This is a genomic window from Paraburkholderia sp. DHOC27 (assembly GCF_003429005.1).
Classification (GTDB): Bacteria; Pseudomonadota; Gammaproteobacteria; order Burkholderiales; family Burkholderiaceae; genus Paraburkholderia.
Genome location: NZ_QVQV01000015.1, coordinates 56,659 through 98,786, shown reverse-complemented (window position 1 = coordinate 98,786; position 42,128 = coordinate 56,659). Strand labels below are relative to the sequence as shown.

Annotated in this window: 37 protein-coding genes and 1 pseudogene (1 of these 38 running past the window's edge); 18 read left to right on the top strand and 20 right to left on the bottom strand. The window is 61.8% G+C overall.

Going from position 1 to position 42,128, the window contains the following annotated elements:
* Positions 1-259: 259 nt before the first annotated feature.
* From D0B32_RS32005 to D0B32_RS31995, 3 genes are all read right to left on the bottom strand, one after another.
* The gene (locus D0B32_RS32005) at positions 260-1,528 is read right to left on the bottom strand and encodes an SGNH/GDSL hydrolase family protein (RefSeq protein WP_117338473.1); all 1,269 of its coding nucleotides are present in this window, start codon (positions 1,526-1,528) and stop codon (positions 260-262) included.
* 97 nt (positions 1,529-1,625) lie between these two features.
* Positions 1,626-3,248, bottom strand: coding sequence for an NAD(P)/FAD-dependent oxidoreductase (locus D0B32_RS32000; protein WP_117338493.1), 1,623 nt, complete (start codon positions 3,246-3,248; stop codon positions 1,626-1,628).
* A 145-nt stretch (positions 3,249-3,393) separates the two neighbouring features.
* Positions 3,394-3,699 (bottom strand): DUF2628 domain-containing protein, encoded by a 306-nt coding sequence (locus D0B32_RS31995; RefSeq protein WP_117338472.1) that lies wholly within the window; start codon positions 3,697-3,699, stop codon positions 3,394-3,396.
* A 208-nt stretch (positions 3,700-3,907) separates the two neighbouring features.
* On the opposite strand from D0B32_RS31995, the gene paaA reads away from it, so the two are divergent.
* From paaA to D0B32_RS31955, 8 genes are all read left to right on the top strand, one after another.
* Positions 3,908-4,906: a 1,2-phenylacetyl-CoA epoxidase subunit PaaA gene (paaA, locus tag D0B32_RS31990; RefSeq protein ID WP_117338469.1), complete on the top strand. Its 999-nt coding sequence runs from the start codon at positions 3,908-3,910 to the stop codon at positions 4,904-4,906.
* An 83-nt stretch (positions 4,907-4,989) separates the two neighbouring features.
* The gene (paaB, locus tag D0B32_RS31985) at positions 4,990-5,286 is read left to right on the top strand and encodes a 1,2-phenylacetyl-CoA epoxidase subunit PaaB (RefSeq protein ID WP_117338467.1); all 297 of its coding nucleotides are present in this window, start codon (positions 4,990-4,992) and stop codon (positions 5,284-5,286) included.
* A 6-nt stretch (positions 5,287-5,292) separates the two neighbouring features.
* On the top strand, positions 5,293-6,096 hold the full coding sequence (gene paaC, locus D0B32_RS31980; RefSeq protein WP_117338465.1) for a 1,2-phenylacetyl-CoA epoxidase subunit PaaC: 804 nt from the start codon (positions 5,293-5,295) through the stop codon (positions 6,094-6,096).
* Positions 6,097-6,115: 19 nt separating this feature from the next.
* A complete protein-coding gene (gene paaD, locus D0B32_RS31975; RefSeq protein WP_404935631.1) occupies positions 6,116-6,652 on the top strand; it encodes a 1,2-phenylacetyl-CoA epoxidase subunit PaaD in 537 nt (178 codons plus the stop codon).
* Between the two features lies 1 nt (position 6,653).
* Positions 6,654-7,742 carry a 1,2-phenylacetyl-CoA epoxidase subunit PaaE gene (paaE, locus tag D0B32_RS31970; RefSeq protein WP_117338461.1) on the top strand — a complete coding sequence of 363 codons (1,089 nt, stop codon included), beginning with the start codon at positions 6,654-6,656 and terminating at the stop codon, positions 7,740-7,742.
* A 146-nt stretch (positions 7,743-7,888) separates the two neighbouring features.
* On the top strand, positions 7,889-8,749 hold the full coding sequence (locus tag D0B32_RS31965) for a DUF1835 domain-containing protein (RefSeq protein ID WP_117338460.1): 861 nt from the start codon (positions 7,889-7,891) through the stop codon (positions 8,747-8,749).
* A gap of 15 nt (positions 8,750-8,764) precedes the next feature.
* The gene (locus D0B32_RS31960; protein ID WP_117338458.1) at positions 8,765-9,370 is read left to right on the top strand and encodes a TetR/AcrR family transcriptional regulator; all 606 of its coding nucleotides are present in this window, start codon (positions 8,765-8,767) and stop codon (positions 9,368-9,370) included.
* A 240-nt stretch (positions 9,371-9,610) separates the two neighbouring features.
* Positions 9,611-10,279, top strand: a complete 669-nt coding sequence (locus D0B32_RS31955; RefSeq protein ID WP_117338456.1) for a GNAT family N-acetyltransferase — start codon at positions 9,611-9,613, stop codon at positions 10,277-10,279.
* Positions 10,280-10,397: 118 nt separating this feature from the next.
* Here D0B32_RS31955 and D0B32_RS31950 read toward each other — a convergent pair whose 3' ends face one another.
* On the bottom strand, positions 10,398-10,916 hold the full coding sequence (locus D0B32_RS31950) for an Lrp/AsnC family transcriptional regulator (protein WP_117338454.1): 519 nt from the start codon (positions 10,914-10,916) through the stop codon (positions 10,398-10,400).
* Between the two features lie 168 nt (positions 10,917-11,084).
* Here D0B32_RS31950 and hppD point away from each other — a divergent pair, with 168 nt between their 5' ends.
* A complete protein-coding gene (gene hppD / locus D0B32_RS31945; protein ID WP_117338453.1) occupies positions 11,085-12,182 on the top strand; it encodes a 4-hydroxyphenylpyruvate dioxygenase in 1,098 nt (365 codons plus the stop codon).
* A gap of 175 nt (positions 12,183-12,357) precedes the next feature.
* Here hppD and D0B32_RS31940 read toward each other — a convergent pair whose 3' ends face one another.
* Positions 12,358-12,552, bottom strand: coding sequence for a hypothetical protein (locus tag D0B32_RS31940; protein WP_117338451.1), 195 nt, complete (start codon positions 12,550-12,552; stop codon positions 12,358-12,360).
* A 366-nt stretch (positions 12,553-12,918) separates the two neighbouring features.
* Between D0B32_RS31940 and D0B32_RS31935 the strand changes: the two genes are divergently transcribed.
* Entirely contained in the window at positions 12,919-16,518 is a 3,600-nt protein-coding gene (locus D0B32_RS31935; RefSeq protein ID WP_117338449.1) for an indolepyruvate ferredoxin oxidoreductase family protein, read from the top strand.
* A gap of 843 nt (positions 16,519-17,361) precedes the next feature.
* Here the strand turns inward: D0B32_RS31935 and D0B32_RS31925 are convergent.
* Together D0B32_RS31925 and D0B32_RS31920 are read right to left on the bottom strand one after the other, a co-directional pair.
* Complete coding sequence (locus tag D0B32_RS31925; RefSeq protein ID WP_117338447.1) at positions 17,362-19,644, bottom strand: NADP-dependent malic enzyme; 2,283 nt, start codon at positions 19,642-19,644, stop codon at positions 17,362-17,364.
* Between the two features lie 360 nt (positions 19,645-20,004).
* A pseudogene (locus tag D0B32_RS31920) lies at positions 20,005-21,249 on the bottom strand (MFS transporter).
* A gap of 368 nt (positions 21,250-21,617) precedes the next feature.
* On the opposite strand from D0B32_RS31920, the gene D0B32_RS31915 reads away from it, so the two are divergent.
* On the top strand, positions 21,618-22,304 hold the full coding sequence (locus D0B32_RS31915) for an orotate phosphoribosyltransferase (protein ID WP_117338445.1): 687 nt from the start codon (positions 21,618-21,620) through the stop codon (positions 22,302-22,304).
* A gap of 173 nt (positions 22,305-22,477) precedes the next feature.
* Here D0B32_RS31915 and D0B32_RS31910 read toward each other — a convergent pair whose 3' ends face one another.
* Complete coding sequence (locus tag D0B32_RS31910) at positions 22,478-23,167, bottom strand: response regulator (RefSeq protein WP_117338444.1); 690 nt, start codon at positions 23,165-23,167, stop codon at positions 22,478-22,480.
* Positions 23,168-23,452: 285 nt separating this feature from the next.
* Here D0B32_RS31910 and D0B32_RS31905 point away from each other — a divergent pair, with 285 nt between their 5' ends.
* From D0B32_RS31905 to D0B32_RS31885, 5 genes are all read left to right on the top strand, one after another.
* A complete protein-coding gene (locus D0B32_RS31905; RefSeq protein WP_117338442.1) occupies positions 23,453-24,055 on the top strand; it encodes a YbhB/YbcL family Raf kinase inhibitor-like protein in 603 nt (200 codons plus the stop codon).
* A 226-nt stretch (positions 24,056-24,281) separates the two neighbouring features.
* Positions 24,282-25,229 carry an N-acetyl-gamma-glutamyl-phosphate reductase gene (argC, locus tag D0B32_RS31900; protein WP_117338440.1) on the top strand — a complete coding sequence of 316 codons (948 nt, stop codon included), beginning with the start codon at positions 24,282-24,284 and terminating at the stop codon, positions 25,227-25,229.
* A 491-nt stretch (positions 25,230-25,720) separates the two neighbouring features.
* On the top strand, positions 25,721-27,136 hold the full coding sequence (locus tag D0B32_RS31895) for a DUF2957 domain-containing protein (RefSeq protein ID WP_117338438.1): 1,416 nt from the start codon (positions 25,721-25,723) through the stop codon (positions 27,134-27,136).
* Between the two features lie 86 nt (positions 27,137-27,222).
* Complete coding sequence (locus tag D0B32_RS31890; protein ID WP_117338436.1) at positions 27,223-28,440, top strand: DUF2957 domain-containing protein; 1,218 nt, start codon at positions 27,223-27,225, stop codon at positions 28,438-28,440.
* 150 nt (positions 28,441-28,590) lie between these two features.
* On the top strand, positions 28,591-29,427 hold the full coding sequence (locus D0B32_RS31885) for an OmpW family protein (protein ID WP_117338434.1): 837 nt from the start codon (positions 28,591-28,593) through the stop codon (positions 29,425-29,427).
* 251 nt (positions 29,428-29,678) lie between these two features.
* Here D0B32_RS31885 and D0B32_RS31880 read toward each other — a convergent pair whose 3' ends face one another.
* The gene (locus D0B32_RS31880; RefSeq protein ID WP_117338432.1) at positions 29,679-30,314 is read right to left on the bottom strand and encodes a LysE family translocator; all 636 of its coding nucleotides are present in this window, start codon (positions 30,312-30,314) and stop codon (positions 29,679-29,681) included.
* A 115-nt stretch (positions 30,315-30,429) separates the two neighbouring features.
* Positions 30,430-31,299 (bottom strand): NAD(P)-dependent oxidoreductase, encoded by an 870-nt coding sequence (locus D0B32_RS31875; RefSeq protein WP_117338430.1) that lies wholly within the window; start codon positions 31,297-31,299, stop codon positions 30,430-30,432.
* 93 nt (positions 31,300-31,392) lie between these two features.
* Between D0B32_RS31875 and D0B32_RS31870 the strand changes: the two genes are divergently transcribed.
* Both D0B32_RS31870 and D0B32_RS31865 read left to right on the top strand, forming a co-directional pair.
* Entirely contained in the window at positions 31,393-32,139 is a 747-nt protein-coding gene (locus D0B32_RS31870) for a Mut7-C RNAse domain-containing protein (RefSeq protein WP_117338428.1), read from the top strand.
* Between the two features lie 111 nt (positions 32,140-32,250).
* Positions 32,251-32,535, top strand: coding sequence for a hypothetical protein (locus D0B32_RS31865; RefSeq protein ID WP_117338427.1), 285 nt, complete (start codon positions 32,251-32,253; stop codon positions 32,533-32,535).
* 178 nt (positions 32,536-32,713) lie between these two features.
* Here the strand turns inward: D0B32_RS31865 and D0B32_RS31860 are convergent, their stop codons facing one another.
* From D0B32_RS31860 to ttcA, 10 genes are all read right to left on the bottom strand, one after another.
* Complete coding sequence (locus D0B32_RS31860) at positions 32,714-32,917, bottom strand: hypothetical protein (RefSeq protein ID WP_117338425.1); 204 nt, start codon at positions 32,915-32,917, stop codon at positions 32,714-32,716.
* A 202-nt stretch (positions 32,918-33,119) separates the two neighbouring features.
* On the bottom strand, positions 33,120-33,872 hold the full coding sequence (locus tag D0B32_RS31855) for an IclR family transcriptional regulator C-terminal domain-containing protein (RefSeq protein WP_117338423.1): 753 nt from the start codon (positions 33,870-33,872) through the stop codon (positions 33,120-33,122).
* 142 nt (positions 33,873-34,014) lie between these two features.
* Positions 34,015-34,290, bottom strand: coding sequence for a hypothetical protein (locus D0B32_RS31850; protein WP_117338421.1), 276 nt, complete (start codon positions 34,288-34,290; stop codon positions 34,015-34,017).
* Positions 34,291-34,934: 644 nt separating this feature from the next.
* Positions 34,935-35,828, bottom strand: coding sequence for a DUF2242 domain-containing protein (locus tag D0B32_RS31845; protein WP_117338419.1), 894 nt, complete (start codon positions 35,826-35,828; stop codon positions 34,935-34,937).
* 227 nt (positions 35,829-36,055) lie between these two features.
* Positions 36,056-36,709 (bottom strand): lytic transglycosylase domain-containing protein, encoded by a 654-nt coding sequence (locus D0B32_RS31840; protein WP_117338417.1) that lies wholly within the window; start codon positions 36,707-36,709, stop codon positions 36,056-36,058.
* 201 nt (positions 36,710-36,910) lie between these two features.
* A complete protein-coding gene (locus D0B32_RS31835) occupies positions 36,911-37,282 on the bottom strand; it encodes a two-component system response regulator (RefSeq protein ID WP_117338415.1) in 372 nt (123 codons plus the stop codon).
* 138 nt (positions 37,283-37,420) lie between these two features.
* Positions 37,421-37,750, bottom strand: coding sequence for an H-NS family nucleoid-associated regulatory protein (locus D0B32_RS31830; protein ID WP_117338414.1), 330 nt, complete (start codon positions 37,748-37,750; stop codon positions 37,421-37,423).
* 201 nt (positions 37,751-37,951) lie between these two features.
* Positions 37,952-39,769, bottom strand: a complete 1,818-nt coding sequence (glmS, locus tag D0B32_RS31825) for a glutamine--fructose-6-phosphate transaminase (isomerizing) (RefSeq protein WP_117338412.1) — start codon at positions 39,767-39,769, stop codon at positions 37,952-37,954.
* Positions 39,770-39,833: 64 nt separating this feature from the next.
* The gene (gene glmU / locus D0B32_RS31820; RefSeq protein ID WP_117338410.1) at positions 39,834-41,195 is read right to left on the bottom strand and encodes a bifunctional UDP-N-acetylglucosamine diphosphorylase/glucosamine-1-phosphate N-acetyltransferase GlmU; all 1,362 of its coding nucleotides are present in this window, start codon (positions 41,193-41,195) and stop codon (positions 39,834-39,836) included.
* A gap of 174 nt (positions 41,196-41,369) precedes the next feature.
* A protein-coding gene (gene ttcA, locus D0B32_RS31815) for a tRNA 2-thiocytidine(32) synthetase TtcA (protein ID WP_117338408.1) crosses the window boundary here: on the bottom strand, positions 41,370-42,128 show its 3' portion. The gene runs 243 nt beyond the window's last position; 759 of the gene's 1,002 nt are visible here — the last part of the coding sequence; the start codon falls outside the window, past its right edge; it ends in the stop codon at positions 41,370-41,372.

The window sequence follows — 42,128 nt, the reverse complement described above, 5'->3', positions numbered from 1 at the left end:
CCGCATTCACCACCGAAACCGCGCCAACTTCACCACCCCGGCACCGCTTCGTTCTGCGTCGCTGCATCAGCAGCAGAGAAACGAGATTATGAAGAATCTTTTTCGTTTCGTCAACTAGTTTTTTTCGCTTTCGCTTAAAACCTGTCTGACGTCACGGCCGCTGGTTTCTGCAGCGGCTCCTCGTTCGCAACGAGGAGCCGAATAGTAGGTGAACATCGGCCAGATGACAAGGGTTTGACGAAAATGTTTTTTTGGCGTGTCACTTCCGGGTCGAATTCACTACCGCATCGAGCGGAATCGCGTCGGCCATTGCTGTGTACCCCGCGTCGCTCGGGTGGATATGATCGCCGCTGTCAAAACCTCGCCGCAGACGGTCAGGCTGCGCCGGATCACGCAGGGCCGCGTCGAAATCGACGACGCCGTCGAAGGCTTTGCCGGTCCGGATCCACTGATTCACTGCGAGGCGAATGCTCTCGCGCTGCGGCGGCAAGTCAGCGGGCGTGAGGGTCGCCCCAAACACGCGGACGCCACGTCGATGCGCCTCGGCAATCACGCGCTGATAGCCCGCAATCAGATCCGCCGCCGTGACGGACGTATGCGGGAAGTCGCAATCCAGTCCGGATCGGGCGGGCATCGAGGAAAAATTGATGTCGTTGATCCCGATCAGCAAGATGGCGGTCTTCACCCCCGCGTGCCCGAGCACGTCGCGTCCGAAGCGCCTGGCGAGGGCATCGCCATAGCACGGTGAGTCGTTGAGCAGACGATTGCCGCTAATCCCAAGATTCACAACTGCCGTCGAATGATCGCCTGCTTGCGCCAGCCGGCGCGCAAAAGCGTCCGGCCAGCGCCGGTTCTCATTCAGGCTGGAGCGCATGCCGTCGGTGATCGAATCACCAATGGCTGCCACGCTCCCCGCCGCCGGCACATCAACCGCCAAGCCCGTGACCCAGGCAAACTGGGTGAACCGCTGGCTGAACGCGCCGCTCAACGCGTCGGCGCTGTGGTTGCCCGGCAGAGACACATAATTGACCTGATTCGAGACTCGATGCCAGGCGACCAGCGTTTGCTCAGCCCCCATATACGAGCTGATGGCATACGGCGCACCCGCGACCAGATCGATCCCCACGGCGTCACTATCTACTGCTCCACCCGGCGGCACCGTAACCGCCGTTTTACCGTCGAAAGTGGCGCGAACCCCGCCGCTACCCTGCACTGCTGCCCCGCCAGTCGACCGCGCGATCCGCAATTCCTGAACGACGAGCGGCGTCACGCCGTATTCATTACTGATGTGGAGTCGGACGGAACTGCCCGAGAGTGTGGGATAGACGATCTGGCGCACCGTACGGCCCGCAACGCTCGGCGCGCGGTACAACGGCGGCAAATTCGGCTGCTGCGGAATCGGTTGCAGCGCAGTCGCCCACGCCGTAACCCACTGCCCGGGGGCGCTGGCGGCAAGGGCCGCCGGTGAAACGGCGATTTGCGTCAGGAGAGCGGCGCCGCAGGCTGCGGCCAGAGTACGAAGGGACATTCTGATAATGGGATGAGGAAAAAGCGCCCATTGTGCCCGATCGTTCGAGACGGATGCATCGCCGCATCTGTCGATATGCCGCCTTATCGCAGAAAAATCAGGCGGCGTTGGCCGAACTCATGTCCAGAGCGACTGCCTGCGCGACCTCGATCCCGTCAATGGCCGCGGAGTAGATTCCGCCCGCGTAACCCGCGCCTTCCCCGGCGGGATAGAGCCCCTCGACGTTCATGCTTTGATAATTCTCCTTGCGGCGAATCCGGATCGGCGACGAGGTCCGCGTCTCGACCCCCGTCAGCACGGCGTCATGCATGGCGAAACCGGCAATCTTCCGGTCAATCTGCGGCAGCGCTTCCCGGATAGCCTCAATCACATAATCGGGCAACGCCGTGCTCAGGTCCGTAGGATGCACGCCCGGCTTGTATGACGGCACGACGGAGCCTAATGAGGTGGAAGGCCGCCCGGCAATGAAATCGCCCACCAGTTGTCCCGGAGCACTGTAGTTGCGTCCGCCCAGCTCGAAAGCGCGCTCTTCCCATTTACGCTGGAAAGCAATGCCGGCGAGCGGGCCGCCTGGGTAGTCCTCGGGCGTAATGCCAACCACGATCCCCGCGTTGGCGTTGCGCTCCGCGCGCGAATACTGGCTCATGCCGTTCGTCACGACGCGGCCCGGCTCCGAAGTTGCCGCAACCACGGTCCCGCCAGGGCACATGCAAAAACTGTAGACCGCACGCCCGTTGCTGCAGTGATGCACCACCTTGTAATCTGCTGCGCCCAGTTCCTTATGCCCCGCGAACTTGCCGAAACGGCTGCGATCAATGAGCCCTTGGGGATGTTCAATGCGGAATCCAAGCGAAAACGGCTTCGCTTCAATATAAACACCGCGCTCGTGCAGCATCTCGAAGGTGTCGCGCGCACTGTGGCCGACCGCCAGCACCACCCGCTCGCAAGGCAGCGTCTCGCCATTCGACAGCCGTAGCGCGCGCACCTTGCCGTGCTCGATCTCGATGTCCTCGACCCGCGTCTCGAAGCGCACTTCGCCACCCAGTTCGTGGATCGTGGCGCGCATCTTCTCCACCATGCTGACCAGGCGGAAGGTACCGATGTGCGGCCGGCTCAAATACAGAATGTCCTCCGGCGCACCGGCCCTGACGAACTCATCGAGCACTTTTCGGCCGTAATGGTGCGGATCCTTGATCTGGCTATACAGCTTGCCGTCCGAGAACGTCCCCGCTCCGCCTTCCCCGAATTGCACGTTCGACTCAGGATTGAGGACGGATTTGCGCCATAGCCCGAACGTGTCTTTGGTGCGTTCACGCACGGCCTTTCCACGCTCGAGAATAATCGGGCGAAAGCCCATCTGCGCGAGAATCAGCCCGGCAAACAGCCCGCACGGCCCCATGCCGATCACCACCGGCCGCGGCGCCGTCATCCGTTCGGGCGCCTTGGCGACGAACCGGTAGGTCATGTCCGGCGTCACGGCGCAATGCGGCACGCTGGCCAACCGCTTGAGGGCGGCCGCCTCATCCTTCACGTCGACGTCGACGATATAGGTCAACTTGATGTCCGCGCGCTTGCGGGCATCGTGCGCGCGGCGAAACACCGTGTATTGGACGAGGTCGTCCGCCGGCACACCGAGTTCGGCGAGGCGCGACAAGATCGCTGCCTTGAGCGCGCTTTCGGGGTGATCGAGCGGGAGTTTGATTTCGCTAAGACGTAACATGGGGACCAGATGCTGAGGGCGCGGAATCGCAGCCAATCCGCGATTTTATAGGTTCTCCTGCATGCCGGGGCGTTTCATCAGCCTCCTGCGGCGACCGCCAGACGCCTGGTCATGGCGCACGATGCGCCCTACGACATAGCCAATGTCACGGTCCCGGCACCACCAGATAACCCCTGCGCTGCAGATCGCGGCGGTGCCAATCGTTCGCCCGCATCCCGCAGTAGATCGCAAATACGATGCTCAAGGCCAGGCTGATGAGGTCAGCGGATACACCGGCCAGCCCAATCAGGCCGAGCGCGAGATCCACCGCCAGCATGAAAGCGGCAATGCCCCACAAACGCTTCATCAACGCCCAGATGAAACCCAGCAGCAAGGCCGGCCAGCTAAAGCCGATGCCCACCGCCACTGTTTCGTCCTGACTCGGGTGTCGTAAATAAATCCGTTCTGTCATCGACTTCTGTCCCTACGTTAACCAATAGATGCTGTTCCGCGTCCGCGCTGTGGGCTCGGCTGCCCTCCAGCCTATCTTATTAGGCGCACGGCAAGGGCCCATCGTGCCCTTGAATCTTCCGCCGCGCTTCTCTCAAAAAAATCATTAACCGACCGGTCGGTTGGTTTATACTGCACAACACAGACAACTTTGGACGAGAGCGTTCGCCATGTACACGCAATCCCTCGACATCCCAGGCAATGTGGCCTCTCCCGAGGCAGTTACCGGCTCGCCCGAGCAGTCGCGCTTCGACGCGGTCATGGCCGCTGACGGCAAGATCGAGCCGCAAGACTGGATGCCGGACGCGTACCGGAAAACGCTGGTGCGGCAGATCTCGCAGCACGCGCACTCGGAGATCGTCGGCATGCTGCCGGAAGGCAACTGGATCAGCCGCGCGCCCAGTCTGAAGCGCAAGGCGATTCTTCTTGCCAAGGTCCAGGATGAAGCCGGTCACGGCCTGTACCTATATAGCGCGGCGGAAACGCTCGCTGTTTCGCGCGATCAACTGATTGCCGCCCTGCACGCCGGCAAAGCCAAATATTCGAGCATCTTCAACTATCCGACGCCCACGTGGGCGGATGTCGGTGTGATTGGCTGGCTGGTCGACGGCGCGGCAATCATGAACCAGATTCCGCTGTGCCGCTGCACGTATGGCCCCTACGCTCGCGCCATGATCCGCATCTGCAAGGAAGAATCCTTTCACCAGCGCCAGGGTTTCGACGCGCTGCTGTCCATGATGAAAGGCACCGAAGCGCAGCGCGAGATGGTTCAGCAAGCGGTGAATCGCTGGTGGTGGCCGGTCCTGATGATGTTCGGCCCGAGCGACAAGGAGTCGATTCACAGCAATCAGTCGTCGCAGTGGGGTATCAAGCGCATTTCCAATGACGACCTGCGTCAGAAGTTCGTCGACGCCACCGTCGATCAGGCCAAGGTACTGGGCGTCACGTTGCCGGACCCGGACCTCAAGTGGAACGAAGCTCGCGGTCATTACGACTATGGCGACATCGACTGGGAAGAATTCTGGCGCGTCGTGAATGGTGACGGCCCGTGCAACCGCGAGCGCCTCGCCACCCGCGTCAAGGCACACGAGGACGGCGCATGGGTACGAGAAGCCGCCCTCGCTCACGCGGAAAAGCAGCGCCAGCGGGCCCAGCAACAAGCCGCTTGAGTCGTGCGGCCTGCGCAAGCATCAGTCAAGAAACCGCCGGTGTCACAGCAAACCGCCGGCGCAGGATTCAGGAGATTCGAGAAATGAACCAGCCCGTCAACAAGGAATGGCCGATCTGGGAAGTGTTCGTGCGCAGCAAACAAGGCCTCGACCACAAGCACTGCGGCAGCCTGCATGCGGCCGACGCCCCTATGGCACTGCGCATGGCGCGCGACGTGTACACGCGCCGCCAGGAAGGCGTGAGCATCTGGGTGGTACCGTCCTCGGCGATCACTGCGTCCGATCCGAATGACAAGGCGGAGCTGTTCGAACCGGCTGGCGACAAGATCTACCGCCATCCCACGTTCTACACGCTCCCCGACGAAGTCAACCACATGTAAGCGGTCATGGATATCACGCCCCAACACCTGTCGTACGTGCTGCGTCTCGCGGACACCGCGCTCATCCTCGGTCAGCGCAACGCCGAGTGGTGCGGTCACGGGCCCATTCTCGAAGAGGACATCGCGCTGGCCAACATGAGTCTCGATCTGATCGGCCAGGCGCGGCTGCTGTACACCCACGCCGCCAGCCTCGAGCACGCACTCACCGGCGCGCAGCGCACCGAAGACGACTACGCGTATTTCCGCACGGAGCGCGAGTTCGCCAATTACACGCTCGCCGAACTGCCCCATTACGGGCCGCTCGCCGGCACTGCGCATGCGGACAAGGACTACGCCGTCACGATCATGCGCAACTTTTTGTATTCGACGCTGATGGCGCATCTCTGGACGGCGTTGATGACGTCGTCCGACGAGCAGCTCGCCGCGATTGCCGCGAAGTCGATCAAGGAAGCGCGCTATCACGTGCACCATGCGAGCGAGTGGCTGATTCGTCTCGGTGACGGCACGGACGAGTCTCATCGGCGCACGCAGAAAGCGCTCGACTATCTGATGCCCTACACGCGGGAATTCTTCAGCGCAGACGCCGTGGAAGAAACTATCGCCGCTGCTGGGATCGGCCCGAAAACCGTCGATCTGGAAAGCGCGTGGCTAGAACATGTCCGCGCGACGCTCGACGAGGCGACGCTCACGCTGCCGGAACCCGTCAAACACGTCACCACCGGCAAGCACGGCGAACACTCCGAGCATATGGGCTATGTGCTTGCCGAAATGCAGAGCCTTGCGCGGCAACATCCCGGCGCGAGCTGGTGAGCCGGAACGGAGCCAGATGATGAGTGCGCCTTCTTCCGCCACACGGGACGCCACCCTCGAACGCGCCTGGGCCGTCCTCGAAGCGGTGCCGGATCCGGAGATTCCGGTGGTGTCGATTCGCGAACTCGGCATTCTGCGCGACGTACAGCGGGCCGATGACGGTGTCCTCGAAGTCGTGATCACGCCGACCTACTCGGGTTGCCCGGCCATGTCGCAGATCGCCGAAGACGTGGCGCACGCGCTGGACGTCGCCCGCCTCGCACCGTACCGGATCAAGACCGCGCTGGCGCCAGCGTGGACCACCGACTGGATGACCGCCGAGGCGCGCGACAAGCTGCGCGCCTACGGCATTGCGCCGCCCACCGGTCAATGCGCGAGCGACGCAGCGGCAGGAAAGGTGATCCGTTTCATGCCGCGAGCCGTGCCTGCCCCGGCGTGTCCGCGCTGCGGCTCCGTGCATACGGAACGGCTGGCGCAATTCGGCTCGACCGCCTGCAAGGCGCTGTACCGGTGCCTCGACTGCCGCGAACCCTTCGACTATTTCAAACCCTACTGATATGGCCACTCCGCAATTTCACCCGCTGCGTATCCGCGAAGTGCGGCCCGAGACTGCTGACGCCGTTTCGGTCGCCTTCGAAGTCCCCGCGGAATTGCGCGACCACTACCGCTTCACGCAAGGGCAATTCGTCACACTGAAAACGCACATCGACGGCGAGGAAACGCGCCGGTCCTATTCGATCTGCGTCGGCGTGACCGACTACGACCGTGACGGCGAATTGCGCATCGGCATCAAACGCGTGCGGGGCGGCCGCTTTTCGAATTTCGCCTTCGACACGCTGCAGCCCGGCCACACCATCGATGTGATGACGCCCGATGGCCGCTTCTTCACACATCTGAATGCCGAGCAGGGTCAGCAGTACGTTGCGTTTTCCGGCGGCTCTGGCATCACGCCCGTGCTCGCCATCATCAAGACCACGCTCGAAATCGAGCCGCGCAGCACGTTCACGCTGGTGTACGGCAATCGCAGCGTCGATCAAATCATGTTCGCCGAGGAACTCGAAGATCTGAAGAACCGTTTCATGAACCGCTTCGTGCTGTATCACGTGCTGTCGGACGATCTGCAGGACGTCGAGTTGTTCAACGGCGTGCTCGATCAGCAAAAGTGCGCGGCGTTCATCGAGAATCTCTTGCCCGCTGACAGCATCGACGAAGCCTTTATCTGTGGTCCCGCGCCGATGATGGACGCAGCCGAAGCCGCCCTGAAGGCTGCGGGCGTACCGTCGGAGAAGGTGCATGTCGAGCGCTTTGGTTCACCGTTGCCGCAAGCGGGTGTGCCGCCGGTCGAGATCACTGAAGACACGCCCGCAGCCGAGCTGGAAATCGTCCTCGACGGCAAGAAGCGCAAACTCCGCCTGCCGTATCAGGGCGTGAGCGTGCTGGACGTCGGGTTGCGTGCCGGCCTCGCATTGCCTTACGCCTGCAAGGGCGGCGTATGCTGCACCTGCCGCGCGAAGGTGCTGGAAGGCGAGGTGAAAATGGAGAAGAACTACACGCTGGAAGAGCACGAGATTCGCGACGGCTTCGTGCTGACCTGCCAATGCCATCCTGTGAGCGATCGGGTTGTGGTGAGTTACGACGAACGCTAAGCAAGTAGGAAGCATCTGCGCGAATCGACGCCGCCGCGCTTTCGGCTCGCACGCGATCCGCTTACACTAAGGGCCGCTCAGGATCGGGACAGGGTTCCGCTCGTTGAGCGACCCTTTTTCGTTACCGGTTTGCCTACACACTTTCGATGAGCACCCTTCATCTCACGAATGGCGACGTCGCCGCCACTTCTTTGCGCGCCGCCCTGCAATTGGCAGGACGCGACGACGCCGTGCAGGCGTTGCGCGATGATCTGGCGGTGGGCCCTTTGCGCGGCGTCGACGACACGCCGGATGTGCGTGCCGACTTCTGGCAGCGCGTCACGGATGACAGCCGGCGCGACGGCGCGCGTCCCGTGGATACCCGGCGTGACTTCGTCGGCGAATTCCGCGAGCAGGCGGCGATGCTCGAAAGAATCGTGGCCATCGGCTCCAATGACGCTCAAGTGGTGATCTGGCATGGCGAAAGCGCTGCCGATCAACTCATGCTGCGACGTGTCTGCTATCACCTGCGCAACAGTCCACAGCGATTGAATGAGGTGCGCCTCTCGATCGCCGACCTCACCGATCCCGGCGCATGGGCACATAGCCGCCCCGACCGCGCCACGTCCGTTGGCATGTTCGCGCCCGAGGCCTTGCAAAGGCGGCTGTCCGATGTTGCGCCCATCTCCGTGTTGCGCATCAGCCGGCTCGCGCTGGAATGGCAGGAGGTCAAGCAAGCCAATGGCGAAACGCGCCGCTGGCGCGACAACACCTTCAGCAGCGGCACGTTCAGCGAACTCGACGCGTTCATTCTTGAGCAAGCGAGCGACGCGTGGCAGCCGGCCTCCCGGATCGGCGCCGAGCTGATGATGAGCCAGCTGGGATTCATGGTGAGCGACAACATCGTGCTGTGGCGCTTTCGCGAACTGGCCGCGAGCGGCCACGTCGCCCTGCGCGGCGAGACTTCGGGCTGGCGCGCGCTGGAGTTGCGCGCGGCGGTCCCGAGCGCTACACCTTGCACTAGTTAAAAACGACAAAAACATATGGCCCGTACCCGCGCTCCCGACCACGAAACGCAACGCGACCAGATTCTCGAACTGGCCGCGCTCAAGTTTGCGCAGACCAGCTATCCGAGCACCTCGATGGCCGATCTGGCGGCCGCCAGCGGCACGTCCAAAGCACGCCTGTATCACTACTACGAGAGCAAGGAAGCAATCCTGTTCGACCTGCTCGACCGCTACACCAAGCGGTTGATGCTGATCATCGCGGAAGTGCAAGGCGCCAGCCAGCGTCGCGGCCTGAGCGAACGCGACACCTTCGCCGAGTTGATTCGCGCATTCCTTGCGGAGTATGAGAACTCGCACAGCCGGCACGTGGCCCTGCTCAACGACGTCAAGTACCTGGTGGACGCGCAGCGCGAGATCATCCTGAACCGGCAGCGCGACGTGGTGGCGGCGTTCGCACGTCAGTTGACCCGCGCCTATCCGGAGCGCGCGACCCGCGACAACCAGACCGCGCTGACGATGATGGTGTTCGGCATGATCAACTGGACCTTCACCTGGCTGAAGCCCGGCGGGCGGATGGGCTATGGTGAGTTCGCCGAACAGGTGATCGCGATGGTCGACCACGGGCTCCAAAACGACGAATAGCGTCTCATATTGCGAAGCAACATGTGTCTTATAAAAGAGTTGTTGCTTGATCGATTCAAGCCGTCGCTTGGGCGAGATCACATTATTTCCAAATAAATCAGTCACTTAATCTGACATATTTGAGAAAGTAGAACCGCCCCTCCATTTCGTATGCGGGTTTTCCCTAGTTATGGGATAGCGTTTCCGATAGAATTAGTTTTGCGGTGCATCATGCCGTCTGACTAATAGGGGAACCCAACCATGACTATGTCCACTGCCCGAGCCATCGCGCCGATCATCGCTGCCGATCGCCCGCTGTCGCCGGCCGGTCGCACACATGCGCTGGTACGGGAACTCACTGCTATCGACCGCGAACGTCTGCAAGCGCACTTCATGGCGCTGGGCGAAGACGACCGCCTGCTGCGGTTTGGCCAGTTCGTGCCGGACCACGTCATCGAAAACTACGTGCGCTCCATCGACTTCAGCCGCGACACCGTGTTCGGCGTCTTCGACAATCAGTTGCAACTGGTCGGCGTCGGCCACCTCGCCTATCTGCCTGCTGAAGATGGCAAGCGCACCGCGGAATTTGGCGTCTCGGTGCTCGAAAGCGCACGCGGCCAGGGCATCGGCAGCAAACTGTTCGAACGCGCCGCCATGCGCAGCCGCAACACGCACGTCACTACGCTCTACATGCATTGCCTGTCGCGCAACTCCACGATGATGCACATCGCGAAGAAGGCCGGCATGAAGATCGAGTACGCGTACGGCGAAGCAGACGCCTATCTCTCTCTGTCGCCGGCTGACCAGTCGAGCATCATCGCGGAGATGCTGCAGGAACAAGCGGCGGTGTTCGACTACGCGATGAAGCGTCAGGCGCGGCAAGCATCGAGGATTTTCGAGTCGTTCTTGCCTGCCGCAGAAGCGGCTTAAGTGGCCTCATCTGTCTGAACAGCCAGCCAATCAAGTTCAAACAAAGCAAAAGGGCGGCTCAGCCGCCCTTTTGCTTTTGCGCCTCGACCTAAACGCCGCGCATCTGGCAACACTCGCTTCAGATGATTGGCAGCGCCGTCGTCTCCTTGATCGTATCGAGCGAAAAACTCGTCTTTACGTCGATCACGGAAGGATGGTGCAGCAACTGATCCTGCATGAAGCGCGAAAAGTGCGCCATGTCCTCCACCTGCACCCGAAGCAGATAATCCATATCCCCCGTCATGGCGTGGCAGGCCACTACCTCGGGCCAGCTCTGCACTGATGCGCGAAACAGTTCAGCGTGCGTGGCGCCCGCGCGGGCCGGCATGCTGTCGCCATAGGCACTGAGCGTCGGTCCGCCGCGCTTCTCCAGTCGCACATTCACGTAGGCTAGCAAATCGAGCCCTAAGCGCTGCGCGTCCAGCAGCGCAACATAACCGCGAATCACCCCACTCTCTTCCAGACGGCGAATCCGCCGCAAACACGGACTCGGCGACAGGTTCACCCGCTCCGCGATTTCCTGGTTGGACAGCCGGCCGTTCTCCTGAAGGATGCATAGAATCCGCCGGTCGATCGCGTCCATCTCAATATTGGCCATTTTCTGCCGCCTTCGTCGATTTTTAAGGCATGAACTAGCGCGAGCGTACTGAGTTGCGATTAAGTTCGCAACATTTCGTCGCAGGACGGCCTATACACTGGCGCCATTCCACTGCGCATTTCAGCGCACATCAAGCGCCCTTCGCAGCGCACCCGTCAGGAGACAGACATGCAGGTTGCAACCTGGGACAACCCCGTCGGCACAGACGGCTTCGAGTTCATCGAATACACCGCGCCGGATCCCAAAGCGCTGGGCAAGCTGTTCGAACAGATGGGTTTCACCGCCATCGCGCGCCACCGTCACAAGGACGTGACGCTCTATCGTCAGGGCGAGATCAACTTCATCGTCAACGCAGAACCGGATTCGTTCGCGCAACGTTTCGCGCGCCTGCATGGCCCTTCGATCTGTGCGATTGCCTTTCGCGTCGAAGATGCCGCCAAGGCCTACCAGCAGGCTCTCGACAAGGGCGCATGGGGCTTCGACAACAAAACCGGCCCGATGGAACTGAACATTCCCGCGATCAAGGGCGTCGGTGATTCGCTGATCTACTTCGTGGACCGCTGGCGCGGCAAGAATGGCGCCGAGCCGAACAGCATTGGCGACATCGGCATTTACGACGTCGACTTCGTGCCTATTCCCGGCGCCAATCCGAATCCGGTCGGTCACGGCCTCACCTATATCGACCACCTGACGCACAACGTTCACCGCGGCCGCATGCAGGAATGGGCCGAGTTCTACGAGCGCCTGTTCAATTTCCGCGAGGTGCGTTACTTCGATATCGAAGGCAAGGTGACGGGTGTGAAGTCGAAGGCGATGACTTCGCCGTGCGGCAAGATTCGCATCCCGATCAACGAAGAGGGTTCGGAGACCGCCGGCCAGATCCAGGAATATCTCGACGCGTATCGTGGCGAAGGCATCCAGCACATCGCGCTGGGGACCAATGACATCTATCGCACTGTGGATGGCCTGCGCGAATCGCACATCGACTTGCTCGATACGATCGACACCTACTACGAGCTGGTCGACCGCCGCGTGCCGAACCACTGCGAACCGCTCGCCGAACTGCGCAAACGCAAGATCCTGATCGACGGTGCGCCGGACGATCTGTTGCTGCAGATCTTCACCGAGAACCAGATTGGCCCGATCTTCTTCGAGATCATTCAACGCAAGGGCAATCAGGGCTTTGGGGAAGGCAATTTCAAGGCGTTGTTCGAATCAATCGAACTCGATCAGATTCGCCGTGGTGTGGTGAAGGACAAGGTTTAAGCAAACCCGGCACTTGCCAGTTGGCAAAAGAAAAGGGCAAGGATCGCAGGATCCTCGCCCTTTTTTGGTGAACCCGGCATACCTCGTACGCCTTGATGGCTAAGCCACCGCCAGCAAACAGGCGATGGCAAGAAATGGATTGACGCTCCGTAGCTAGGGAAGCATCGGCGGGACATCAGGAACGCTGCTCGTCGTCTTCGGTTTTGCTCTCGGAAGCGAGGCGCGCTGCTGCGAATCGCTCAGGCGCTACCTGGACCGAGTGAGCGACCGCGTTGGCCAGTGTTCGGGCGCTGCCGGAGCGAACCGGCGCGCTCATGGCAAAAAATGCGGCTGAGACCATGAGGAAGGTCTGGATATTTCTCGTGTTCATGCGTACTCCTTTTCTGACTGCCTGTTGTCGTGAAGCCTCGCGGAACTGGCGAGGCGTTGCGCAGACATTGCACAGGTGCGGGGTTAGACAGTTGCTCGAAAGTCGGTTCCCGGCAATTGAAGCTTTTACAGCTTGTTACACGACCGCCGGGAAAAGACTTCAATCTGCGCGGCCTTTGTCATCAAGGTTTCGCTGACGGTGTGGGAAGCGCGCGCGGTGGCGCATTTTTTGCGGTTACGCGACGGGTTTCTCCTAGTGCTACCATCAGTTAAAACACGCCAATATGGCGACCCCGGCCAGAGCATTCACAAGATGCCGCGGCCGACAGATTTTGGCGATCCCAATCTGGGTGGAGGAGTACACATAATGAATGCCCCGCTAGACGCCGGTCAGCGAGCCTCGCTCGAAGCCGCGCTATCTTCCGTCACTCTTGACGACAAATACACGCTCGAGCGCGGCCGCGCTTATATGAGCGGCATCCAGGCGCTCGTGCGACTGCCGATGCTACAGCAGGAACGTGACAAAGCTGCTGGGCTCAATACCGCCGGTTTTATCTCGGGCTATCGTGGTTCGCCGTTGGGCGGCCTCGATCAGTCGCTGTGGAAGGCCAAACAACATCTCGCCGGACACCAGGTGGTGTTCCAGCCTGGCGTCAATGAAGACCTCGCGGCCACGGCCGTCTGGGGCTCGCAACAGGTCAACCTGTATCCGAACGCCAAATTCGATGGCGTGTTCTCGATGTGGTACGGCAAGGGTCCGGGCGTCGATCGTTCCGGTGACGTGTTCAAGCACGGCAACTCGGCCGGCTCGTCGCAGCATGGCGGCGTGCTCGTGCTCGCCGGCGACGACCACGCGGCCAAGTCGTCGACTCTCGCGCACCAGTCCGAACACATGTTCAAGGCATGTGGTCTGCCAGTGCTGTTTCCGTCCAACGTGCAGGAATATCTCGACTTCGGCCTGCATGGCTGGGCCATGAGCCGCTACTCGGGTTTGTGGGTGGCCATGAAGTGCGTGACCGACGTGGTCGAGTCATCTGCCTCGGTGGACATCGACCCGCATCGCACGAAGATCATCCTCCCCGAAGACTTCGCGATGCCCGCCGGCGGACTCAATATCCGCTGGCCAGATCCGCCGCTGGTGCAGGAAGCGCGGCTGCTCGACTACAAGTGGTACGCCGCACTCGCTTATGTGCGCGCCAACAAGCTGGACCGCGTGGAGATCGACGCGCCGCACGCGCGCTTCGGCATCATGACGGGCGGCAAGGCCTATCTCGACGTTCGCCAGGCGCTCACCGATCTCGGTCTCGACGACGAAACCTGTTCGCGCATCGGCATCCGTCTGTACAAGGTGGGTTGTGTGTGGCCGCTCGAGGCGCAAGGCGCGCAGGCCTTCGCGCGCGGTCTCGAGGAAATTCTGGTGGTGGAAGAGAAACGCCAGATTCTCGAATACGCCATCAAGGAAGAACTGTACAACTGGCCCGATGCGCAGCGTCCGCGTGTGTTCGGCAAGTTCGACGAAAAGGATGGCGCAGGCGGCGAGTGGTCGGTGCCGATGGGCAACTGGCTGCTGCCCGCTCACTATGAGTTGTCGCCGGCCATCATCGCCAAGGCCATCGCCACGCGTCTGGACAAGTTCGATCTGCCCTCCGATGTGCGCGCACGCATTGCCACGCGCATCGCCGTGATCGAAGCGAAGGAACGCGCATTGGCCCGGCCGCGCGTGGAAGTGGAACGCAAGCCGTGGTTCTGCTCCGGCTGCCCGCACAACACGTCCACCAACGTGCCGGAAGGCTCGCGTGCGATGGCCGGCATCGGCTGTCACTACATGACCGTGTGGATGGACCGCAGCACCAGCACGTTCAGCCAGATGGGCGGCGAAGGCGTGGCGTGGATCGGGCAGGCGCCGTTCACCAACGACAAGCACGTGTTCGCGAACCTCGGCGACGGCACCTACTTCCACTCGGGGCTGCTGGCCATTCGTGCGGCCATCGCCTCGAAGGCCAACATCACCTACAAGATTCTGTACAACGACGCAGTGGCCATGACCGGCGGTCAGCCGGTCGACGGTGTGCTGACCGTGCCGCAGATCACGCATCAACTGGCCGCCGAAGGCGCGTCGAAAATCGTGATCGTGACGGATCAACCCGAGAAGTACGACGGGAACGTCGGTCTCGCGCCGGGCATCGATATTCACCATCGCGATCAACTGGACGACGTGCAGCGTACGCTGCGCGAAATCAACGGCACGACCATCCTGATCTACGACCAGACCTGCGCGACCGAAAAACGCCGCCGCCGCAAACGTGGCACGTATCCGGACCCGGCGCGGCGTGTGGTGATCAACGAAGCCGTCTGCGAAGGTTGCGGCGATTGCTCGGTGAAGTCGAACTGCCTGTCAGTCGAGCCGCTGGACACCGAATACGGCACCAAGCGCCAGATCAATCAATCCACCTGCAACAAGGATTTTTCGTGCGTCAATGGCTTCTGCCCGAGCTTCGTTTCCGTGGAAGGCGGCCAGTTGCGCAAGCCGAAGGCAAGCTCAGGCGTAGCAGGCGATGCCATGCCGCCGGTGCCGCAACCGGAGTTGCCGTCGGTTGAGCGTCCCTATGGCGTGCTCGTAACGGGCGTGGGTGGCACGGGTGTGGTGACGATCGGCGCACTGCTCGGCATGGCCGCTCACCTTGAAAACAAGGGCGTAACAGTGCTCGACGTGACGGGCCTCGCGCAGAAGGGCGGCGCGGTGATGAGCCACGTGCAGATCGCGAAGCACCCTGCCGATATCCACGCGACCCGTATCGCAATGGGCGAAGCCAGCCTCGTGATTGGCTGCGACGCTATCGTCACGGCCAGCGACGAATGCGTCTCGCGCATGCAGGTGGGCCGCACGCACGTGGTGCTGAACAGCGCGCATACGCCGACCGCTGCGTTCATCAAGAACCCGAACTGGCAATTCCCTGGCGCCGACGCGGAAGCGGACGTGCGCGCGGGTGCGGGCGATGCGGGTGTCGACGCGATCGACGCCAATCATTTCGCGCTTGCCCTGCTCGGCGATGCAATCTACACGAATCCGTTCGTGCTCGGTTACGCGTGGCAAAAGGGCTGGGTGCCGCTGACGTACGAATCGCTGATGCGCGCGATCGAATTGAACGCCGTGCAGGTGGACAAGAACCGCGCCGCGTTCGAATGGGGCCGTCGCGCGGCTCATGATCTGGCGTCGGTGCGCAAGCTGGTGCAATCGCAAGGTCGCGTCGGCGCCGCCGAGACGGCGAGCAGCAAGATCATTTCGCTGCATACGCCGAAAGCACTGGATACGCTGATCGACAAGCGCGCCGAGTATCTGACGGCATGGCAAAACGCAGCTTACGCGGATCGCTACCGCGCACTCGTGGCGCAGGTTCGTGCCGCGGAATCCTCGCTCGATTCGGGTGACGGCCAATGGCCGCTCACCGAGGCGGTCGCGAAGAACCTGCACAAGCTGATGGCGTACAAGGACGAGTACGAAGTCGCGCGCCTGTACGCGGATCCTGCGTTCATCGAAAAGCTGAAGGCGAGTTTCGAAGGGGACTGGAAGGTCAACCTCCACCTCGCGCCACCGGCATTCTCGAAGAAGGACGCACACGGCCACTTGTTCAAGAAGAAGTACGGCCCGTGGATCCTGAGCGCCATGCGCGTGCTGGCGAAGTTCAAGTTCGTGCGCGGCACAGCGTTCGATGTGTTCGGCAAGACGGAAGAGCGTCGCACTGAACGGGCGCTGATCGGCGAGTACGAGGCTTTGGTGCGTGAAATGATCGGCGGTTTGACGACGCAGAAACACGCGCTCGCGGTTGAACTCGCCAATCTGCCGGACGGCATTCGCGGCTATGGTCACGTGAAGGAAAACAACCTAAAGGGTGTGCGCGTCAAATGGCAAGAGCTGCTTGCGCGCTGGCGCTCGCCGGAAGGCGGTAAGGCTCAGCACGCAGCCTGATGCAGGGCGTGTCTGCTTACGGCTCTGACACTGAGATGGTGGTTGAAGACGCTCTCAGCTAGTTAAAAGCCGTTAGCGGTACGGAAATGGAAAAGGCGGCTGCCCTCACGGACAGCCGCCTTTTTTTGCCTGTGGCGCACGCGTAAAACTGAAGCGTGAGAACTGGCGGTACTGCATTTACTCAACAACACCTTCTACAGCTACTTCGTTTGCAACTACTGCGACTTCAAGCATCAACTACAGACCATCAACAACAACTATAACAAGCACTACTTATTACATCTGCTACTGCTACTGCTACTGCTACTGCTACTGCTACTGCTACTGCTACTGCTACTGCTACTGCTACTGCTACTGCTACTGCTACTGCTACTGCTACTGCTCCTGCTACTGCTACTGCTACTGCTACTGCTACTGCTACTGCTACTGCTACTGCTACTGCTACTGCTACTGCTACTGCTACTGCTACTGCTACTGCTACTGCTGCTTACCACTACCCATTACTACCATCACTACAGAAACCGCCGTTGCGGATCGAGGTGAAGCGCGATACCGACGAAGCGTCAAATAAACCAACCAGAACAGTCTTCGTCGCAAGTCAATGTGATGTGTCGCGCTTCAGGAGTAACTTTACAAATTCTCAACACACAGGCGAATCAGAGCATTCTTAAACGCAGCCGCAAGAATTAAGACAACCGCGGACATCACAGCAAACGCGTTCGCATCAAACCGAAGCAACAAGAGATGGCGCACAAAATGAAACGCCACGGAATGCGACCATTCCGTGGCGTTTCTATTACTGGTCAATCAGCGGCAGACTACGCGCCGCTGAATCACCAATCGCTATTGCGCGTTCGTCCGCGCGAGTGCATTCGCCGAGGCAACGGCTGTCATGTTGATGATGCGGCGCACCGTCGCCGCCGGCGTCAAGATATGCACCGGCTTTTCCGAGCCCAGCAGGAACGGCCCCACCGTCACGCCCTCGCCGCCAATCATCTTCAGCAGGTTGTACGTGATGTTCGCGGCTTCCACGTTCGGCATGATCAACAGGTTGGCCTCGCCCGTGAGCTTGGTGCCCGGGAACGCGGCCTTGCGGACCATCTCCGACAACGCGGCGTCGCCATGCATCTCACCGTCGACTTCGAGATCGGGCGCACGCTGTGCGATCAGCTTGCGCGCCGCAGCCATGCGTTGCGACGAAGCGGACGGCACGCTGCCGAAGTTCGAGTTGGACAGCAACGCCACCTTCGGCACGATGCCAAACTTTTCGATCTCACGCGCTGCGAGAACCGTCATGTCGGCGAGTTGCTCGGCGGTTGGCACTTCGTTCACGTAGGTATCGCAGATGAACAGATTGCGGCCCGGCAGCATCAGCAGATTCATCGCCGCCAGGTTGTCGACGCCCTCCGCCTTGCCCAGCACCTGATCGACGAACTTCAGATGGCTTTGGTACGTGTCGATCATGCCGCAGATCATGCCGTCCGCGTCGCCCAGACGCACGAGGATGGCGCCAATCAGCGTGTTGAACTTGCGCATGGCGGCCTTCGCGACGTCAGGCGTCACACCCTCGCGCGCACCGATCTCGTGATACTCCTGCCAACACTTCTGATAGCGCGGATCGTCCTCCGGATTGACGATCACGAAGTCTTCGCCGCACTTCAGCTTCGAGCCCATCTTCTTCAGACGCATCTCGATCACTGACGGACGCCCCACCAGGATCGGCTTGGCGATCTTCTCCAGCAGCACGAACTGCGCGGCACGCAGCACGCGCTCGTCCTCACCTTCGGCAAACACGATCCGCGCCGGGGCGGACTTCGCCGCCGCAAACACGGGACGCATGACCATGCCGGTGCGATACACCGTGGTGGAGAGTTCTTCGCGATACGCCTCCATGTCCTTGATCGGACGCGTGGCGACGCCCGAGTCCATCGCCGCCTGCGCGACAGCCGGCGCAATCTTGATGATGAGACGCGGGTCAAACGGCTTCGGAATCAGATAGTCCGGACCGAACTCCAGCGTGTGCCCTTCATAGGCCTTCGCGACTTCATCACCTTGATCGGTTTCTTCCGCCAGTTCAGCAATGGCTCGCACACAGGCCAGCTTCATCTCTTCGGTAATCGTGGTCGCGCCAACATCAAGCGCGCCGCGGAAGATGAACGGGAAGCACAGCACGTTATTGACCTGATTCGGATAGTCGGACCGCCCCGTGGCGATGATCGCGTCCGGACGCACCTTTTTCGCTTCCTCAGGACGGATTTCCGGCTCGGGATTGGCCAGCGCGAGAATCAACGGCTGGGTGCCCATTTCCGCGACCATCTCGGGCTTCAACACCCCCGCGCTCGAACAGCCAAGGAACACGTCTGCGCCGCGAATGGCGTCGCCGAGCGTACGGGCATGGGTGTTCGCCGCATACCGTTCCTTCGACGGATCGAGGTTGCCGCGCCCTTCGTAGATCACGCCCTTCGAATCGGTGACGAGCACGTTCTGCTTCGACAGGCCCAGGTGGACCAGCAGATCCAGACAGGCAATCGCCGCCGCGCCCGCGCCCGAGCACACCAGTTTCACTTCCTCGAGCTTCTTGCCGACTACCTTCAAGCCATTCAGAATCGCCGCCGACGCGATGATGGCCGTGCCGTGCTGATCATCGTGAAAGACCGGGATCTTCATGCGCTCGCGCAGCTTCTTCTCGATGTAGAAGCACTCAGGCGCCTTGATGTCTTCGAGGTTGATGCCGCCGAGCGTCGGCTCGAGCATGGCGATCGCTTCGACCAGTTTGTCCGGATCGGTCTCGCTCAACTCGATGTCGAACACGTCGATGCCCGCAAACTTCTTGAAGAGACACCCCTTGCCTTCCATCACCGGTTTGGCGGCGAGCGGCCCGATGTTGCCGAGGCCGAGCACGGCCGTGCCATTCGTCACCACGCCAACGAGGTTGCCGCGCGAGGTGTATTTCTGCGCATCGAGCGGCTCGTCGAAGATGGCCATACAGGCCGCCGCGACGCCAGGCGAGTAAGCGAGCGAAAGGTCGAGCTGGTTCGAAAGAGGCTTGGTCGGCGTGACCGAAATCTTGCCGGGCTTGGGATTCTGGTGATACGCGAGAGCGCTTTGCTTCAGTTGTTCGTCCATTTTTTGGCCTGCGAGACGTGTAAGTAATCGGGCCCGGCTCGATGCACCGTGTAGATGGCTCGCATGGATCGAATGGGTAATCGATCGCGGTGGTCTTCGCCTGCGCCGGTTGGGCGCAGCGTCGAACCTGAGCGGCTGACAAGACGGTGCGGAGCGTTCACGGGGAAATTAGTGTACCCCCGCGCAGCACGATTCGCGCAACCAATCGCGCAACCGTTGAAGCAACTTCAACGCTCGCAAATGTTCGGCATAACAAGGACTTGATCATGCGTCGCGCGCCACGTCGGAATGCTGCGTCGCGGCATGTTCCAGCACGCCGGCACGACTTTGCAGAACTTCACAAATGCGCGTAATGAACGGTCAGTCGAGTTCGGCGCCGCGTCGTTCGGGGATAAGGAAGAGTGTGGCGAGGATATCGAGCAGGTAGATCGAAGCGAGCAGCGCGAGTGCTGCGCTGAACGAGAAGCGCGCGGCCAGCGCTCCCACCACCACCGGGCCAAAACCGCCCACGGCGCGGCCAATGTTGAACAGCACGTTCTGCGCAGTGGCGCGTGCCTGGGTCGGATATAGCTCGGAGATCAACGCCCCGTAGCCGCCGATCATGCCGTTGACGAAGATACCCATCACCGCGCCGCCGATCAACAGCGCGAACGGCGTGCTCAAGTGCGCGTAGACGAACACCATGACGACCGCGCCCGCCTAATAAAACAGAAACGTCGGCTTGCGACCAAAGCGATCCGCGGCAATCCCGAACAGCCAGATGCCGAGCGCCATGCCAAGAACGGTCGCGGCCGTCCACAGGCCGGATTTGGTCAGCGAATAACCGAAAGTTTTGGACAGATAGCTGGGCAGCCAGATCATCAACCCGTAATAGCCGAAGTTCTGCACCGAACAGAGAATCGTGACGCCGAGGCTTGCACGCGCCGTACGCGCGTCGGCAATCAACTGCCGCAGCGGCGGTTTGCGTGCGCCGTGCCGTTTGGCGTGCGCCGCCTGTTCGACGAACAGCGACGGTTCTTCGACGTGGCGCCGCACGAGGAACGACACCAGTGCCGGCACCAGTCCTAACGCGAACATGCCGCGCCAGCCAATCACCGGCAGCAGCAACGGCGTCAATAATGCCGCGGCCAGCACGCCGAGTTGCCAGCCAAGTCCCACGTACGAGGAGACGCGCGCCCGCTGCGACGCCGGCCACGCCTCCGCGACCAAAGTCATGCCGATGCCGAATTCCCCACCCAGCCCCAAGCCGGCAATGGTCCGGTAGGCCAGCAGATCGCCATAGCCCCGCGCCAGCGCGCACAGGCCGGTGAATATGGCGAAGAGCAGGATGGTCCACGTGAGCATGCGGACCCGCCCGAAGTAATCGCTCAACACGCCAAACAGGACGCCACCGGCGACAGCGCCAATCAGCGTCCACGTGACCAGCGAGCCCGCCTGCGCAGAGGTGAGGTGCAGGTCGGCGGCGATCGCCGGCAGCATGAAGCCGAGGATCAGCAGGTCGAAGCCGTCCATTGCGTAGCCAAGCACTGCCGCGAGCAGCGCGCGGCCGGCGTAGCCGCGTTGCGTCGAGGTAGGCGAGGAGGTGGAAGGTGGAACGGCGGTCATCGAAAGCATCCTGTCAGGCGCGGGCTCGCGATCGCGGCGTCGTGCCGCTCATCCGGCCGCTCATCTGGCCGCTCATCTGGCCACTTAGCCGCGAAAATCGCGTGAGTGTAATGGGCCCCTTCCCGGGCCACAAGCAAGCCAAAAAAGCGCTGGACCCGCCACCGTAGCCGGCATCGAGGGTTTCCACGGACGCGGTTCACCTCGGAAGTGTCTGTATCGGGTAAAATACGCGGCTACGCGCGCAGCAAAACCGGCCTGCACTCCACTGTCCGGCTGTGTGTTCCGCCCATCATGCGCTGAACACCTCGCTTGCTGCGCCACCGGGCCTCGCGCCCGCGCCCTCCTCGCTCACACCCAAGGATCCGCCCATGACAGGCTTCGATCGCCAGACGATCTCCGACACGACCGCCAAGATGCTGCTCGAAGTGCAAGCTGTGCACTTCAACGCGGAAAAACCGTACATCTTCACTTCCGGCTGGGCGAGCCCGGTGTATATCGACTGCCGCAAGTTGATCTCCTACCCGCGCGTGCGCCGCGGCCTGATGGAAATGGCCGAAGCTACGATCCTGCGCGACGTTGGCTACGAGCAGATCGACGCGGTAGCGGGCGGCGAAACCGCCGGCATCCCGTTCGCCGCATGGCTTTCGGACCGCCTGATGGTGCCGATGCAGTACGTGCGCAAGAAGCCGAAGGGCTTTGGCCGCAATGCGCAGATCGAAGGTCTGCTCACCGAAGGGCAGCGCGTGCTGCTGGTGGAAGACCTGACCACCGACAGCCGCAGCAAGATCAACTTCATCAACGCGCTGCGCACGGCCGGTGCCACGGTGAACCACTGCTTCGTGCTGTTCCACTACAACATCTTCAAGGAAAGCGTGTCGGTGCTGAAAGACATCGACGTCGATCTGCACGCGCTTGCTACGTGGTGGGACGTGTTGCGCGTCGCCAAGGAAAACGGCTACTTCGACGCAAAGACGCTCGACGAAGTCGAGAAGTTCCTGCACGCACCGGCTGAGTGGTCGGCGGCACACGGCGGCGCTACCGCAGCACCGCAGTAAGCCATCGCGGCACGCCGCTGCCGCGCGCGCGTCTACGGGCTCATTGCCCCAGACCGCTCGGCGTCACCCTTTTCGCATGACGCATGACAAATGAAAAAGGCCACTTGTCTTCACGACAAGTGGCCTTTTCTACGTTCGTCGCAGCAGGGAAGGCTCCCCGTGCGAGCACGGTGTCAGTGAGGTTCGCCCTGATCGCCGGCCGAGTTCGAAGACAGGTTGAGCAAACCATTGCTCTGCGCATACTGGAACAGCTCGGAATCGCGGTCCAGCCCGAGTTTGCGCATCGCCGTGTTCTTCTGCGTGCTGATGGTCTTGATGCTGCGGCTGAGTTGCTCCGAGATTTCCTTGATGGTCATGCCGGACACGAACAGCCGCACCACTTCGAGTTCGCGCCGCGACAGGATCACCTCGTCGCTCTTGCCGCCCGCGTTCATCCGCAACGTGTCGAGCGACGCCTTGACGGACGGGCTCATATACCCGAGGTTACGGGCGACGTGCTGAACCGCCAGCCCGATATGACTCAGGTCATCCGATTTGTTGACGACCGACGTCACCCCGAGTTCGCTGAGACGCTTGAGCAGCGCGGCGTTCTCGAGCATCGTCAGGACGACGATAGGTAGTTCGGGAAAATTGCGGCGTAAATAACCGATCAACGGCAAGCCGTCACCGTACTGCCCGCCGGGCATGGCGAGGTCGGTGACCAGCACGTCACATGGGACCGTCTGTAGCACCTTGATCAGTTCCGTTGACTGGCGCGCGCGCGCAACGACCTGAATGCCGGGGAATTTGAGCAGCGCATGCTCTGCACCAAACAAAATCACCGGATGGTCATCGGCCACTACGACCCTGACTGGATCTGGCATCGTAATCCCCCTGCCTGATAACACGCTCTCCACAACTTCAGCGATGCACCATTTCTAGTTTCCGAGGTTTTAAACGGGTGGATTGTGCTCGCGCCCAAGGGCGCCCATCCACACCGACAAATTCTTCTGACTATAGCTGATTTCGTGTCGTCCCGGCCCCCTCTATGAGTCTTGCAAGAGCCCAACAAATCAAATGTTAGACTTGATTCGACCTCGATACACAAAATAGGGACAATAATCATTGTGAAGCGGATCATTTCCCGCCCCTGAGAGGAGAATCGGCACATGCGCTCGCGTTGCCTGGTCGTTTCGCTTGCTTGCCCCCGTTCCCGAATGCCGTCGTTCATGGTCGCCACACTGTGTGTCGCGCTGGCCGTCGTGAACGGCCCGCACGCGCTCGCGGAGGGCCCCTTCGCGCTGACGAGTACGACCTTCCGTGACGGCGGCACGGTGGATGCCGCCCAGGCCTTCGATCAGGACGATTGCAAAGGCGGGAACCACTCGCCGCAACTCTCCTGGCATGATGCGCCAGCCGGCACGCGCAGTTACGCCATCACCATTTTCGACCCCGACGCCCCAGGCCCCGGCTGGTGGCATTGGGCCGTGGCGCAGATCCCGGCCACGGTGACGCGCCTGCCGGAAAACGCCAGTGCCTCGGGCTTCCTGAAGAAGATCGGCGCGGTGGAAGCGCGCAACGACTTCGAGGTCGACGGCTACGGCGGTCCATGCCCGCCGCCGGGCAAACCGCACCGCTATGTCGTCACCGTGTACGCGCTCAACACGACCGATCTGCGGCTCGCGCAAGGGCGCCCGGCGCTCATGTTCGACCATGAGATCAGCACGGCGACGCTCGGCAGCGCGCACATGGTGGTGACCTACGGTCGTTGAGAACACGGGGCCCGCTCCGCTCGGACCTGCCGAGCCGAAAGCATCGCGAATGGACCGTCAACGGCCGGCATCTCCGGCATAAAAGCGTCATCTCAGTGTCATTTCCACGGCGCAAGGTCGTTTTTCGACGATCTTTGCGCACGCGTGCCGCCATACGGTCTTAAAATGACGTTCCGGCGCATACACGCGCCTCTGTTTCCCGCATCCCGTAGCCAGTGAGATTGAGATGAGCACGAAAGTTTTTGTCGACGGACAGGAAGGCACCACCGGCCTGAAGATCTTCGAATATCTGTCGCAACGCGCCGACGTAGAGATCCTGCGTATTGAAGAAGCGAAGCGCAAGGACCTCGAGGAGCGACGCCGTCTCATCAATGCGTCGGACGTGACGTTCCTGTGCCTGCCGGATGTCGCCTCGCGCGAGTCGGCTTCGCTCGTCGCCAACGATCACACCGTGCTGATCGACGCGAGCACGGCATTCCGCACCAGCGCGGACTGGGCCTATGGCCTGCCCGAACTGGCCCGTTCGCAACGTGAACGGCTGCGCACCGCCAAACGCATCGCCGTGCCGGGCTGCCATGCATCGGCATTCGTGCTGGCCATGCGTCCGCTGGTGGAAGCCGGCGTGGTCGCACCCGAGTTCGCAGCCCACAGCTATTCGATCACCGGCTACAGCGGCGGCGGCAAGAAAATGATTGCGGACTACGAAGCAGGCGGCAACGACAAGCTGAAGAGCCCGCGTCCGTATGCCTTGGGTCTGACCCATAAGCACCTGCCGGAGATGGCCGCGCATACCGGCTTGAAGTCGGCACCGATCTTCACGCCGATCGTCGGTGACTTCTACAAGGGTCTCGCCGTCACGACCTATTTCTCGCCAAACCAGTTGGCCAAAAAGGCTTCGCCGCAAGACGTGCTCGGCCTGTTCTCCGAGTACTACAAGGACGAAGCATTCGTGCGCGTCGCACCGTTTGATTCGGACGCCAATCTCGACGGCGGCTTCTTCGACGTGCAGGCCAACAACGACACCAATCGGGTCGATCTGTTCGTCTTCGGCAACGAAGAACGCTTCGTTACGGTGGCGCGTCTCGACAATCTCGGCAAGGGTGCGTCGGGTGCCGCCATCCAATGTATGAACCTCGCCATTGGCACGCAGGAAGACAGCGGATTGAAACGCTAACGCCCCGCATCGCGCAGACGGCGCTACGCCGTCAACGCCTCGAAAAGCCGGCTTTCAAACGCCGGCTTTTTTTCGTTTCAAATCAGCGCTTAAAGCTTTCAGCTTTCTGAAGCTAATCAGTAATAGTCCCGACTTCATTTAAAAGAAAAGCCGCCGCTATTCAATAAATCGGTAATACGTGCGCGCCATTGAACCGATCCGCATACTTTTCCGCCTGGGGAAACACCCGATTCTTTCGCGAACGGTCGTTCGCAGATGATAGAGCCTTTTTGCTCGAACGCCCTGCTGGCAAGGGCGTGTGGCGAAGCGTCGAGATTGATCATCCACCCAAAAATGTTTTTTTGTTTAAAAGACCCGCAAACCTCTGAGTGGCGCGTGTCTGGCGTTTTTTGTGCTGTTTGAATCGGCCTTTTTAGACGGTTCTTTCAATTGACAGCGAATAAGCGGGCAGCGAAATTACTCCGCACAATTACATGAAGGGAGACAGCAGCATGCCGGATGCGCTAAATAGAGGGTTGGCAATGGCCATTGCCTTAGCCCCATTGCTGGTTGCCTGCGGTGGCGGAAATGCCAGCAATCCATCGCCAATCAACCCGCCGCAATGTTCAGGATCGAGCTGCCCGGTGCAAGGGCCGCCGCCGCAAGGCACCGTGGCCTCGCTCTGCCCCGCGACCGCGGATATCGGCAACAGCACGTATCTCGGCGGTGCAGGCAGCGGCGAAGTGGTGCGTCTGAACATCAACGCCACGGCCATGACCTACACGTTGACGTGGCTGCAGTCACCCATTCCGTTGCATACCGGCGAAGTGACGCCGACCCGCGCGGGCGTGACGATCAGCGGCACCGTGGTCCATCCGCCGACAGGCGCCCTGCCCACCGCCGAACAGATTCGTTGCGCGTTCATCCTCACGCCGGGCACCGGCACGGCTGCGGTTGACGGCAGCACCTACTCCACCGCCGCCACCTTCAACCAGGCGAACCCGCCGATGGTGCTGATCGGCCTCGGCGTAGCAGGCGGCGGCATCCCTGGTGCGGCCGTACAGTACAGCGGTTTTCAGCCCACCGCTGCCGTGCTCGGACCACAGCTTTCTTCGTTGCTCGGCATCAACCTCTTCCCGGTCGCCGCGCGCAACTTCGACTTCTATCCGTTCCTTGGATTCGCCAGCGTCGACACGAACCTGGCTGACATGAAGGGCGACTACAACGCGCTGTTCTATCACCTGCAGCCGTCCAACAAATACGCGACCACTGCAAGCACTGCTCAGGAGTCCTTCGATGGTGCCGGCAACTGCTCGGTGCCGTCCGGCGCGAGCAATACAGCCTGTGAATCGACGGGCGGCACATGGACCGCAGTGTCGGGCGCCTCGTATTTCACGAGCGCCGATGCACCGCGTCTGATGCCGGGCCCTTCGCTCGCCGGTCTGTACACCTTCCCGATCGCCGCCAGCGCCAACATGATCCTCGGCCAGCTCAACGGCAAGGTGGTTCCGCTGATCGTCCGCACGGGCGCCGTCAATCCCAACGCCTTCGTGGTCGACGACGAATCCGGCATCGCGATGCTCGCCCCCGCGACGCAGATTCAGTCGGGCGCGATCAACGGCGGCTACGTGGGCGCGGATTCGAACTTCCGCTACACCGCCACGCTGTTGCAGGGCGCCGGCGGCAGCTTCGTCAACCCGAGCACGTCCAGCGCCGAAAGCCAGTTCGCCCTCGACTACTCGCAACAGCACCTCGGTCTGCTCAACGTGACGGATAAAAACGGCGCAACGGGCAACCTGATCGCTGCGGGCGGCCTCTACGCGATCTTCATCAACGGTGAAGAAAACGGCGGCGTGACGACGACGTCCACCAACAGCGACACGCTCAACAGCCCGTACTTCGGCATTGGCGCGCAGATCAGCAATTGATGGTTGCAGGGCCGTGCAGGACCAAAGCAAGAGGTGGCTGGACTGGGAGCCGGCCATTCACAACGAGAACATGAGAAGGGGGCGGTATGAAATGGAAATTCCTCGCGGCGTTCGCGATGACAGCGCCGTTGGTGACGGCGTGCGGCGGTGGCGGTAGCAGTTCGCCGGCACCGGTGGTCGCGGCGCTGTGCCCGACCACGCTGGACTACAGCACGGTCTACACCGGCGGCGGCGGCGACGGTGAACTCGTCAAGCTGCAACTCGATACGACCAAGATGACCTGGCAGATCACCTACGTCGAGTCGCCGATTCCGCAAACCACGGGGCAGGTCACGCCGACGCGTGCGGGCACGACGGCGAACGGCACGCTGACGCAGGAAACCGGCTTGCCGACCGCCAAACTCAATCAATGCGCGTTTCAGTTGAACGGCGCGAGCCTCGACCCAAGCCGCCCGGCGCGCGTGTTCGTGGGTGAAGGCGTGGCCGGCGGCACGATCCCCGGCGCGCAGATTCAATACAACGGCGTGCTTGGCGTCGGCGCCGTGCCGGATACGACGTTCCCGTACTACCCGTTCATCGGCTTCTCGTCGATTGAAACGAACATCGCCAACGTGGCCGGAACGTACAACCAGCTCGGCTATCACCAGATTCCGTCGCAGAACTTCCTGCCGGTCTCGGTGGATTCGAAGATCACCATCAACGCAGATGGCACGTGGACGGAGTGCGATAACAGCGGCATCAACGCTGGCAAATGCGAGCAGCCCGGGACCAATCTCGCGCAGTCGGCGGACGGCAGCGGCGCGTTCGAAACCGACAACTTCCAGGGCCAGGCCAAAGCCACGCTCGCCACGACGCCGATCGCCAAGGGCTTCATGATCGTCGGCAAGCTGCGCAATCAACTGGTGCCGATCCTGGTACGCACGGGCGCCGCCAATCCGTCGGCGCTCCAGGCCGACGACGAGTCGGGCATTTCGATTCTCGCGCCGCAAAGCACCGTGGCCGCGAACTCGCAGAACGGTGAGTACATCGGCGTCGACAGCCAGTTCGATTACCGGACGACGGCCCTCGAAGGCACCGAGGCCACGCTGCTCGATCCGTTCAACGCATCGCAGGCATCGCTCGCGACCGCGCTGAATCTCAACTTCACCGAAGCCGTACCGGGCGTCGTGACGACGACCCAGGTGAACGCATCGACGGGCAGCACACCGACCGGAAAGATGATCTTCACGGGTGGCGTGTTCGGCTACCTCGATCTGACGACGCCGGCATCGCCCTACTTCACGATCGGCGCGTTCGTCCAGTAATGGACGCTGCGGACATTTTCACTACGTAACGAGGCGACCGCGCCCAGGCAGCATCAGCCGTTGATGCCGCCTGGGGCCGTGGAGGACGCGCGCGCGAGGCGAACACCTCGCGGCCGCGCGCAGCAGGTACGCCCGCTCAGGAGGAACGTCATGAAAAGAATAGCGATCGCAGCGCTGGCTGCGAGTCTCTCGCTTAGCGTCTCGCTCAGCGCGCATGCGCAGCAGGCGGGTGACAACGTCGCCGTGCTCGGCTGGTTTCACGTCATGCCGCAAAAAACCAGTTCGCCGCTCACGACCAACGTGGCGCCCACGCCGATCAACACGCCGCTGCGTCTGCCGAATTCGTTCACTTCGGCGGGTACCGGGCTGTCGTCGAACAACGCGGACACGGCCGGCCTCGTCATCAGCCATTTCTTCACCGATCACATTGCCCTGTCGAGCGTCGCGGGCGTGCCGCCGGTGTTCAAGATCTACGGTCACGGCACGATCATGCCGCCGGGACCGGCCGGGGCGCTCGGCAACCAGAATCTCGGCGACCCGTCGAGCAACCCGATCGTGAAAAGCGTGCGGCAGTGGAGTCCGGCGGCCATCCTGCAGTACTGGTTCCGGCAACCGACGGACAAATTCCGGCCGTTCCTCGGTCTGGGCGTGTCGTACAACTGGTTTTCCGACATCCAGCTGAATCCGAACTTCGTGACATCGACGCAGAACAATCTCGGGGCCGTGCTGGCGGCGGGCGCCGGCAAGCCGGGTAAAACGCAGGTCGAGGCGAAGGCGTCATCGTCCTGGCAACCCGTATTCAATGCGGGCGCGGAATACAACATCACGGATCACTGGGGGCTGCTGGCGTCGGTCACTTACATTCCACTGAAAACGACCTCGTCGGTCATCATCAAGGCAGCGGATGGCACCGAACTCGCGGTGAGCAAGGCCGAGATGAAACCCGACCCGATTATTTCGTTCCTCGCGGTCTCGTATAAGTTCTGACCTGGACGGGCCGAGCGGCTGTTCGCTCAAGGAACGTGGCTCAAGGAAGCGCGGGCAAAAAAAAGCCCGCCTTATTGGGCGGGCTGAATCCATATCAGAGGAGACATGGAGGAGACAAAACGAACTATAGCAAAGCGCTTGGTGCGGCGCAACATTCTTATTAGGGTAGACCCTCTGTGTTGTTATTACGCAACATTACAGGACAGACCTGAACGGGCCGACGCCAGCGCCGCGCGAGGTCGGTTGGCGGCTTAGTGGCGAACCAGCGCCATCATGGCGCCAAAGCCGACGAATACCCCGCCCGTCAAACGATTGAATGCCCTCGCCACATTGCGGCTGCGCAGCTTCGTGCCAATGCGCGTGCCGAAGCCGGCATAGACCAGATACCAGCTCACTTCGATCACCGCGAAGGTGGCGACAAGAATGCCGAACTGCGGCAGCGTCGCGCGGCCCGCGTCGATAAATTGCGGCAGCAGCGCGGCGGCAAACAGGATCGCCTTGGGATTGCTGCCCGCCACCAGAAAGCCGTTGCGAAACAGCGCGAACCGCGAGCGTGCCGGCCTCGCGGCCAGTTCATCCGTTCGGGAGGCAGCGGTTTCGTCCGCGGGAGCACGCCATGCCTTGACGCCGAGATAGATCAGATACGCCGCGCCGATCATACGCAGCGCATTGAACATGGCCGGCCACGCTTCCAGAAAGACGCCCAGCCCCGCTGCCGAAACCGACAGCATCAGCACCAGCGCCGACAGACAGCCCGCCATCGTCGCGCTCGAACGGCGCAGACCGTGCTGCGCGCCGTGCGTCATCACCAGCAGCATGTTCGGACCAGGAATGGCAGAAACGACGAAGACGGTGGCAAGAAACAGCCACCAGGTATGCAGGCTCATGAAACACACACACGAAAAATGACGGGACACGCATTATGCCCGTCTGACGGCTCGAACGCGTTTTAGAGCTTCGTGCCCCGAAACACCACGATGCCCTGATGCGCCGCGTTGCGTCCTAGCGCCCGGCCCGGCGCGCCGAGACCTGCCCCAGCACGGCGAAGTCCTTTTCGCCGTCGCCATGCGCAACGGCTTCGACCAGACTGTCGCGCACCACGCTCAGAACCGGCATCGGCGTGGAGACGGCGTCGGCTGCGGCCAGGGCGAGGCGCACGTCCTTGAGACCCAGACGCGCCTTGAACAGCGCCGGCTCGTAACGCTGCTCCGCGATCATCTTGCCATAGCCCTGATACACCGGACCGGGGAAAATCCCGCTCGTGATCACATCGAGAAAATCCTGCATGGCCACGCCGTGACCCGTCACCAGCGAAGCGGCTTCGCCCAGCGTCTCGACGGCGGAGGCAAGCATGAAATTGGCCGCCAGTTTGATGACGTTCGCCTGCTGCGGCAGCGAGCCGATGCGCCAGGTTTTCTGGCCGATCGCGTCGAACACCGGCTGCACGCGGTCGATGGCCTCTGCGGGGCCCGCGGCAACGATCGTCAGCTTGGCTGCCGCCGCGACGTCCGGGCGTCCCAGAACGGGTGCGGCCACGTAATTCAGACCACGCGAGGCGTGCGCATGCGCGAGTTCCTCGGCCAGTGCCACGGAAATCGTCGCCATATTCACGTGAATCAAGCCGCGCGGCGCGTTTTCCAGCAGCGCAGCGTCGATCACGGTGCGCAGTGCGGCGTCATCGGCCAGCATCGAAAAGACCGCGTCGCCACCGAACGCCTCAGCCGGCGTCCCTACCACCCTGGCGCCTTTCGCCGCGAGGGGTTCCGCGCGTTCCGCCGAACGGTTCCAGACCCGCACCTGATGGCCGGCTTTCAGGATGTTTTCAACCATGACGGCGCCCATCTCGCCGAGACCGATAAAACCGATGTCCATCTGTCGCTCCACTCTTCTAAAGAAGTGAAAGTAGAGCACAGCCATGCGACATCTGCAGAAGCGCAGCCCCAAACACGGTGCCATACTGATGCGATGGTCACCGCGACATTCCGCTTCTACGAGGAACTGAACGACTTTCTTGCCCGGCCGTTGCGTCGGCGCACGTTCAGTTGCGTCTGCCCGAACGCGGCCACCGCCAAGCACATGATCGAGGCACTCGGCGTTCCGCACACGGAAGTCGAGCTGATTCTGGTGAACGGGGAATCGGTGGGATTCGAGCGGCGGCTTGTCGAAGGTGACCGCGTGGCGGTGTATCCGAAATTCGAGGCGCTCGATATCCAGCCGCTGCTGCGCGTACGCGAACGTCCATTGCGCGTGATGCGTTTCATCGCCGACGCCCATCTGGGCGGTCTCGCGCAACTGCTGCGGCTCGCGGGCTTCGACACGCTGTACGACAACCACTATCCGGACGCCGACATTGAAGCGCTAGCCGCCGCCGAGCATCGCATCGTCCTCACGCGCGATCGTGAACTGCTCAAGCGCCGCACCATCACGCACGGTTGCTACGTGCGCACGCTCAAACCCAAAGCGCAATTGCGGGAGATTTTCGACCGGCTGGATCTGGCCGGCAGCGCCCAGCCGTTTCGCCTGTGCCTGATGTGCAACGCGCCGCTGCGGCGCATTCCCAAAGACGAAATCGCGGGCCGGGCGCCGGAGGGCGTGCTGGAACGGCACACGCAATTCGTCACCTGTGATGTATGCCGGCGCGTCTTCTGGGAAGGCACGCACTGGCAGCGAATGCGTGCGTTGATGGACAGTCTGGCGAGCGAGCAGGCCTGAGTGATTGGCGGCAACCGCGCCCGCTCCAGGCAGCGTTAGTCTTCACGCCGCGCTGATGGGTCGACGCGGTGCGTACAATGCGGGATTACCTGTCAGATAGAGGCTTTCCGTATGGCGATGAAAAAAACCGACCTTGAGAAGAACAAGGCCCTGAAACTCACGAACTCGATGAAGCTGGCAACCGCCGACCGCTTCGGCAAGGCCTCGGCCGCCGCGCCCGCGCTCGATCGCCGGGAGCAACGCAAGCTGGATCAGGCGCAAGGACTAGTGCCGTTTGCCTGCAAGCTCAACAGCGAACTCGTCGAGCAACTGAAAGAGCGCGCGCTCCAACACCCGGATGGGATGACCGGACTGCTGACCGAGATCATCAAGCGCGGTCTCGCTGCCGACGCATAACCTCTCGCCGCCAGGTGGCGAAGATTCTGAAATCAGGACTCTTGAACAAGCGCCCCGCTGCCCGCCATCAAAAAAGGCCAGAACATCGTGCTCTGGCCTTTTTGCTTACGACGGTTGCCTGCATTCGCTTGCCGCGTCAGCGGCTTGCTCAACCCGGCTGCGATCCCGCGCAGTCAGCCTAATTCGGCGAGCCTTTGTCGTTCGTCCCCGCAGCCGATGCGGCTGCCGACACGTTGGCGCGCTTGCCATGTGTCTTCAACTGCTTGTGATGCTTCGTGCTGCTGACGGCAGCCGGCGCGTCGGCTGCGGATGCCTGCGCGAAAGCCTGAGCGGACACCAGCGCGAGCGCTGCGATTGTGAGCGAGGCCGTGACTTTCTTCATGTGTTGATCCCCAAACCTGAACCACGCTGTCGATGTGAATGAATAGAACAACCTGGTAAAGCACACGCGGCAAGTCGGCACCTGGCGGCTCACCGCGGGGAGTATCACGCAGCGAGGGTCGTTTGTCATCCGCTGTACCTGGGATGTACTTTCGGCGAGACGGGCTGGTTTTGCGGACGGCGCCAAGACTAAGCACTGGCCGTCACACGAGGTTGCGCAGCAGGCTGGCCGTCTCTTGCAGGGTGGGCAGCACCCGATGCAGTGCGGCGTTGGCCGACTCCTGACCGATCGGCATGCTAACGCTGATCGCCGCGACCACCGAGCCATGCCGGTCACGGAGCGGTACGGCGACACCTCGCATGCCGAGTTCCAGTTGTTGATCCGTGACGATGTAACCGTTGCGGCGCGTTTCCCCCAGCACTTCACGAAGCTGCTCGATGGTGGAATAGGTCTGCGGCGTGAAGACCTTGATCTCATAGCTCGCCAGCCATTGCTCGATGTCGTCTGGCGCCTGAAATGCAAGCAGGATCAATCCGGCGGACGACAACGGCGCCGGTGCGCGCGAGCCGAGCACGAAGCCGACTGCCATCGCGCGATTCACGCCGTTGCGGGCGACGTAGACCACGTCGTGTTCGTCGAGGATGGCGACCAGCGCCGTCTCCTGCACGGCGGCAGTAATGCGCTGCAGGAAGGGTTGCACAGTGCGCGGCAGGCGCGCCGAGTCCAGATACGACTGGCCGAGACGCAGCACGCGTGGGGCAAGCCAGAACAACTTGCCGTCAGTGTCGATATAGCCGAGTTCACGCAGCGTCAGCAGATAGCGCCGCGCCGCCGTACGCGAGAGCGCCGCCCTCGACGCGACCATCGTCGGCGTCATGCGCGCGTGCTCTTCGTCGAATGCTTCGATGATGGCCAGCGCTTTCGCCGCGCCGGCAATCCAGTCCTTGTCGTCCATGCGGTCCGCCTGAAAATGCCGACGTCGCCTTGCTCGCGAAAGCACGCGCCGTTGCGCGATTATCGCGCGACGGAACGGGATTCAGGTGGGAAAACGCGGTGCGCGGCTTTCGTGGCGCGGCACCGCGAAAGTGGATCGCGAACTACCAGGATTGGGCCAAACCCAGACGCTCGGTCAACGGTTCGCGGTGGACTTCTTTTTTATCAGCGGTGGGCGGAAAGACGCACCAGCAACCATCGTCATGGCGAAAGAAGAACAAGCCGCGCGCGCCCGCCGCCAGCGCTGTTTCGACTCGCACGTAGCGCCTGCCACCACTGCGGGTGCGGCTGAACTCTGTCACGCGGACCGGAATGGAGGGGCTCGGCGCCAGCCACTTCTCGACCTGGCGGCGCAGGGATCGCTCGCTGGATGCGCTCATGACCGTCTCCACACGCGTTCGTTTTGCGACGCTTCGCGCGCCCCTTCGGCGTCGTCGGCGTCCTGCGGCTCGTCCTCTTCCTCCGCTGCCACTTCCAACGCCCGGTTGGTCGCCGCGGCTCTCAACGTACTGCAGTGGGCAGCGTGTCGCAGGTCTGAAAGAAGACCGACAAGCTGTCGTGCTGTTCTGCGTTTCATCGCACACCCCCGCGCTGCACCATTAACTTGATAAAGCACTTTAACTTTATGCCCGGATGGCGCGCTGTTGTAAGGTTTTAGACGAAATAGCAACAGTTTCTTTTAAACCGGGACGATCTATTTCCCGACGACATCCGCCCTCAATGTGCGCGTCGCGGTGCGGTGAGGTATGTACGGTGGCGGCCGAAAGGCGGAGGAGCGCATGCGGTAGCGCACGCTCGAAGCATTTATGTCTGCTTGAGGGACATGGAAGCGTGGGCTGCGTCGCGCGAAAGCGCCGGGCGTTTCGCGTATGGCGTACGGCGTCTGGCGTGAACCGCGCCTCGACCGGACACGTTTTCTCGTCGAGAAGTGATGAGCCCCGCGTGCCGCGCCGAACAAGGATGTCAAAGCGCGGGTTGTGAAACCCGGCGCTCATCCTGAAGAAAGAATCAAGACTCAGCGAGACTACTGGCTAATCCCCGCGCCGCTGGCGGGTTGCGACGCTGCCGCCTGAGCCGGTGGCGTGGCAGTGGCCGTGGACAGAACCGGCGCTCCGAGGTTGACCACGGTCGGCGTGGTCGTCTTGGTGATCGCCGCGGCCGGACCGGAGGACGAGGCCGAAGCAGGCGCCAGCATAGGCGCCGGTGCCTGAACGGCGGCCGGCACCACCGGCACCGCCACAGCAGGCCCAGCAGTGGACGTGGTGACCACCAGCGCACCGGCCGGGGCCGGGACCGGGACCGCGGCCGGCGCGGGCGTGACGACCGCCAACGGAACCGGCAACGGCGTGGTCACGACGTTGCTGTTCGTCACCGGCGTGGTCCGCACGACCGTTTGCAGATAGTGATCCACCAGCGAGAAAAAGCGGTCGTAGAACTTGCCGGACGGAATCGTCTCGCTCGAAATCTTCACCATCTCATCGCTGTTCGAGCGGATAGGCAGCGACACGGAACCAAGCACGCTCAGCCCCACGCTCGCCGAGGTATCGCTTTTCTTGAGCGCGTAGCCGTTCTGCACCGCATTCACGTAGACGATGCTCGTATCGCTGGTTTCCTCGCCGGCCGTACAGACGACGTGAAACTCGACGACCACGTGCGAATCGCCGGTCGGCTGGAAATTCTTCGTGCCGTCGACGGTATCGGGATGCGTCAACGTCGTCATATAGCCCTGACTCAACAACGCGCGGCGCGCCGCTTCGCAGGTGTCGGTGGTGCTTGCGTTGAAGTTACGGGCGAAGGGACTCGCGCCCGTGTCGAACAATTCCTGCTGAAACTTGGGCTGCGGCGCGCTCGAGCACGCGGCAAGCGCGGCCAGTCCGAGCAGCGAGGCCGCAGTTGCTTTAGATAATAAGGTACGCATGATTCCGGGAGAGCAGACTGCTAAACGTCGAATGGCATGCATTGTAGAGCGATTGCCTGACGATCTGAAAACAACCCGACACGCCGTAACGCGTTGATACAACAACGATTTGTATGGCGATTGTCAGTGAGGAACGGTAAGCAGGCCTGCGTTGCCGGCTGTGGCTGGGACGGAAGTACGACTGTGGACGGGCCTTTGATGCCCGGAACCGGATACGCCGCGCGCGTTCAGGGCGCCGGAGCCGGCACGGTTGCCGAAAGACCCATCGAGGCCGGATCTGCCACCGCACTCCTGGCTGGAATGAAGAAGGAGCGTGCGCCGCTGGCAGGCGCCGGGCAGTTATCCGCGGCACTCGCGTCGCACGCGGCAGTCTGCGAGGCGGCCGCCAGGCCGTCGCCCTGCCTGGCGACCACGGGCGCGAAGGTTTCGACGCGCATGCTCACCTTCTGCGCGTATGCCATTGAGCCACCGTAGTTCTTCAGCGCGAGATTCAGATCACCGCCAGCCGACTGCAGATAGCCATGCAAAATGGCCGAACCGGCTTCGATGTTGGCGTCGGGCTCGGTGAGGTCCTTGACGTTCTTCAGCAGCCCCCGGTGTGCGGCCGGTACGACCTGCATCAGCCCCGTGGCCCCGCGCGGCCCCTTGGCCTTTTCCTTGAAGCGCGATTCGATCGAGATGATGGCGAGCAACAGGGCCGGCGGCAGCGAGTACTTGGCGGCCGCGGCCTGCACGGCATCGGAAATCTGCGCGGCCTTGGTCTCGGCGAGGCCGAACTTTTGCGTCAGATAGGCCGAAATATGGTCTTTGGCGCTCTCCTCAGCCTCTGCGCCCTGCACGAGGCAGAGCGAAAGCATGATCAGACAGAGTATCCGGCTCATGGGCAGAGGGCTGGGAGGGAAGGAAGTTTCGTATTATACCGATGCCCGAAAATTAGGCACTCTTTTGTATTAAGAAACCTTTTGCCCGGGCCGCCACTACGGGCTGTAGCGTTTTTTACCGCGTCGTCCACGCACGCAGCAGCGCCATTCAAGGCGCATAAGCGCTCCTTCAACGAAAACACACACCGTGGATGCTGGCGCCTAGAGCGGGCGATGCCCGACATGGTCGGCCATCAGGCGACGCATGGTGGCGAGTAGCAACGCGGGGTCGATAGGCTTGCGAATGAAGCCGTCATAACTCACGAAAGCCGGCGGACTTGGCTCGCCCGACACCAGAATAAAGGCGACATCGGGAAGCCCGGGCACGGTTCGCAACTGATGACAGAGTTCGCTGCCAGACATGACCGGCATGCGCCAGTCCGCGACCACGACATCCACCGGAGACTCGACGAAGCTCGCCAAAGCCGCGTGACCGTCGCTCGCGGTACGCACGGTAAAGCCGTCCGCACTGCAAATGGCACTCAAGGATGCCAAGGTTTCCGCTTCATCGTCGACCAACAAGACACTGGCCATATTCTGAAACCCCAATCTCTGCCTTATTGATTTGGCAGATCAAGATGTGAGCAAGTTCAATTCACGCTGATGTCGAAACGATGGCGCCTGTTATTCAAACGCCGGTTTTCATCGTCATCTACTCGTTACCGCGATTCATTATCGTGCCGCGGATTGCGCCAGAGGACTTCCCGCAAACGGATCGTTCAGCCAGTCAACCTGCTTGCTTCGTGCTTCCGCTTTGGCTTTGCTTTCGCTGGGAATCTTGAAGTGCTGCATCGATTGGCCCGCGCTGGTCGCCTGCTTTAGCCATTGTGGCATTTCACCGTGACCGTCCCAGGTTTCACCCGTCGCGCTTTGATAACGACTCGCAGCAGCCTTCATCTGATCGGCAGCGATGGACGATGCCAGCGCCTCCGGCGTGATATCAAACTCTTCCATTCGATGACGGAGGTAAGCCACAATGCTGTCGCGCTTACGTTCGTCCATGACTTCCTCCTTGCTTTCCTATTTTCAACTCACGCGTAAATTTGTTTCCGCGCAAGGCTAATGAGCCTCGCCGCCGCACCGCACCGGCTGTTACGCAAAACGCGTTCCCGAGGCTTTCGATGCGCTTTGAAGGTTTCAGCGCTACACAGCTGGGCGCTGCGGCGCTGATGCTATTGATTGATGCCGACAAGCCAGTCACGCTCATTCCACCGTCACCGATTTAGCCAGATTACGCGGCTTATCCACGTCCGTGCCACGCGCGCACGCGGTGTGATACGCGAGCAATTGCAGCGGCACCACGTGCAAGATGGGCGAAAGCAAGCCGTAGTGCTCCGGCATGCGGATCACATGCAGCCCCTCTTCATTGACGATGCGCGTATCCGCGTCGGCAAACACGTAAAGCTGGCCGCCCCGCGCTCGCACTTCCTGAATATTCGACTTGAGCTTTTCGAGCAGCGCGTCGTTGGGCGCTACCGTCACGACCGGCATCGCCTCAGTCACCAGCGCTAACGGGCCGTGTTTCAATTCACCTGCCGGATACGCCTCAGCGTGGATGTACGAAATTTCCTTGAGCTTCAGCGCGCCTTCGAGGGCGATCGGATAGTGCAGACCGCGTCCCAGGAATAGCGCATTTTCTTTGCGCGAGAACTCTTCGGACCACGCGATGATCTGCGGCTCCAGCGCCAGCACGCTGTTCAACGCCGCCGGCAAATGGCGCAACTGCTTGAGATAGTCCGCTTCCTGCGCCGCGTTGACGTGCCCACGCAGTTTGCCGAGCGTCACCGCCAGCACGAACATGCCCACCAGTTGCGTCGTGAAAGCCTTGGTTGAAGCCACCCCGATCTCGCGTCCCGCGTGCGTCAGGAAAGACAGCGCGGTTTGCCGGACCATCGCGCTGGTCGCGACGTTGCACACAGCCAGCGTATGCGCATGACCGAGCGACTGCGCGTGCTTGAGCGCCGCGAGCGTATCGGCCGTCTCACCCGACTGCGAGATCACCACCACCAGCGATTTCGGATTCGGCACCGACTCCCGATAGCGATACTCGCTCGCGATTTCGACCTGGGTCGGAATCTTCGCGATGGATTCGAGCCAATACTTGGCAGTGAAGCCCGCGTAAGAACTCGTGCCACACGCCAGAATCAGGATGTTGTCGATCTCCGCGAACACCTTCGCTGCGCCTTCGCCGAACAGCGAGGCATCGAACGAGTCGCCTTGCGGAATCGTGTCGCTGATTGCGCGCGGCTGCTCGAAAATTTCCTTCTGCATGAAGTGGCGATACGGGCCGAGTTCCACCGCGCCGCCGTATGCCGCCACGTGACGCGAGGGGCGCTGCACTTCGTCGCCGTCGCGGTCGGCAATGCGTACGCCATCCAACGACAGTTCGCAGACGTCGCCCTCTTCCAGAAAGATGAACTGCTCCGTGCTGCCGGCGAGCGCCAGCGCATCGGAGGCGAGGAAGTTCTCCCCTTCACCGAGCCCGACCACCAGCGGCGAGCCCTGGCGCGCCCCCACCACCGTATGCGGCTGATCCTTATGCAGCACCGCGATCGCGTAAGCGCCGTGCAACTGCTGCACGGCTTCGCGGACGGCGCCAAACAGATCGCCGCGGTACAGGCTGTGCACGAGATGCGCGATCACTTCCGTATCGGTCTGCGAGACGAACTCGTAGCCCTTGCCGCGCAGCATTTCACGCAGCGTCTCGTAGTTTTCGATGATGCCGTTATGCACCAGCGCGAGCGCATTGCGCGAGAAGATGGGATGCGCGTTGTCCGTGACCGGTGCGCCATGCGTGGCCCAACGCGTGTGCGCGATGCCCGTCACGCCTTCCAGATGGCTCTCGCGCACCTGCTCATCCAGATCGGCCACGCGCGCGACGCTGCGGGCGCGGCGCGGCTCGCCATTGGCCAGCACGGCGACGCCGCACGAGTCGTAGCCGCGATATTCGAGGCGTCGCAGTCCCTCCACGAGGACCGGAACGATATTACGCTGCGCAACTGCGCCAACAATGCCGCACATAAACTCTTGATCCTATGCTGGGTTCGGTGTTCATGGCGTGTCTGAGCGGCACGCCGTAGGTCGTTCAGCTTTTCTTTTTGGTGGGGCGTACGAAGCCGGTTTTGCTCGTCTGCGTCTTGTCGTTCAGCACGAGCATGTTTTCTTCGACGTCTTTCCACACGGTCGTGCCCGCCGCGATCGTCACGCCACGGCCGACGCGCACCGGCGCCACCAGTTGCGTATCCGAGCCGACGAACACATCGTCTTCGATGACGGTGCGGAATTTATTCGCACCGTCGTAGTTACAGGTGATGGTGCCCGCGCCAATATTCACGCGCGCGCCAATGTCCGCGTCGCCGATATAGGTGAGGTGGTTGGCCTTCGAGCCGTGGCCCAGCACCGCGTTCTTCACCTCGACGAAGTTGCCCACATGTGATTCGTCCTGCAGCAACGCACCGGGACGCAGCCGCGCGTACGGGCCGAGCACCACCTGTGCGCCGACCTGCGCGCCTTCGATATGAGTGAACGCGTCGACGCGCGTGCCGGCGCCGAGGCTGGCATTGCGGATCACGCAGTTCGGCCCGATGCTGACGTTATCCGCCAGCGTGACCTTGCCTTCGAATACGCAGTTCACGTCGATCGACACATCGCGGCCGCATTCGAGCGTGCCACGCACGTCGATGCGGGCCGGATCGGCCAGCGTCACGCCCGCGACCAGCAGCGCCTCGGCAACATTCCCTTGATGGATGCGTTCGAGTTCGGCCAGTTGCTGCTTGCTGTTCACGCCGAGCGTTTCCCACTCTTCGTCCGGCTGCGCGGTAACGACTTCGAAACCCGCCTCGATGGCCCGCTCGACCACATCGGTGAGATAAAACTCGCCTTGCGCGTTGTCGTTCTTCAGCGTGGCCAGCCACATGGCCAGTTGCGCGGTAGGCGTGACGACGATGCCCGTGTTGATTTCGCTGATCCGCAGTTGCTCCTGCGTGGCGTCCTTCTGCTCGACGATGCGCACGACGCAACCCGCCTGATCGCGCACGATGCGGCCATACCCGGTCGGATCGTCCAGCGTCACGGTGAGCACGCCATAGCAGCCTTCCGCGGCGCTTTCGACGAGCCGTTTCAGCGTGCTGGCGCGCGTCAACGGCACATCGCCGTAAAGCACGAGCGTCGGCACCGTGGGATCGAGCAAGGGCAAAGCCTGCTGCACGGCGTGTCCCGTGCCGAGCTGCTGCTCCTGAACCGCGAACTGCACGTCGGGCGCAGCGACGGCCGCGCGCACCGTATCGCCGCCATGACCCACGACGACCACGAGACGGGTCGGCTTGAGCGTGTGGGCAGTATCAATGACGTGAGACAGGAGGGGCCGGCCGGCCAGAGGATGGAGCACCTTGGGCAGCGCCGAGCGCATACGCTTACCGGTGCCTGCCGCCAAAATCACAATGTTCATGGCGTCGGCAATGAGACGAGTTTGGAGCCGCCAATTCTAGCATGCGGCCCTGTGCTACCACGCTTCGCGCGGGGCTTTTGCGCGCAGCGTGTAGGCGCGGCGAAATTCCGTGGAAAGCCCGCGAACGCTGGGTTCACGGGCGGTCGTCGCTAGTTTTGCGCGCGGCGCGTTGTGTCAAAGATCGTCGAACTGCACGATCGAGATGGGCTGCGCGCCGTTCAGCGGCATGCCGTTACCGGCGTCCGTCGAGCACGGTTCTTCGTCGAAAGCGATGTCACCTTGCGGATCGGCTTCACCGCTCGCACGCAGGCCGGCGAACGGAAACAGCTTGTGATCCATCAGATGCGACGGGACGATATTCGACAGCGCATTGAACATGTTCTCCACGCGGCCCGGGAAGCGTTTGTCCCACTCGCGGATCAGCGCCTTCATTTCGGCGCGCTTCAGATTGGGCTGGCTGCCGCACAGATTGCACGGAATGATCGGGAATTCGCGCAGCTCCGCGTACTTCTCCAGATCGGTTTCCTTCACGTACGCGAGTGGCCGGATCACGATGTTCTTGCCGTCATCGGATTGCAGCTTGGGCGGCATGCCCTTCAGCTTGCCGCCGTAGAACAGGTTCAAAAGCAGCGTCTGCAGGATGTCGTCACGATGATGGCCGAGCGCGATTTTCGTTGCGCCGAGTTCTCCCGCCACGCGATACAGGATGCCGCGCCGCAGCCGCGAGCACAGCGAGCAGGTGGTCTTGCCTTCCGGCACCAGCCGCTTGACGATGCTGTACGTGTCCTGGTTCTCGATGTGAAACGGGATGTCCAGTTGCTTCAGATATTCCGGCAGCACGTGCTCCGGGAAACCCGGCTGCTTCTGATCCAGATTCACGGCGACGATATCGAAGTGGATCGGCGCACGCTCGCGCAGACGCATCAGCACGTC

Bases quoted from the DNA above. Each gene is read 5' to 3' on its own strand.
- D0B32_RS31845 (WP_117338419.1), bottom strand. From the start codon at position 35,828: ATGCGTACCTTATTATCTAAAGCAACTGCGGCCTCGCTGCTCGGACTG.
- D0B32_RS31855 (WP_117338423.1), bottom strand. From the start codon at position 33,872: ATGGACGACAAGGACTGGATTGCCGGCGCGGCGAAAGCGCTGGCCATC.
- D0B32_RS31840 (WP_117338417.1), bottom strand. From the start codon at position 36,709: ATGAGCCGGATACTCTGTCTGATCATGCTTTCGCTCTGCCTCGTGCAG.
- D0B32_RS31925 (WP_117338447.1), bottom strand. From the start codon at position 19,644: ATGGACGAACAACTGAAGCAAAGCGCTCTCGCGTATCACCAGAATCCC.
- paaD (WP_404935631.1), top strand. From the start codon at position 6,116: ATGAGTGCGCCTTCTTCCGCCACACGGGACGCCACCCTCGAACGCGCC.
- hppD (WP_117338453.1), top strand. From the start codon at position 11,085: ATGCAGGTTGCAACCTGGGACAACCCCGTCGGCACAGACGGCTTCGAG.
- D0B32_RS31960 (WP_117338458.1), top strand. From the start codon at position 8,765: ATGGCCCGTACCCGCGCTCCCGACCACGAAACGCAACGCGACCAGATT.
- glmS (WP_117338412.1), bottom strand. From the start codon at position 39,769: ATGTGCGGCATTGTTGGCGCAGTTGCGCAGCGTAATATCGTTCCGGTC.
- D0B32_RS31865 (WP_117338427.1), top strand. From the start codon at position 32,251: ATGGCGATGAAAAAAACCGACCTTGAGAAGAACAAGGCCCTGAAACTC.
- D0B32_RS31905 (WP_117338442.1), top strand. From the start codon at position 23,453: ATGCGCTCGCGTTGCCTGGTCGTTTCGCTTGCTTGCCCCCGTTCCCGA.
- D0B32_RS31940 (WP_117338451.1), bottom strand. From the start codon at position 12,552: ATGAACACGAGAAATATCCAGACCTTCCTCATGGTCTCAGCCGCATTT.
- D0B32_RS31950 (WP_117338454.1), bottom strand. From the start codon at position 10,916: ATGGCCAATATTGAGATGGACGCGATCGACCGGCGGATTCTATGCATC.
- paaC (WP_117338465.1), top strand. From the start codon at position 5,293: ATGGATATCACGCCCCAACACCTGTCGTACGTGCTGCGTCTCGCGGAC.
- D0B32_RS31915 (WP_117338445.1), top strand. From the start codon at position 21,618: ATGACAGGCTTCGATCGCCAGACGATCTCCGACACGACCGCCAAGATG.
- D0B32_RS32005 (WP_117338473.1), bottom strand. From the start codon at position 1,528: ATGTCCCTTCGTACTCTGGCCGCAGCCTGCGGCGCCGCTCTCCTGACG.
- D0B32_RS31955 (WP_117338456.1), top strand. From the start codon at position 9,611: ATGACTATGTCCACTGCCCGAGCCATCGCGCCGATCATCGCTGCCGAT.
- paaE (WP_117338461.1), top strand. From the start codon at position 6,654: ATGGCCACTCCGCAATTTCACCCGCTGCGTATCCGCGAAGTGCGGCCC.
- D0B32_RS31935 (WP_117338449.1), top strand. From the start codon at position 12,919: ATGAATGCCCCGCTAGACGCCGGTCAGCGAGCCTCGCTCGAAGCCGCG.
- D0B32_RS31830 (WP_117338414.1), bottom strand. From the start codon at position 37,750: ATGGACGAACGTAAGCGCGACAGCATTGTGGCTTACCTCCGTCATCGA.
- D0B32_RS31890 (WP_117338436.1), top strand. From the start codon at position 27,223: ATGAAATGGAAATTCCTCGCGGCGTTCGCGATGACAGCGCCGTTGGTG.
- D0B32_RS32000 (WP_117338493.1), bottom strand. From the start codon at position 3,248: ATGTTACGTCTTAGCGAAATCAAACTCCCGCTCGATCACCCCGAAAGC.
- paaB (WP_117338467.1), top strand. From the start codon at position 4,990: ATGAACCAGCCCGTCAACAAGGAATGGCCGATCTGGGAAGTGTTCGTG.
- D0B32_RS31995 (WP_117338472.1), bottom strand. From the start codon at position 3,699: ATGACAGAACGGATTTATTTACGACACCCGAGTCAGGACGAAACAGTG.
- D0B32_RS31885 (WP_117338434.1), top strand. From the start codon at position 28,591: ATGAAAAGAATAGCGATCGCAGCGCTGGCTGCGAGTCTCTCGCTTAGC.
- glmU (WP_117338410.1), bottom strand. From the start codon at position 41,195: ATGAACATTGTGATTTTGGCGGCAGGCACCGGTAAGCGTATGCGCTCG.
- D0B32_RS31910 (WP_117338444.1), bottom strand. From the start codon at position 23,167: ATGCCAGATCCAGTCAGGGTCGTAGTGGCCGATGACCATCCGGTGATT.
- D0B32_RS31895 (WP_117338438.1), top strand. From the start codon at position 25,721: ATGCCGGATGCGCTAAATAGAGGGTTGGCAATGGCCATTGCCTTAGCC.
- D0B32_RS31880 (WP_117338432.1), bottom strand. From the start codon at position 30,314: ATGAGCCTGCATACCTGGTGGCTGTTTCTTGCCACCGTCTTCGTCGTT.
- argC (WP_117338440.1), top strand. From the start codon at position 24,282: ATGAGCACGAAAGTTTTTGTCGACGGACAGGAAGGCACCACCGGCCTG.
- D0B32_RS31875 (WP_117338430.1), bottom strand. From the start codon at position 31,299: ATGGACATCGGTTTTATCGGTCTCGGCGAGATGGGCGCCGTCATGGTT.
- D0B32_RS31835 (WP_117338415.1), bottom strand. From the start codon at position 37,282: ATGGCCAGTGTCTTGTTGGTCGACGATGAAGCGGAAACCTTGGCATCC.
- D0B32_RS31860 (WP_117338425.1), bottom strand. From the start codon at position 32,917: ATGAAGAAAGTCACGGCCTCGCTCACAATCGCAGCGCTCGCGCTGGTG.
- D0B32_RS31965 (WP_117338460.1), top strand. From the start codon at position 7,889: ATGAGCACCCTTCATCTCACGAATGGCGACGTCGCCGCCACTTCTTTG.
- D0B32_RS31870 (WP_117338428.1), top strand. From the start codon at position 31,393: ATGGTCACCGCGACATTCCGCTTCTACGAGGAACTGAACGACTTTCTT.
- paaA (WP_117338469.1), top strand. From the start codon at position 3,908: ATGTACACGCAATCCCTCGACATCCCAGGCAATGTGGCCTCTCCCGAG.
- D0B32_RS31850 (WP_117338421.1), bottom strand. From the start codon at position 34,290: ATGAGCGCATCCAGCGAGCGATCCCTGCGCCGCCAGGTCGAGAAGTGG.